The 54977-nt window shown below is 71.8% G+C and carries 52 protein-coding genes and 1 tRNA gene (1 of these 53 running past the window's edge); 27 read left to right on the top strand and 26 right to left on the bottom strand.

What is annotated here, in order from left to right; translation table 11 throughout:
* A protein-coding gene (metH, locus tag ACFW9Z_RS32565; RefSeq protein WP_384646523.1) for a methionine synthase crosses the window boundary here: on the bottom strand, window positions 1–3089 show its 5' portion. Its footprint begins 427 nt before the window's first position; the window shows 3089 of its 3516 coding nt (coding positions 1–3089); its start codon is at window positions 3087–3089; its stop codon lies beyond the left edge, outside the window.
* Between the two features lie 239 nt (window positions 3090–3328).
* Here metH and ACFW9Z_RS32560 point away from each other — a divergent pair, with 239 nt between their 5' ends.
* The 6 genes from ACFW9Z_RS32560 to ACFW9Z_RS32535 all read left to right on the top strand — a co-directional run bounded on the left by ACFW9Z_RS32560 (window position 3329) and on the right by ACFW9Z_RS32535 (window position 10967).
* Window positions 3329–4093 (top strand): IclR family transcriptional regulator, encoded by a 765-nt coding sequence (locus ACFW9Z_RS32560; RefSeq protein ID WP_384646521.1) that lies wholly within the window; start codon window positions 3329–3331, stop codon window positions 4091–4093.
* A 391-nt stretch (window positions 4094–4484) separates the two neighbouring features.
* Entirely contained in the window at window positions 4485–5276 is a 792-nt protein-coding gene (locus ACFW9Z_RS32555) for an MIP/aquaporin family protein (protein ID WP_384646519.1), read from the top strand.
* Between the two features lie 78 nt (window positions 5277–5354).
* Window positions 5355–6899, top strand: coding sequence for a glycerol kinase GlpK (glpK, locus tag ACFW9Z_RS32550; RefSeq protein WP_384646517.1), 1545 nt, complete (start codon window positions 5355–5357; stop codon window positions 6897–6899).
* A gap of 15 nt (window positions 6900–6914) precedes the next feature.
* Window positions 6915–8525, top strand: coding sequence for an FAD-dependent oxidoreductase (locus ACFW9Z_RS32545; RefSeq protein ID WP_384646515.1), 1611 nt, complete (start codon window positions 6915–6917; stop codon window positions 8523–8525).
* A 151-nt stretch (window positions 8526–8676) separates the two neighbouring features.
* The gene (locus tag ACFW9Z_RS32540) at window positions 8677–9735 is read left to right on the top strand and encodes an LLM class flavin-dependent oxidoreductase (RefSeq protein ID WP_384646513.1); all 1059 of its coding nucleotides are present in this window, start codon (window positions 8677–8679) and stop codon (window positions 9733–9735) included.
* A 134-nt stretch (window positions 9736–9869) separates the two neighbouring features.
* Window positions 9870–10967: a PAC2 family protein gene (locus ACFW9Z_RS32535; RefSeq protein ID WP_384646511.1), complete on the top strand. Its 1098-nt coding sequence runs from the start codon at window positions 9870–9872 to the stop codon at window positions 10965–10967.
* A 118-nt stretch (window positions 10968–11085) separates the two neighbouring features.
* Here the strand turns inward: ACFW9Z_RS32535 and mshC are convergent, their stop codons facing one another.
* From mshC to ACFW9Z_RS32515, 4 genes are all read right to left on the bottom strand, one after another.
* Window positions 11086–12315 (bottom strand): cysteine--1-D-myo-inosityl 2-amino-2-deoxy-alpha-D-glucopyranoside ligase, encoded by a 1230-nt coding sequence (mshC, locus tag ACFW9Z_RS32530; RefSeq protein WP_384646508.1) that lies wholly within the window; start codon window positions 12313–12315, stop codon window positions 11086–11088.
* Window positions 12316–12469: 154 nt separating this feature from the next.
* Entirely contained in the window at window positions 12470–13303 is an 834-nt protein-coding gene (locus ACFW9Z_RS32525) for an SCO1664 family protein (RefSeq protein WP_384646506.1), read from the bottom strand.
* Window positions 13267–13857, bottom strand: a complete 591-nt coding sequence (locus ACFW9Z_RS32520; RefSeq protein WP_018515374.1) for a DUF3090 domain-containing protein — start codon at window positions 13855–13857, stop codon at window positions 13267–13269. The genes ACFW9Z_RS32525 and ACFW9Z_RS32520 overlap by 37 nt, the downstream gene beginning before the upstream one ends.
* Before the next feature lie 72 nt (window positions 13858–13929).
* Complete coding sequence (locus ACFW9Z_RS32515; RefSeq protein WP_384646504.1) at window positions 13930–14652, bottom strand: histidine phosphatase family protein; 723 nt, start codon at window positions 14650–14652, stop codon at window positions 13930–13932.
* Between the two features lie 124 nt (window positions 14653–14776).
* Here ACFW9Z_RS32515 and corA point away from each other — a divergent pair, with 124 nt between their 5' ends.
* The gene (gene corA / locus ACFW9Z_RS32510) at window positions 14777–15766 is read left to right on the top strand and encodes a magnesium/cobalt transporter CorA (protein WP_384646502.1); all 990 of its coding nucleotides are present in this window, start codon (window positions 14777–14779) and stop codon (window positions 15764–15766) included.
* Window positions 15767–15769: 3 nt separating this feature from the next.
* On the opposite strand, the gene ACFW9Z_RS32505 is transcribed toward corA, so the two are convergent.
* Both ACFW9Z_RS32505 and ACFW9Z_RS32500 read right to left on the bottom strand, forming a co-directional pair.
* Complete coding sequence (locus ACFW9Z_RS32505; protein WP_384646499.1) at window positions 15770–16558, bottom strand: ferritin-like domain-containing protein; 789 nt, start codon at window positions 16556–16558, stop codon at window positions 15770–15772.
* Between the two features lie 247 nt (window positions 16559–16805).
* Window positions 16806–17855 (bottom strand): LLM class F420-dependent oxidoreductase, encoded by a 1050-nt coding sequence (locus ACFW9Z_RS32500; RefSeq protein WP_384646497.1) that lies wholly within the window; start codon window positions 17853–17855, stop codon window positions 16806–16808.
* A 138-nt stretch (window positions 17856–17993) separates the two neighbouring features.
* Between ACFW9Z_RS32500 and ACFW9Z_RS32495 the strand changes: the two genes are divergently transcribed.
* Together ACFW9Z_RS32495 and ACFW9Z_RS32490 are read left to right on the top strand one after the other, a co-directional pair.
* Window positions 17994–18977: an aldo/keto reductase gene (locus ACFW9Z_RS32495; protein ID WP_384646494.1), complete on the top strand. Its 984-nt coding sequence runs from the start codon at window positions 17994–17996 to the stop codon at window positions 18975–18977.
* Complete coding sequence (locus ACFW9Z_RS32490; RefSeq protein ID WP_384646491.1) at window positions 18974–21340, top strand: helix-hairpin-helix domain-containing protein; 2367 nt, start codon at window positions 18974–18976, stop codon at window positions 21338–21340. Before ACFW9Z_RS32495 ends, ACFW9Z_RS32490 begins: the two co-directional genes overlap by 4 nt.
* Before the next feature lie 64 nt (window positions 21341–21404).
* Here the strand turns inward: ACFW9Z_RS32490 and ACFW9Z_RS32485 are convergent, their stop codons facing one another.
* Window positions 21405–22067, bottom strand: a complete 663-nt coding sequence (locus ACFW9Z_RS32485; protein WP_384646489.1) for a hypothetical protein — start codon at window positions 22065–22067, stop codon at window positions 21405–21407.
* A gap of 47 nt (window positions 22068–22114) precedes the next feature.
* Here ACFW9Z_RS32485 and ACFW9Z_RS32480 point away from each other — a divergent pair, with 47 nt between their 5' ends.
* Window positions 22115–22303 (top strand): DUF5703 family protein, encoded by a 189-nt coding sequence (locus ACFW9Z_RS32480; RefSeq protein ID WP_003970138.1) that lies wholly within the window; start codon window positions 22115–22117, stop codon window positions 22301–22303.
* 71 nt (window positions 22304–22374) lie between these two features.
* Here ACFW9Z_RS32480 and ACFW9Z_RS32475 read toward each other — a convergent pair whose 3' ends face one another.
* The 3 genes from ACFW9Z_RS32475 to ACFW9Z_RS32465 all read right to left on the bottom strand — a co-directional run bounded on the left by ACFW9Z_RS32475 (window position 22375) and on the right by ACFW9Z_RS32465 (window position 25090).
* Window positions 22375–23181 carry a chaplin family protein gene (locus ACFW9Z_RS32475; protein WP_384646487.1) on the bottom strand — a complete coding sequence of 269 codons (807 nt, stop codon included), beginning with the start codon at window positions 23179–23181 and terminating at the stop codon, window positions 22375–22377.
* 139 nt (window positions 23182–23320) lie between these two features.
* The gene (gene chpH / locus ACFW9Z_RS32470) at window positions 23321–23554 is read right to left on the bottom strand and encodes a chaplin ChpH (RefSeq protein ID WP_015607544.1); all 234 of its coding nucleotides are present in this window, start codon (window positions 23552–23554) and stop codon (window positions 23321–23323) included.
* Between the two features lie 207 nt (window positions 23555–23761).
* On the bottom strand, window positions 23762–25090 hold the full coding sequence (locus ACFW9Z_RS32465) for a M20/M25/M40 family metallo-hydrolase (protein WP_384646484.1): 1329 nt from the start codon (window positions 25088–25090) through the stop codon (window positions 23762–23764).
* Between the two features lie 184 nt (window positions 25091–25274).
* Here ACFW9Z_RS32465 and ACFW9Z_RS32460 point away from each other — a divergent pair.
* Window positions 25275–25362: transfer RNA gene (locus ACFW9Z_RS32460), tRNA-Leu, on the top strand.
* Between the two features lie 61 nt (window positions 25363–25423).
* A complete protein-coding gene (locus ACFW9Z_RS32455) occupies window positions 25424–26368 on the top strand; it encodes an RluA family pseudouridine synthase (protein ID WP_384646482.1) in 945 nt (314 codons plus the stop codon).
* A gap of 12 nt (window positions 26369–26380) precedes the next feature.
* Here the strand turns inward: ACFW9Z_RS32455 and ACFW9Z_RS32450 are convergent, their stop codons facing one another.
* The 3 genes from ACFW9Z_RS32450 to ACFW9Z_RS32440 all read right to left on the bottom strand — a co-directional run bounded on the left by ACFW9Z_RS32450 (window position 26381) and on the right by ACFW9Z_RS32440 (window position 28866).
* Window positions 26381–27010: an MBL fold metallo-hydrolase gene (locus ACFW9Z_RS32450; RefSeq protein WP_384646480.1), complete on the bottom strand. Its 630-nt coding sequence runs from the start codon at window positions 27008–27010 to the stop codon at window positions 26381–26383.
* A complete protein-coding gene (locus ACFW9Z_RS32445; protein WP_384646478.1) occupies window positions 27010–28095 on the bottom strand; it encodes an S-(hydroxymethyl)mycothiol dehydrogenase in 1086 nt (361 codons plus the stop codon). Before ACFW9Z_RS32445 ends, ACFW9Z_RS32450 begins: the two co-directional genes overlap by 1 nt.
* 69 nt (window positions 28096–28164) lie before the next feature.
* Window positions 28165–28866 carry a FadR/GntR family transcriptional regulator gene (locus ACFW9Z_RS32440; RefSeq protein WP_384646475.1) on the bottom strand — a complete coding sequence of 234 codons (702 nt, stop codon included), beginning with the start codon at window positions 28864–28866 and terminating at the stop codon, window positions 28165–28167.
* A gap of 132 nt (window positions 28867–28998) precedes the next feature.
* On the opposite strand from ACFW9Z_RS32440, the gene ACFW9Z_RS32435 reads away from it, so the two are divergent.
* Together ACFW9Z_RS32435 and ACFW9Z_RS32430 are read left to right on the top strand one after the other, a co-directional pair.
* On the top strand, window positions 28999–29526 hold the full coding sequence (locus ACFW9Z_RS32435; protein ID WP_384646472.1) for a gluconokinase: 528 nt from the start codon (window positions 28999–29001) through the stop codon (window positions 29524–29526).
* Window positions 29527–29538: 12 nt separating this feature from the next.
* A complete protein-coding gene (locus ACFW9Z_RS32430; RefSeq protein WP_384646470.1) occupies window positions 29539–30936 on the top strand; it encodes a GntP family permease in 1398 nt (465 codons plus the stop codon).
* A gap of 99 nt (window positions 30937–31035) precedes the next feature.
* On the opposite strand, the gene ACFW9Z_RS32425 is transcribed toward ACFW9Z_RS32430, so the two are convergent.
* Together ACFW9Z_RS32425 and ACFW9Z_RS32420 are read right to left on the bottom strand one after the other, a co-directional pair.
* Window positions 31036–32616, bottom strand: coding sequence for an APC family permease (locus ACFW9Z_RS32425; protein ID WP_384646468.1), 1581 nt, complete (start codon window positions 32614–32616; stop codon window positions 31036–31038).
* Window positions 32617–32728: 112 nt separating this feature from the next.
* A complete protein-coding gene (locus tag ACFW9Z_RS32420) occupies window positions 32729–33700 on the bottom strand; it encodes a hypothetical protein (RefSeq protein ID WP_384646466.1) in 972 nt (323 codons plus the stop codon).
* A gap of 204 nt (window positions 33701–33904) precedes the next feature.
* Between ACFW9Z_RS32420 and ACFW9Z_RS32415 the strand changes: the two genes are divergently transcribed.
* Window positions 33905–34363: an ASCH domain-containing protein gene (locus ACFW9Z_RS32415; RefSeq protein ID WP_384646464.1), complete on the top strand. Its 459-nt coding sequence runs from the start codon at window positions 33905–33907 to the stop codon at window positions 34361–34363.
* Window positions 34364–34639: 276 nt separating this feature from the next.
* On the opposite strand, the gene ACFW9Z_RS32410 is transcribed toward ACFW9Z_RS32415, so the two are convergent.
* Entirely contained in the window at window positions 34640–36298 is a 1659-nt protein-coding gene (locus ACFW9Z_RS32410; RefSeq protein WP_384646462.1) for an FAD-binding dehydrogenase, read from the bottom strand.
* Window positions 36299–36422: 124 nt separating this feature from the next.
* Here ACFW9Z_RS32410 and ACFW9Z_RS32405 point away from each other — a divergent pair, with 124 nt between their 5' ends.
* From ACFW9Z_RS32405 to ACFW9Z_RS32395, 3 genes are read left to right on the top strand one after another with little or no spacing between them, the layout of a single operon-like run.
* Complete coding sequence (locus ACFW9Z_RS32405; protein ID WP_384646460.1) at window positions 36423–36932, top strand: NUDIX domain-containing protein; 510 nt, start codon at window positions 36423–36425, stop codon at window positions 36930–36932.
* Window positions 36933–36950: 18 nt separating this feature from the next.
* Entirely contained in the window at window positions 36951–37346 is a 396-nt protein-coding gene (locus tag ACFW9Z_RS32400) for a YidH family protein (RefSeq protein WP_384646458.1), read from the top strand.
* Complete coding sequence (locus ACFW9Z_RS32395) at window positions 37343–37657, top strand: DUF202 domain-containing protein (RefSeq protein ID WP_384646456.1); 315 nt, start codon at window positions 37343–37345, stop codon at window positions 37655–37657. The genes ACFW9Z_RS32400 and ACFW9Z_RS32395 overlap by 4 nt, the downstream gene beginning before the upstream one ends.
* A 21-nt stretch (window positions 37658–37678) precedes the next feature.
* On the opposite strand, the gene ACFW9Z_RS32390 is transcribed toward ACFW9Z_RS32395, so the two are convergent.
* On the bottom strand, window positions 37679–38614 hold the full coding sequence (locus ACFW9Z_RS32390; protein ID WP_384646454.1) for an NADP-dependent oxidoreductase: 936 nt from the start codon (window positions 38612–38614) through the stop codon (window positions 37679–37681).
* Window positions 38615–38951: 337 nt separating this feature from the next.
* On the opposite strand from ACFW9Z_RS32390, the gene ACFW9Z_RS32385 reads away from it, so the two are divergent.
* Entirely contained in the window at window positions 38952–39974 is a 1023-nt protein-coding gene (locus ACFW9Z_RS32385; RefSeq protein WP_384646452.1) for a phosphotransferase family protein, read from the top strand.
* A gap of 6 nt (window positions 39975–39980) precedes the next feature.
* Entirely contained in the window at window positions 39981–41195 is a 1215-nt protein-coding gene (locus ACFW9Z_RS32380) for an acyl-CoA dehydrogenase family protein (RefSeq protein ID WP_384646450.1), read from the top strand.
* A gap of 107 nt (window positions 41196–41302) precedes the next feature.
* Here the strand turns inward: ACFW9Z_RS32380 and ACFW9Z_RS32375 are convergent, their stop codons facing one another.
* From ACFW9Z_RS32375 to ACFW9Z_RS32365, 3 genes are all read right to left on the bottom strand, one after another.
* Complete coding sequence (locus ACFW9Z_RS32375) at window positions 41303–42640, bottom strand: M28 family metallopeptidase (protein ID WP_384646448.1); 1338 nt, start codon at window positions 42638–42640, stop codon at window positions 41303–41305.
* 290 nt (window positions 42641–42930) lie between these two features.
* Complete coding sequence (locus tag ACFW9Z_RS32370; RefSeq protein WP_384646446.1) at window positions 42931–43524, bottom strand: TetR/AcrR family transcriptional regulator; 594 nt, start codon at window positions 43522–43524, stop codon at window positions 42931–42933.
* Window positions 43525–43705: 181 nt separating this feature from the next.
* Entirely contained in the window at window positions 43706–44488 is a 783-nt protein-coding gene (locus ACFW9Z_RS32365; RefSeq protein ID WP_384646443.1) for an SDR family oxidoreductase, read from the bottom strand.
* 199 nt (window positions 44489–44687) lie between these two features.
* On the opposite strand from ACFW9Z_RS32365, the gene ACFW9Z_RS32360 reads away from it, so the two are divergent.
* Window positions 44688–45956 carry an exo-beta-N-acetylmuramidase NamZ domain-containing protein gene (locus tag ACFW9Z_RS32360; RefSeq protein WP_384646441.1) on the top strand — a complete coding sequence of 423 codons (1269 nt, stop codon included), beginning with the start codon at window positions 44688–44690 and terminating at the stop codon, window positions 45954–45956.
* Between the two features lie 87 nt (window positions 45957–46043).
* Here the strand turns inward: ACFW9Z_RS32360 and ACFW9Z_RS32355 are convergent, their stop codons facing one another.
* A complete protein-coding gene (locus ACFW9Z_RS32355; protein ID WP_384646439.1) occupies window positions 46044–46526 on the bottom strand; it encodes a GNAT family N-acetyltransferase in 483 nt (160 codons plus the stop codon).
* Window positions 46527–46804: 278 nt separating this feature from the next.
* Between ACFW9Z_RS32355 and ACFW9Z_RS32350 the strand changes: the two genes are divergently transcribed.
* Window positions 46805–47428, top strand: a complete 624-nt coding sequence (locus ACFW9Z_RS32350; protein ID WP_384646437.1) for a hypothetical protein — start codon at window positions 46805–46807, stop codon at window positions 47426–47428.
* A gap of 118 nt (window positions 47429–47546) precedes the next feature.
* Window positions 47547–48266 carry a 3-keto-5-aminohexanoate cleavage protein gene (locus tag ACFW9Z_RS32345; RefSeq protein ID WP_384646434.1) on the top strand — a complete coding sequence of 240 codons (720 nt, stop codon included), beginning with the start codon at window positions 47547–47549 and terminating at the stop codon, window positions 48264–48266.
* A gap of 47 nt (window positions 48267–48313) precedes the next feature.
* Here the strand turns inward: ACFW9Z_RS32345 and soxR are convergent, their stop codons facing one another.
* A complete protein-coding gene (gene soxR / locus ACFW9Z_RS32340) occupies window positions 48314–48805 on the bottom strand; it encodes a redox-sensitive transcriptional activator SoxR (protein ID WP_384646432.1) in 492 nt (163 codons plus the stop codon).
* Window positions 48806–48939: 134 nt separating this feature from the next.
* On the opposite strand from soxR, the gene ACFW9Z_RS32335 reads away from it, so the two are divergent.
* Window positions 48940–49401 (top strand): MaoC family dehydratase, encoded by a 462-nt coding sequence (locus ACFW9Z_RS32335; protein WP_384646430.1) that lies wholly within the window; start codon window positions 48940–48942, stop codon window positions 49399–49401.
* Window positions 49402–49435: 34 nt separating this feature from the next.
* On the opposite strand, the gene ACFW9Z_RS32330 is transcribed toward ACFW9Z_RS32335, so the two are convergent.
* The 3 genes from ACFW9Z_RS32330 to ACFW9Z_RS32320 all read right to left on the bottom strand — a co-directional run bounded on the left by ACFW9Z_RS32330 (window position 49436) and on the right by ACFW9Z_RS32320 (window position 51725).
* On the bottom strand, window positions 49436–50065 hold the full coding sequence (locus tag ACFW9Z_RS32330) for a TetR/AcrR family transcriptional regulator (protein WP_384646427.1): 630 nt from the start codon (window positions 50063–50065) through the stop codon (window positions 49436–49438).
* 111 nt (window positions 50066–50176) lie between these two features.
* Window positions 50177–50467: a YiaA/YiaB family inner membrane protein gene (locus ACFW9Z_RS32325; protein ID WP_019763967.1), complete on the bottom strand. Its 291-nt coding sequence runs from the start codon at window positions 50465–50467 to the stop codon at window positions 50177–50179.
* Window positions 50468–50573: 106 nt separating this feature from the next.
* Entirely contained in the window at window positions 50574–51725 is a 1152-nt protein-coding gene (locus ACFW9Z_RS32320; RefSeq protein ID WP_384646425.1) for an acyl-CoA dehydrogenase family protein, read from the bottom strand.
* Between the two features lie 91 nt (window positions 51726–51816).
* Between ACFW9Z_RS32320 and ACFW9Z_RS32315 the strand changes: the two genes are divergently transcribed.
* The 3 genes from ACFW9Z_RS32315 (at window position 51817) to ppk2 (ending at window position 54894) form a co-directional block, all read left to right on the top strand.
* A complete protein-coding gene (locus ACFW9Z_RS32315; protein WP_384646423.1) occupies window positions 51817–52494 on the top strand; it encodes a TetR/AcrR family transcriptional regulator in 678 nt (225 codons plus the stop codon).
* 368 nt (window positions 52495–52862) lie between these two features.
* Window positions 52863–53852 (top strand): DMT family transporter, encoded by a 990-nt coding sequence (locus ACFW9Z_RS32310; RefSeq protein WP_384646421.1) that lies wholly within the window; start codon window positions 52863–52865, stop codon window positions 53850–53852.
* On the top strand, window positions 53818–54894 hold the full coding sequence (ppk2, locus tag ACFW9Z_RS32305; protein ID WP_384646419.1) for a polyphosphate kinase 2: 1077 nt from the start codon (window positions 53818–53820) through the stop codon (window positions 54892–54894). The genes ACFW9Z_RS32310 and ppk2 overlap by 35 nt, the downstream gene beginning before the upstream one ends.
* Window positions 54895–54977: the final 83 nt, after the last annotated feature.

Here is a 54977-nt window from a genome sequence, read left to right as displayed (position 1 = left end):
TCGGGGCGGAAGAAGTCCGCGAGGCAGAGGCGGCGGCCCCGGCGCTGGCGCGGGAAGGTGAAGCGGGTGCGCTCGGAGCCGTCCTCGTGGAGCAGGATCAGGTCCTCGCCCTTGGCGACACAGGGGAAGTAGCCGTAGACGACGGCCGCCTCCAGGAGGTTGTTGGACTGGAGGTGGTCGAGCCAGCCGCGCAGGTGCGGGCGTCCCTCGGTCTCCACCAGCTCCTCGTACGTCGGCCCGTCGCCGGTCCTCGCCTGCTTGAGGCCCCACTGGCCCTTGAAGAGGGCGCCCTCGTCGAGCCAGGAGGCGTACTCCTTGAGCGGGATGCCCTTGATGACGCGGGTGCCCCAGAACGGCGGCTCGGGCACCGGGTTGGTGGTGGAGACGTCCGAGCGCACCGGGCCCTCGGGCTCCTCGACCTCCAGCACGGCTGTGGTGTTCTTCTTGGGGACCCGGCGCTGCTTGAGCTCGGGCAGGGCCGCGCCCGGCACCCCGCGCTTGACGCCGATCAGCGCGTCCATGAGGCGCAGCCCCTCGAAGGCGTCCCGGGCGTAGCGGACCTCGCCCTCGTAGATCTCGTGCAGGTCCTGCTCGACGTAGGCCCTGGTCAGCGCGGCGCCGCCGAGGATCACCGGGAAGTCGGCGGCCATCTTGCGCTGGTTGAGCTCCTGGAGGTTCTCCTTCATGATCACGGTGGACTTCACCAGGAGACCGGACATGCCGATGACGTCGGCGCGGTGCTCCTCGGCGGCTTCCAGGATCGCGGAGACGGGCTGCTTGATGCCCAGGTTGACGACGTTGTAGCCGTTGTTGGACAGGATGATGTCGACGAGGTTCTTGCCGATGTCGTGGACGTCGCCGCGGACGGTGGCGAGCACGATGGTGCCCTTGCCGTCGGCGTCGGACTTCTCCATGTGCGGCTCCAGATGGGCCACCGCGCTCTTCATGACCTCGGCGGACTGGAGGACGAACGGCAGCTGCATCTGGCCGGAGCCGAACAGCTCGCCGACGACCTTCATGCCCTCCAGCAGCGTGTTGTTGACGATGTCGAGGGCCGGGGTGTCCTGGAGCGCCTCGTCGAGGTCGGCCTCCAGGCCGTTCTTCTCGCCGTCGATGATGCGCCGCTGGAGGCGTTCGTCGAGCGGGAGGGCCATCAGCTCCTCGGCCTTGCCCGCCTTCATCGACTTCATGTTGACGCCCTCGAAGAGCTCCATGAGCTTCTGGAGGGGGTCGTAGCCCTCGGCACGGCGGTCGTAGATCAGGTCGAGGGCGACCTTGACCTGCTCCTCCTCCAGCCGGGCAATGGGCAGGATCTTCGAGGCGTGCACGATCGCGGAGTCCAGGCCCGCCTTGACGCACTCGTCGAGGAAGACCGAGTTCAGCACGACCCGGGCGGCCGGGTTGAGGCCGAAGGAGATGTTGGAGAGGCCCAGCGTGGTCTGGACGTCGGGGTGGCGCTTCTTCAGCTCGCGGATCGCCCCGATGGTGGCGATGCCGTCGCCGCGGGACTCCTCCTGGCCGGTGCAGATGGTGAAGGTCAGGGTGTCGATGAGGATGTCGGACTCGTGGATGCCCCAGTTGGTGGTGAGGTCCTCGATCAGCCGCTCGGCGATGGCGACCTTGTGCTCGATGGTGCGGGCCTGGCCCTCCTCGTCGATCGTCAGCGCGATCAGGGCGGCGCCGTGCTCGGCGGCCAGGGCGCTGACCTGCGCGAACCTCGACTCCGGACCGTCGCCGTCCTCGTAGTTCACCGAGTTCAGCACCGCCCGGCCGCCGAGCTTCTCCAGGCCGGCGCGCAGCACGGGCAGCTCGGTGGAGTCCAGCACGATCGGGAGGGTGGAGGCGGTGGCGAAGCGCCCGGCCAGCTCGCTCATGTCGGCGACGCCGTCGCGGCCCACGTAGTCGACGCAGAGGTCGAGCATGTGCGCGCCCTCGCGGATCTGGTCGCGGGCCATCTCCACGCAGTCGTCCCAGCGGGCCTCCAGCATGGCCTCGCGGAACTTCTTGGAGCCGTTGGCGTTGGTGCGCTCCCCGATCGCCAGGTAGGCGGTGTCCTGACGGAAGGGGACGTGCTGGTAGAGGGAGGCGGCGCCGGGCTCGGGGCGCGGCTCGCGCTCGGGCGGGGTGAGCCCCCGGGACCGCTCCACGACGGCCTTCATATGGGCCGGGGTCGTACCGCAGCAGCCGCCGATCAGGGAGAGGCCGTAGTCCCGGACGAACAGCTCCTGGGAGTCGGCGAGGCCGTCGGGGCCGAGCGGGAAGTGCGCGCCGTCCTTGGTGAGGACGGGCAGGCCGGCGTTGGGCATGCACATCAGGGGCGTACGGGAGTGGCGGGCGAGGTAGCGCAGGTGCTCGCTCATCTCGTCCGGGCCGGTCGAGCAGTTCAGCCCGATCAGGTCGATGCCCAGTGGCTCCAGGGCGGTGAGGGCGGCGCCGATCTCGGAGCCGAGCAGCATGACACCGGTGGTCTCGAAGGCGAGGGAGCAGATCAGGGGCACGTCGACGCCCAGGGCCTCCATCGCCCGGCGCGCGCCGATGATGCTGGACTTGGTCTGGAGCAGGTCCTGGGTGGTCTCGACGATCAGGGCGTCCGAGCCGCCCGCGAGAAGACCCTCGGCGTTCTGCTGGTAGCCGTCGCGCAGGACGTCGTAACCGATGTGGCCGAGGGAGGGCAGCTTGGTGCCGGGGCCGATCGAGCCGAGGACCCAGCGCTGACGGCCGTCCTTGGCGGCGAACTCATCGGCGACCTCGCGGGCGATCCGGGCGCCCGACTCGGAGAGCTCGAAGATCCGGTCGGCGATCTCGTACTCGTTGGCGGCGGAGTGGTTGGCGCCGAAGGTGTTGGTCTCGACGCAGTCGACGCCGACCGCGAAGTACTCCTCGTGGACCGTGCGCACGATGTCGGGGCGGGTGATGTTGAGGATCTCGTTGCAGCCTTCGAGGTTCTCGAAGTCCTCAAGGGTCGGGTCCTGCGCCTGGAGCATGGTGCCCATCGCACCGTCGGCCACCACCACCCGGGTGGCGAGTGCCTCGCGCAGGGCTGCTGCGCGGGTCCGGCTGTCGGGGGCGGGTGTCGGCAACGAGGCCATGGATGATCTCCCAGGGATGCGACGGCTGTCGGCTTTGCGTCCTTCTTGGGGAAGGCGCACCCCGTCAGCGTAGCCGGACGGCTCAGCCCGTGGTCGGTCCGTCCATGAGGCGGACTGCATGCTGTGCGGGTGCGGCGCCGCCGGCCGTGCGGAGGAGACTTTCCCCCGGAGTCCGGCGCAGGTCGGCATCGACCGATAGTGTTCAGCATTGTCGAACCGAGGTGGAGGAGTACGGCGCGATGGCCAAGAACATCCAGTCGCTGGAGCGGGCGGCCGCGATGCTGCGTCTGCTGGCGGGCGGCGAGCGGCGGCTCGGGCTGTCCGACATCGCCTCCTCCCTGGGGCTGGCCAAGGGCACCGCCCACGGAATCCTGCGCACCCTCCAGCTGGAGGGGTTCGTCGAACAGGACGCCGCCTCGGGGCGCTACCAGCTCGGCGCGGAGCTGCTGCGGCTGGGCAACAGCTATCTGGACGTCCACGAGCTGCGGGCCCGTGCCCTGGTCTGGACGGACGACCTGGCCCGCTCCAGCGGCGAGAGCGTGCACCTCGGCGTGCTCCACCAGCACGGCGTGCTCATCGTCCACCACGTCTTCCGGCCCGACGACAGCCGCCAGGTGCTGGAGGTCGGGGCGATGCAGCCGCTGCACTCCACGGCGCTCGGCAAGGTGCTCTCCGCCTACGACCCGGTGGCGCACAGCGAGGTCCTGGAGGCGGAGCGCCGCTCGTTCACCGCGCGTACGGTGACGGCCACCGACGAGTTCGAGGCGATGCTCGACCTGATCCGCGCCCAGGGCTGGGCCGCCGACGCCGAGGAGACCTGGGAGGGGGTGGCCGCCGTGGCCGCCCCGGTCCACGACCGGCGCAGGATGCCGGTGGGCGCGGTGGCGGTGACGGGCGCGGTGGAGCGGGTGGCGCCGGGCGGGGTGCTGCGCCCCGAGCTGATCGCGGCCGTACGGGACTGCGCCCGCGCGGTCTCCCGGGACCTGGGCGCCGGCCGCTTCTGAGGGCCGGACCCGCGCCCTCCGAGGGCCAGGGGCCACCCCCGTAACGCCTGCAACACCTGAAGACCGGCCACCGCCCCCGTAACGCCTGCCACGTGCGCCCGGGTGCGCCCGCGCGCGTCCGGGCGCATCGTGGGGTAACGATCGCGTCGCGCACCGAGTCCTCCGCCACAGAACCCTTGACGCTTCCTTCACTCGGGGGAAACACTGCCGTTCAACGGTCGGCATTGTCGAACGCCTAACGGCAATACGCGTTAGGGTGTGACAGTGCCAAGGGCCGGTCAAGCCCTTACAGGTGGGCTGCCCACGCTTCGTGGACACCCATCTGGGGCGCGGACCACCGGAGGGACCCGGTGCTCCGCTCTCCCCTGGACGAAGGACAAAGGAGTCGCGGGTGTCCAGCTCCGACATTTTCATCGGCGAGACCATCGGTACCGCCGTACTCATCCTGCTCGGCGGCGGTGTCTGTGCCGCCGTTACGCTGAAGCGCTCGAAGGCCCGGGACGCGGGCTGGCTGGCCATCACCTTCGGGTGGGGTTTCGCCGTGCTGACCGCCGCCTATCTCGCCGGCGGCGTCTCGGGTGCCCACCTCAACCCCGCGGTCACCCTCGGCCTCGCCATCAAGGGCGGCACCGCGTGGGGCGATGTGCCCCTCTACCTCGGCTCCCAGCTGTTCGGCGCGATGATCGGCGCCGTACTGGTCTACGCGGTCTACTACGGGCAGTTCCACGCCCACCTCAACGACCCGGAGATCGTGGGGACGAAGTCCACCCACGAGGGCATGGTCGACCAGACCGCCGCCCCCAAGGCCGGACCGGTGCTCGGGATCTTCTCCACCGGCCCCGAGATCCGCAACGGCGTGCAGAACGTCGTCACCGAGGTCATCGCCACCGTCGTGCTGGTCCTGGCCATCCTGACCCAGGGCCTCAACAACGAGGGCAACGGCCTGGGCGTGCTCGGCGCCCTGGTCACCGCCCTGGTCGTCGTCGGCATCGGCCTCTCGCTCGGCGGGCCCACCGGTTACGCCATCAACCCGGTCCGCGACCTCGGCCCGCGCATCGTGCACGCGGTGCTGCCGCTCCCGAACAAGGGTGGTTCGGACTGGGGCTACGCGTGGGTACCCATCGTGGGTCCGCTCATCGGCGGCGCGCTCGCCGGCGGGCTCTACAACCTCGCCTTCGCCTAGCCCGAGACCGGGACGCGGACCCGAGACCGGGTACCAGCGCCGTAACCCCATCACTTCACAGACTTCCGGGAGCACACCGTGACCGACGCACACACCACCGGCACCCACGGCAGCGGGCCGTTCATCGCGGCCATCGACCAGGGCACCACCTCCAGCCGCTGCATCGTCTTCGACAAGGACGGCCGGATCGTCTCCGTCGACCAGAAGGAGCACGAGCAGATCTTCCCGAAGCCCGGCTGGGTCGAGCACGACGCCACCGAGATCTGGGAGAACGTGCAGGAGGTCGTCGCCGGGGCCATCGTCAAGGCCGGCATCACCTCCGCCGACGTCAAGGCGATCGGCATCACCAACCAGCGCGAGACCACCCTGCTCTGGGACAAGAACACCGGTGAGCCGGTCCACAACGCACTGGTCTGGCAGGACACCCGCACCGACGCGCTCTGCAAGGAGCTCGGCCGCAACGTGGGCCAGGACCGCTTCCGCCGCGAGACCGGGCTGCCGCTCGCCTCGTACTTCGCCGGGCCCAAGGTCCGCTGGCTGCTCGACAACGTCGAGGGGCTGCGCGAGCGCGCCGAGGCCGGGGACATCCTCTTCGGCACCATGGACTCCTGGGTCATCTGGAACCTGACCGGCGGCACCGACGGCGGCGTCCACGTCACCGACGTCACCAACGCCTCGCGCACCCTCCTGATGAACCTGCACAACATGGCGTGGGACGAGAAGATCCTCCACTCCATCGGCATCCCGGCCGCGGTCCTCCCCGAGATCCGCTCCTCCGCCGAGGTGTACGGCCACGCCAAGGGCGGCATCCTCGACGGCGTGCCCGTCGCCTCCGCGCTCGGCGACCAGCAGGCGGCCCTGTTCGGCCAGACCTGTTTCGCCGAGGGCGAGGCAAAGTCCACGTACGGCACCGGCACCTTCATGCTGATGAACACCGGTGGCACCCCGGTGAACTCGTACAACGGGCTGCTGACCACCGTCGGCTACCAGATCGGCGACAAGCCCCCGGTGTACGCCCTGGAGGGCTCCATCGCGGTCACCGGTTCGCTGGTGCAGTGGATGCGCGACCAGATGGGCCTGATCAAGTCCGCCGCCGAGATCGAGACGCTGGCCTCCTCGGTCGAGGACAACGGCGGCGCCTACTTCGTGCCCGCCTTCTCCGGACTGTTCGCCCCCTACTGGCGTCCCGACGCCCGGGGTGTGATCGCCGGTCTCACCCGTTACGTCACCAAGGCGCACATCGCCCGTGCCGTCCTGGAGGCCACCGCCTGGCAGACCCGCGAGATCAGCGACGCCATGACGAAGGACTCCGGCGTCGAGCTGACCGCGCTCAAGGTCGACGGCGGCATGACGTCCAACAACCTGCTGATGCAGACGCTCGCCGACTTCCTGGACGCGCCCGTGGTGCGCCCCATGGTCGCCGAGACCACCTGCCTCGGCGCCGCCTACGCCGCCGGTCTCGCCGTCGGCTTCTGGCCGGACACCGACGCGCTGCGCGCCAACTGGCGCCGGGCCGCCGAGTGGACCCCCCGCATGGACGCGGACACCCGTGCCCGCGAGTACAAGAGCTGGCTCAAGGCCGTCGAACGGACCATGGGCTGGATCGAGGACGAAGAAAGCTGACGAGGAGCATTCACCATGACCACCCTGCAGAGCGTTCCCGCCCTCGGAACGCACCCGGCCTCCGGCTCCCTGCCGAGCCGCGCCGAAACCCGGGAGCAGCTGTCCCGGGCGACGTACGACCTCCTGGTCATCGGCGGTGGCATCCTGGGCATCTCCACCGCCTGGCATGCCGCGCAGTCCGGGCTGCGGGTGGCTCTGGTGGACGCCGGTGACTTCGCCGGCGCCACCTCCTCCGCCTCCTCCAAGCTGCTCCACGGCGGTCTGCGCTACCTCCAGACCGGCGCGGTGAAGCTGGTCGCGGAGAACCACTTCGAGCGCCGCGCGGTCTCCCGCGAGGTGGCCCCGCACCTGGCCAACCCGCTCACCTTCTACCTGCCGGTCTACAAGGGCGGCCCGCACGGCGCGGCCAAGCTCGGCGCGGGCGTCTTCGCCTACTCCGCGCTCTCCGCGTTCGGCGACGGCGTCGGCCACGTCATCTCCCCGGCCAAGGCCTCGCGCGACGTCCCCGAGCTGCGCACCGACAACCTGAAGGCCGTCGCGGTCTACGGCGACGACCAGATGAACGACGCCCGCATGGCGCTGATGACGGTCCGCGCGGCCGTCGACGCGGGCGCGGTCGTCCTCAACCACGCGGCCGTCACGGGCCTGCGCTTCACCCGGGGCCGGGTCACGGGCGCCGAGCTGAAGGACACGGCGGACGGTACGGAGTTCGGGATCACCGCCCGCCTCGTGCTGAACGCGACCGGCCCGTGGGTCGACCACCTGCGGAAGATGGAGGACCCGAACGCGGCCCCCTCCATACGGCTGTCCAAGGGCGCCCACCTGGTCCTCAAGCGGACCCGTCCGTGGCGGGCGGCGCTGGCCACCCCGATCGACAAGTACCGCATCACGTTCGCGCTGCCGTGGGAGGACATGCTGCTCCTCGGCACGACGGACGAGGAGTACGAGGGCGATCCGGCGGATGTCTCGGTGACCGAGGCGGACACCGCGCAGATCCTCGACGAGGCAGCGTTCTCGATCAAGGACCAGCAGCTCTCGCGTGATCTGATCACCTACTCCTTCGCCGGTCTGCGGGTGCTGCCTGGCGGCCCGGGCGACACCTCCAAGGCCAAGCGCGAGACGGTCGTCACGGAGGGCCGGGGCGGGATGCTCTCGGTCGCGGGCGGCAAGTGGACGACGTTCCGCCACATCGGCCGTACGGTGATGAACAAGCTGGCCGCCCTGCCCGGGCACCCGCTGGCGGAGGACATGGAGCCGATGAACCGGCTGCCGAAGAAGCTGCCGCTGCCGGGGATCGCCAACCCGAACGCGGTCGCGCACCGGCTGCTGATCGACGGCGGGACGCCCGGCCCGCGCATGGCGCCGGACACCGCCCGCCACCTGGCCACCCACTACGGCTCGTTGGCCTTCGACATCGCCCGGCTGGCGAACGAGAGCCCGGAGCTGGCCAAGCGCGTCCACCCGGACGCCCCGGAGATCTGGGCCCAGGTCGCCTACGCCCGCGACCACGAGTGGGCCGAGACGGCGGATGACGTCCTGCGCCGCCGGACCACGCTGACGATCCGGGGCCTGGCGACGGACGAGGTCCGCGACGGCGTCGAGAAGCTGCTGGCCGACCGGGACTGATCTCCCCACGGGGTACGGGGACGGGGGCGGCTTCCGACGAGGGAGCCGCCCCCGTCCGCGTACCCGCGTGGCCCCGGCACGCGTCCGTGTACCCGGCACGCGCCACACTCCCGCCATACGCGTGCAATGTGCCGCGAGGAAAGTGGGGGTCATGAGATTCTCGGTGCTTTCCCTGATCGGCCATGACGCACACCCGCTGTCCGGTGAACTTCCCTCACCCGCCGACCGGTTCGAGGAAGTGATCGGCACGGCGGGGGTGGCCGAGGAGCTCGGTTTCGACGCCTACGCGGTCGGTGAGCGGCACGCCGGGGCGTTCCTCTCCTCCAGCCCGAGCGTGGTGCTCGGCGCGATCGCGGCCCGGACCACCAGGATCCGGCTGCTCACCGGGGTGACCGTCGTCGCGATCCTCGACCCGGTCCGGGTGGCGGAGGACTTCGCGACGCTCGACCAGATATCCCGGGGCCGGATCGAACTGGTCGTCGGGAAGGGCGCCGAGGCGGGCCACTTCGACCTCTTCGGGCTGGACGAGGAGCGGCAGTGGGACCTCCAGAAGGAGAAGTACGAGCTGCTGCGCCGACTGTGGACCGAGGAAGGCGTCGACTGGGAGGGCGAGTTCCGGCCGCCGCTGAAGAACGTGACCACGGTCCCGCGTCCGTACGACGGTCTCCCCCGCGTCTGGCACGGCTCGGCCACCAGTCTCAACTCCCCCGAACTGGCGGCCAAGCACGGCGACCCGCTCTTCACCGCCAACGCCATCCAGCCCCGCGAGGCGTACGCGAAGCTCATCGCGCACTACCGGGAGCGGTTCGAGGCGTACGGGCACGATCCGGCGGACGCCCGGGTGGCGGCGGGCTCCGGCGGGCTGCTCATCGCGGACAGCTCGCAGGCGGCGGTGGCGCAGTACAAGGAGCTGTACGAGGCGCGGGTGCGGCAGACGTTCAAGCCGCACCTCGCGGGCAAGCCCGGCTACAACACCCCGTACCGGACCATCGAGGACGCGATCGCGGGCGGGCCCCAACTCATCGGCTCCCCGCAGCAGATCATCGACAAGATCCTGGGGTGGCACACGGTCTACCGCCACGACCTCCAGTCGGTCACCGTGGACGGCTTCGGGCTGAGCAGGCCGGAGCAGGTGGAGACCCTTCAGCGGTTCGCGGAGGAGATCGCGCCGGTGGTGCGGCGGGAGGCGCCTTCCGCTCTCTGGGAGTGAGCTGATGCACTGTTCGGCCCGATGATCCACACCTGCTGGCAAGGTTCACCCGGCCGTGCAAACGGGCTGCGGGCGAAGGGCTCCGAAGCCGTAAGGTTGCTCCGTACGTATGGAGACATCGGAAGGAGGCCCGGGTGATCGAGCTCGAGTCGGTACCCGAGCTGGTCGACCCGGTCATGGTGGCCGCGTTCGAAGGCTGGAACGACGCCGGTGACGCCGCCTCCACAGCGGTGGGCCATCTGGACCGGGAGTGGAAGGGCGAGGTGTTCGCGGCGCTGGACGCCGAGGACTACTACGACTTCCAGGTCAACCGGCCCACGGTGTGGCTGGAGAACGGGGTGCGCAAGGTCGTCTGGCCGACCACCCGGCTCTCGGTGGTGCGTGTCGGCGGGGAGAAGCCCCGGGACCTCGTCCTGGTGCGCGGGATCGAACCGTCGATGCGCTGGCGCTCGTTCTGCAACGAGATCCTCGGCTTCGCCCATGAGCTGGGCGTCGAAATGGTCGTCATCCTGGGCGCGTTGCTCGGCGACACCCCGCACACCCGGCCGGTGCCGGTGAGCGGGGTCACCTCGGACGCGGACCTGGCGCGGACGATGGATCTGGAGGAGACCCGGTACGAGGGCCCGACGGGCATCGTCGGCATCCTCCAGGAGGCGTGCACCCATGCCGGGGTTCCGGCGGTGAGCCTGTGGGCGGCGGTGCCGCACTACGTGTCGCAGCCGCCGAACCCGAAGGCGACGCTGGCCCTGCTCAACCGGCTGGAGGACCTGATCGGGCTGCGCATCCCGCTGGGCGAGCTGCCGGAGGACGCGCGGGCGTGGCAGCTCGGGGTGGACCAGCTGGCGGCCGAGGACAGCGAGGTCGCGGAGTACGTCCAGACGCTGGAGGAGGCGCGGGACACCGCCGAGCTGCCCGAGGCGTCCGGCGAGGCCATCGCCCGGGAGTTCGAGCGGTATCTGCGGCGCCGGGACGGCGGCCCCGGGCCGGGTCCCGGCGGCCATGCGATGGAGAGCGGGGACTCCTCGTATCTGCGGGACCCCTCCAGCGGCCGCACCCGCCCGCCGAAGCCACCGCGCGCGGAGGCCGGGCCGGGTCAGGGACCGGGTCAGAGCCAGGGCCCGGGTCAGGGACCGGCGAAGAAACCCGAGGAGAAGCCCGAGGACAGGTCCGGGAACAGGCCCGAGGACAAGGGGCCTGACGAGGCGTCCGGGGAGAGCTCCGGCGAGGAGTGACGGCTCCTGAGCGAACGGGACCGGCCCCGGACTTCTTCACGAAGTCCGGGGCCGGTCCCGTTCGGTCGATTAACGGGCGGCGGCGGGCCGCCCTCCGTACCGCAGGTCGGCTCCCGTCCTACAGCGCGACTCCCAGCAGGGCGTCGACGGTACGGGAGACGAGGCCGGGTGCCCCCTCGTCCGTACCGCCCTCCGCGCTCTGGAGCTCGGCCCAGCGGTCCACGGCGGCGAGCGCCGCAGGGGTGTCCAGGTCGTCCGCGAGGGCTTCGCGGACCTCCTCCACCAGCGCGTCGGCCGACCGCCCGTCGGGGCGCGAGACGGCGGCCCGCCAGCGGGCGAGGCGCTCGACGGCGTCGGCGAGGACCTGGTCGGTCCACTCCCAGTCGGCGCGGTAGTGGTGGGAGAGCAGGGCGAGGCGGATGGCCGCCGGGTCCACGCCCTCGCGGCGCAGCGCCGAGACGAAGACGAGGTTGCCCCGGGACTTGGACATCTTCTCGCCGTCGAGACCGACCATGCCGGCGTGGACGTACGCCTTGGCGAACGGGTGCTCGCCGGTCAGCGCCTGGGCGTGCGAGGCGCCCATCTCGTGGTGCGGGAAGACCAGGTCGGAGCCGCCGCCCTGGATGTCGAAGCCCATGCCGAGGTGGTCGAGCGCGATGGCCACACACTCGATGTGCCAGCCCGGGCGGCCCTCGCCCAGGGAGGCCCCGTCCCAGCTCGGCTCGCCCGGGCGGGCGGCCATCCAGAGCATCGGGTCCAGGGGGTTCTTCTTGCCGGGGCGCTCGGGGTCGCCGCCGCGCTCGGCGGAGAGCAGGCGCATCGCCGCCGCGTCGAGGCCGGAGACCTCACCGAAGTGCGGGTCGGCGTCGACGGAGAAGTAGACGTCGCCTTCGAGGTCGTAGGCGGCGCCCGCCTCCCGCAGCCGCTCCACGAGCGGGACGATGCCGGGTATGGCCTCGACCGCTCCGATGTAGTGCTGCGGGGGCAGCATCCGCAGGGCGGTCATGTCCTCGCGGAAGAGTGCCGTCTCGCGCTCCGCGAGCTCGGTCCAGTCCTGGCCGTCGCGCACGGCCCGCTCCAGGAGCGGATCGTCCACGTCGGTCACGTTCTGGACATAGTGAACCTGCCGCTTGGTGTCGAGCCACACGCGCTGAACGAGGTCGAACGCGTTGTAGGTCGCCGCATGACCCATGTGGGTCGCGTCGTACGGCGTGATGCCGCAGACATAGATGCGGGCGACGGGACCGGGGTCAAGGGTGATCCGTCCGCCGGTCGCGGTGTCGTGGATCCGAAGGTCGCGGCCCTTGCCAGGCAGGGCGGGGACCTCAGAAGCGGGCCAGGCATGCATGTCCTGAGCGTAACCGGACGTAGCTTCCGGATACGAACCGGATCCGGAATCCTGTCCGAAGAGGCACTCTTGCGGTAAACCTTCGAAAGGCTGTACGGACAGGGCGTTCGCCGGTGGTTGCCGGGGTCCGCCACACGGGCGGCCACGGAATCGGTCACACGGGCGGCCACGGGATCGGCGGCCACTGCCCGCTGGGCTTCGGGTGCGTCCCGCTGCCGAGCAGCCCCGCCACCCGCGCCCGCAGGGCCTCCAGCTCGGCCACCGTGATGAGTTGCGCCATCCGGGTGGCCAGGGGCTCCCCCGGTGCCAGCTCCCCGCCGAGGAGGGTGAGCACCCGCAGCGCCTCCTCGGTGAGCGGCTCCCCGGCCCAGCCCCACAGGAGGGTGCGCAGCTTGTCGTCCGCGTTGAAGGTGACCCCGTGGTCGATGCCGTACAGCCGTCCGCCGGGGGCGGGCAGCAGATGGCCGCCCTTGCGGTCACCGTTGTTGATCACCGCGTCCAGCACCGCGAGGCGACGCAGCCGGGCGTCGTCCGCGTGCACCAGCAGCGCGGTCTTCCCCGCCCCCACGTCGGCGAACCCCACGGCCTTCCAGCCCTCGCCCGGCTCGTCGCCCTCGACGAGGGCCAGCAGCTCGGGTGTGTCCTCACCGGGCCCGTCGATCCAGAGCTGGCACATGCCCTGTCCGTACGGCCCCTCCCGCAGCACGGTCGGCGGCACCAGGTCCCAGCCGGTCGCCCGGGAGATCTCGTACGCGGCCACCTCCCGCTGGGCGAGCGTCCCGTCGGGGAAGTCCCACAGCGGCTGCTCGCCCGCGACCGGCTTGTAGGCGCAGGTGCGCTCCTCGCCCTCGTACGCGACCGTGCAGTGCAGCACCGCGTTGGACGCCCCGCCGACCTGCCCGAGCACGGTGAGCGTGCCCTCGGTGAGCAGGGTGAGCAGCTCGGTGTCCGTCAGGCTCCGCGACGGTATCCGTTCTGGCGCGGGCATACGTGTCCTTCCGGATCGAGCGGCAGGCTGCACAGCGGGCACGGCGGACGCCCGGCGTTGACGACGTCCAGGGCACGCTTGGCGAACGCGCGGGCCTGGGCGCCGCTGAGCCGGACGCGGAGCATCGGGGGGCCGTTCTCCTCGTCCTGGAGGAGCTTCTCCTCGGCCTCCGCGAGGTCGTCCTCGGAGTCCGCGTCGAGCTCGACGAGGGCCTGCGCCTCGACGATCATGCGCTGTTCGTCACCGTCCCAGGCCAGGGCCATGGTGCCGACCCGGAACTCCTCCTCGACGGGGACGTCCAGGGGGGCGGTGTCGGTGACGTCGGTGGGAGCCACGGCGGGCACCGGCGAGTTGCCCCCGGTCCGCCGGACCACCTCGTCGAGCAGTTCGTCGATCCGTTCGGCCAGCGCGGCGACCTGGGTCTTCTCCAGGGCGACGCTGGTGACCCGCCCCTTGGAGGAGGCCTGGAGGAAAAACGTACGGCGGCCAGGCAACCCGACCGTACCGGCCACGAATCGGTCCGGGGGGTCGTAGAGGAACACCTGACGGGACACGTCCTGTCTCCCTTGAGAATCGTTGGGGTGGAAAGCGGCGCTACGGCGCGTCCACCCTACTGCGCGCGGAGATCACGGCGCGCCCCCGCCGCCGCCCACCGCCGCGTCGGACGTGGCGTCACCCGCACCGGACGGTACGGCGTCCGCGCCGACGGGCTGTTCGCGCGGTGCCAGCGGGGTGAGGTCGCCCGTGTCGCCGACCCGCAGGAGGAAGGGGCGCAGCCGGGTGTAGCGGATCGCGGTGACCGAACAGGGGTCGACGTGGATGCGCTGGAAGAGGTCCAGGTGCATGCCGAGGGCGTCGGCGACCAGGGACTTGATGATGTCGCCGTGCGAGCACATCACGTACGTGGCGTCCTCGCCGTGCTCCGCCGCGATGCGGTCGTTCCAGTCGCGTACGGCGTCGACGGCGCGGGCCTGCATGGCGCGCATCGACTCACCGCCGGGGAAGGCGGCGGCGGAGGGGTGCTGCTGGACGACGGACATCAGCGGCTCGTCGGAGAGCTCGGCGAGCTTGCGGCCCGACCAGTCGCCGTAGTCGCACTCGCTGATGCGCTCCTCGGTGTGCACGGGCAGCCCGGGGCGGGCCTCCAGCAGCGGCTGGAGCGTCTGGCGGCAGCGCTCCAGGGGGCTGCTGACGGCGGCGGCGAGCGTGAGGGCGGCCAGCCGACCGGGGAGGGCGGCGGCCTGTTCGGTGCCGCGCTCGTCGAGGAGGACCCCGGGGGTGCGGCCCGCGAGCACTCCGGCGGTGTTGGCGGTGGAGCGTCCGTGGCGTACGAGGATCAGCGTGGGCATACCGGCCAGGGTAGATGTCCCGTGAGGCCGGGTGCGAGGGAGGCGTCACGGGGAAGGAGAGGGCGGTGAACAGGGCCCCGCCCACCTTGTACGTTGTGTCCCTGACCTCCCCGAGGATGCCGAAATGATCGTGGACTGTGCCATCTACCAGGACGGCCGCCGGACCGATGGGCCCGACGACTTCTCCCAGGCCCTCCAAAAGGCCCGGATGTCCGACGACGCCTTCCTCTGGATCGGCCTGCACGAGCCGACGGAGCGGGAGTTCGACCTGGTGAGCCACGAGTTCGGGCTGCACCCGCTCGCGGTCGAGGACGCCCTGCGCGCGCACCAGCGCCCCAAGCTGGAGGTGTACGACGACTCCCTGTTCGTGGTCCTGAAGCCCGTCGCCTACGAGCCGGACAACGACACGGTGAGCGCCGATGAGCTGATGATCTTCATCGGGGACTCGTTCGTGGTGACGGTCCGGCACGGGGAGAGCGCCCCGCTGGCGGTTGTACGCAGCCGGCTGGAGGCGGAGCCGGAGATCCTGGCTCACGGGCCGACCGCCGTCCTGTACGCGATCAGCGACGCGGTGGTGGACCACTACATCGACGTGGGCGGCGAGCTCCAGGTGGACCTGGAGGAGCTGGAGACCGAGGTGTTCGCTCCGACGAGCGGGCCCGGCGGCACCTCGAACACCGCGGCGAGCATCTACACGTTCAAGCGGCAGGTGCTGGAGTTCCGCCGGGCCACCGGTCCGCTGACGGCGCCGATGACCCGGCTCGCGGGGGCGGGGGTGCCGTTCGTCCACGCGGAGGCTCAGCCGTTCTTCCGTGACGTCGCCGACCATCTGACCCGGGTCAACGAGCAGGTGGAGGGGCTGGACCGGCTGCTGTCGGACATCCTCTCGGCCCACCTCGCCCAGATGGGGGTGCGGCAGAACGACGACATGCGCAAGATCTCGGCGTGGGCGGCGATGGCGGCCGTCCCGACCATGGTCGCGGGAATCTACGGGATGAACTTCGACCACATGCCGGAGCTGCACTGGGCGTGGACGTACCCGGCCGTGATCCTGTTCATGACCTTCGCGGTGCTCGGCCTGCACCGGCAGTTCAAGCGGCGGGGGTGGCTGTGAGGGTCACGCGTACTCGGGTTCCGGTGCGGCCCGGCCGCCCAGGGCGTCGCGCCGCTCGGGCATCTCCAGGCTCACCATGCGCCGCCAGCCGCCGAGGCGCTCGTACGCGTACACCGCGTGGATTCCGGCGGCCAGCGCGGCGGCCTTGGGGCGCGGCCAGCCCAGCAGTCGGCCCATGTGGGCCATCACCGCGAGGCTGACGTCCCGGTAGACCCGGATCTCGGCGAGGGCGCACTCGCGCATGATCCGCTGGATGGTCCGGCCGTGCCCCTCGCGGGCGAGCCGCAGCAGCTCCTCGTGGCAGTACGCGAGGTGGTTGTCCTCGTCGTCGGAGATCATCCGTACCGCGCGGCCGATGTCGGGGTGGTCGGCGAAGTGCCGCCGCAGCAGCCGCATCTGTTCGGAGGCGCGCTGTTCGGTGATCCTGCTGTGGGCCAGATAGGTGATGATGTCGCGCTCGGTGAGCCGCTCCTCGCCGCGCAGCCGGGAGTGGGCGAGGCCGATGCCCTGCTGCTCCAGGAGCATCGTGTAGTCGGTCTCCGGCGGTACGTCGGCGGCCCGCAGCCCGCGCTTCTTCAGGAGGGCGTTGAAGATCCGGCCGTGCTTGTCCTCGTCGGCGCCGTGCCGGACGATCCTGGGAGCCAGGGAGCGGCGGCTCTCGGGGACCAGGGCGGCGATGCGGGCGTTCTCCCAGCCGCCCTGGGACTCCCCGCTGGCGGCGATGGAGCAGAAGAGCCGGTAGGACTCGTCGGCGTCCAGGATCTCCTGGAACAGGCTGCGGGCTGAGAGCATGACGGCCACCTCCGTACCGTGTCCGCGGGGCCCGGCCCCGCGGAGCAGTAGTGCGCAGAGCAGCAGTCAAATGCGCCGGGAAGCAGTCGGCAACCGGAGCAACGGGGGCGGCACCGGAGGGTCAACCGCGCGCCCCGGCGTAACCCCGGGGCGTCAGGCGCGTTGTTCCCGATGACGGCCGTGGCGGGGAAGACCCCCGAGCCCCCACCACGGCCGTAGTGCTGTCCAGGCGCGTTGCCGGGGCGGCTCAGGCGAGTCCGGAGCGCTCCAGGGCGTCCGTGCCCGCGCGCAGGGCGGTGAGCCGCTCCTCCAGGGTGAAACCGGCCGGGGCGAGGTTGAGCGTGGTGACCCCGGCGGCGGCGTACGCCTGCATCCGCTCGGCGATCCGCTCGATCGGGCCGAGCAGCGTGGTCTGGTCGATGAGCTGGTGCGGTACGGCGGCGGCGGCCCCGGCCTTGTCCCCGTCCAGGTACTTGTCCTGGATCTCGGCGGCCTCCTTCTCGTACCCCATGCGCTGGGCGAGCTGGTTGTAGAAGTTCTGCTTCCGGCTGCCCATCCCGCCGACGTACAGGGCGGTGTAGGGGCGGAACATGTCCGCGAGGCCCTTGACGTCGTCACCGATGGCGAGCGGCAGCGTCGGGGAGACGTCGAAGCCCTCCATGGTCTTCCCGGCCTTCTCCCGACCCGCGCGCAGATAGGTGAGCGCGGTCTCCTCCAGGTGGTCGGCGGAGGGGAAGATCAGCAGGGCGCCGTCGGCGATCTCGCCGGTCTGCTCCAGGTTCTTCGGGCCGATCGCGGCGATGTAGAGCGGGATGTGCTCGCGCTCCGGGTGGACCGTGAGCTTGATCGGCTTGCCCGGGCCGCCGGGCAGCGGGAGGGTCCAGTGCTGTCCCTCGTAGGAAAGCCGCTCGCGGGTCATCGCCTTGCGGACGATCTCGACGTACTCGCGCGTGCGGGCCAGTGGCTTGTCGAACTTGACGCCGTACCAGCCCTCGGAGACCTGCGGTCCCGAGACGCCGAGGCCGAGCCGGAAGCGGCCGCCGGAGAGCGAGTCGAGGGTGGCGGCGGTCATCGCGGTCATGGCGGGCTGACGGGCCGGGATCTGCATGATCGCGGAGCCGACGTCGATGGATTCGGTCTGCGCCGCCACCCAGGTGAGCACGGTGGGCGCGTCGGAGCCGTAGGCCTCGGCCGCCCAGCAGACGTCGTAGCCGAGCCGGTCGGCCTCCTGGGCGACGGCGAGGTTGTCGCCGTCCATGCCCGCGCCCCAGTAACCGAGATTGATGCCGAGCCGCATAGCCGCTCCCCTTACTGATCAGTAACGTCCCTTCCCGGGGACTCTAGCGCGGGTGGCGGCGATCCGGCAGGCCCGCGCGACCTCCCGTTGTCCACAGGCTTCCACTCGGTGGGGCCATGGCCAGTAATCTCAGCGCCCATGGAGCAGAGGCATCTCGGCCGCACCGGCCTACGCGTGTCCCGGATCGGGCTCGGCACCCTCACCTGGGGCCGGGACACCGACGAGCACGACGCCGCCGACCAGCTCAAGGCCTTCTGGGACGCGGGCGGCACCCTGGTGGACACCGCCGATGTGTACGGGGGCGGGGAGGCCGAGCACCTGCTCGGGCGGCTCGTGGGCAGCCTCGTGCCGCGCGAGGACCTGGTCATCGCCACAAAGGCCGGGAACGTCCCCGACCCCTACCGCCGCTTCAACGGCTCGCGCGGGCACCTGCTGGCCGCGCTGGACGCCTCCCTGGAGCGGCTGGGCACGGACTACGTGGACCTGTGGCAGGTGCACGCCTTCGATCCGGCGACCCCGCTGGAGGAGACGCTCCAGGCGGTGGACCTGGCCGTCTCCTCCGGCCGGGTCCGCTATGCGGGCGTGTCGAACTTCTGCGGCTGGCAACTGGCCAAGGCCGCCACCTGGCAGCTCGCCGCGCCCGGGGTGCGCACGAGGCTGGCCAGTACGCAGATGGAGTACTCGCTGCTCCAGCGGGGCATCGAGCGGGAGGTGCTGCCCGCCGCGCTGGACCTCGGGATCGGGCTGCTGCCCTCCTCGCCGCTGGGGCGCGGGGTGCTGACCGGCAAGTACCGCCAGGGCACCCCGTCCGGCTCCCGGGGCGCATCGGAGCGGCTGGCCCCGTTCGTCGAGCCGTATCTGGACGACGCGGCGGCCCGGATCACCGACGCGGTGGCGACGGCTGCGGACGGTCTCGCGACGAGCCCCCTGCATGTGGCGCTGGCCTGGGTGCGGGACCGTCCCGGAGTGGCCGCCCCGATCGTCGGTGCGCGCAACGCCGGGCAGCTCACGGAGGCTTTGTCAGTGGAGGCGCTTAGTCTTCCCTACGAGATCTGCCAGGCGCTCGACGATGTGTCGGCGCCCGTGCACCGCTATCCCGACCAGGACTGGAGCACGCTGTGACTGCGCTTCCCGGGGAGACCCCCGGCACCGCCGGCACGGACACACCGGAGGGCGCGGCCCCCCGGGCGACCACCGACGCCGAGGCCCCCACGCACACCGAAGCGCCCGACGCCACCGACGTTGCCGCCGAGCCGGGGGAGGCGGCCGAGCCTGCGGAGGCCGGGGCATCCGCCGAGGCCGCCGGTCCTGGGGAGGCCGTGGAGGCCGGGGAGGCCTCTGAGGCCGTAGCGGACGGGTCCGGCGCGGATACCCCGCCCGCCGGGGACACGCCCGTCGGCGGAGAGGGCGACGCGCCCGTCGCCGCCGCGCTCTCGGAGGCGCAGGCCGAGCTGGCCGCCCAGCGTGAGCTGCGCGAGCGGATCGCCAAGCGCAAGGCAGAGAAGGACGGCCCCGTCGCCGCCGGTACGAAGCTCAGCGGCACCGCCGCCGACCTGCTCGCCGCCGTACGGGCCGTGGAGAGCGGGGAGAAGGCGGGCACGGAGTTCTTCGGCTCCCCCGCCGCCCCGCCCGCGCCCCGCCGCCCCGCCCCGGCCCCCGCCGGACAGCCTCCCCGCCCCACGCCGACGGCCACCGTCCCCGCCCCCGCCGACCGGGCCGCGTCCCCCGAGGCCCTGGACGCGGTGCGGGCGGTCCTCACCGAGGGCGGGGCCCCCGAGGCCCTGGCCCGCCCGGCCACCGGGGCGCTGGGCGAGCAGGCCGCCGGGCTGCTGCGCGCCGACCCCTGGCAGTTGCTGGCGGTGCCGGGCGTCCGGCCCGAGCAGGCGGACGGCTTCGCCCGGGCCCTGCTGGGCGCCGCGTGCGGCCCGGACGACGGGCGCCGGACGGCGGCCCTGGTCGGCTGGCTGCTGGAGCGGGCCGCCCTCCAGGGCCACACGGCACTGGACGCCGATGCCGTACGGGCGGCGCTCGCCGAGCGTGCGGTGAGCGACCCGGAGGAGGCCGTGCGCAACGCGGTGGACGAGGGGGTCGCCCTGCAGTTCCCGGAGGACGCCGACCCTACCGACCCCGATGCCGCGTACGAGGACGAGGAGTACGAGGAGGAGGGCGGGGCCCCCGCCGAGGGTGACGCCGAGGCCGCCGAGCCGGTCCAGGTGCTGCTGGGCCTCGACCGGTACGCGTTGGCCGAGGAGAGCCTCGCCGAGGGGCTGGCCCGCCTCCTGAACGGCTGTGAGAAGGGGGCCGACTGGGCCGAGGCCGCTGCCGCCGCCCCGTCCTCCTCGGCCGCCGAGCTGATCCGTACGGCGGCCACCGCCGGGCTGGTCGCGCACAGCGGCGGTGAGGCGGCACGGGGCGAGCCCGCCGCCCTGATCGCGGCGGCGCGGGGCCTGGGCCTGCGGGCCCTGGGCGCCACCCACAGCGCGGACGGCCGCCGTCGGCTGGCCGACGCCATCGGCGCCCCGGACGCGGCCGTCACTCTGGCCGGGCTGCTCTCCGGCACCGAGGGCCCCGGCCGCGACGAGGACGGGGCGCTCGCGCTCGACCTGCTGGTGGTGCTGGACGCCCCGCAGCTGGACGTGGAGGGCGCGGCCGTCCTGGTCGAGGCGCTGGCGGACGGCGCCCGGCTGGTGTTGAGCGGTGACCCCGGGGTGCTGGGCTCGGCGGGGGCCGGGCGGGTCTTCGCCGATGTGCTGGCCGCACGGGCGTGCCCGCAGGTCGTCTCCCGTACACCCGACCCCGGGCCGATCGGCGAGCTGGTCTCCGGTGTCGGCATCGGTGAGCTGACCCAGGTCGAGGCCCCCGGCAAGGAGGTCGTGATCGTCCCGGTCCGCGATGCGGGCGAGGCGGTCCACCGCACGGTGCAGCTGGTCGCGGACTCGGTGCCCCGGGCCTTCTCCATCCCCGCCACCGACACCCAGGTCATCACCGTGGGCCACGGCGGGGCGGCCGGGACCCGGGTGCTCAACGAAGCCCTGAAGCAGCGGCTCAACCCGGGACCCGGCCGGTTCGGCGGGTTCGACCCGGGGGACCGCGTGATCCATGTCCCCGCGCCCGGCCGTGCGGTGCCCGGGGTGGTGCGTTCGGCCGACGCCGAGGGGCTGCACCTGGAGTGCGGCGGCGTCCCCGTCGTCGTACCGCAGGAGCGGGTGGAGTCGGCGGTGCGGCACGGCTGGGCGCTCAGTGCCCATCAGGCGGCCGGGATGCGCTGGCCCGCCGCGGTCGTCGTGCTGCCGGGCGACGCGGCGGCGGGGCTGAGCCGGCCGTGGGTCTACACCGCGTTCGGCCGGGGCGAGCGGCATCTGTCCGTGGTGCACGGAGTGGACCAGGCGCTGCCGCACGCGGTGGCGCGGGTCCCGGCCCAGGAGCGGACGACGAGGCTGCGCGCGCTCCTCGAAGCGCTCCCGACGCCCGACGCGGCTTCCTGAGCGACGTATGACAGCGGGCCCCGGCGCAGTGCGCCGGGGCCCGCTGTCATGATCACGCGTCAGGTCACGCGCGGCCCGCGGCCGGCTCGTCGAGCTCCTCGTCCAGCTCCTCCTCGTCGAAGACGGCGCTGACGTCGAAGCGGCACACCACCAGCTCGGGGTCGGCGTCCTCGAACGGGGCACCGAGCCACTCCCCCGGCTCGGGGAGCGCCTCCGCGGCCGAGACCCAGAGCGTGGAGTCCCCCTCCTCCAGGCCGAACTCCTTGTGCCGGGAGGCGATCTCGTCCGGTTCGTACTCCCCGAAGAGCACGCCGAGCGCGGCGTGGACGCTGGTGCCGACCACCGGGGTCGCGGAACCGTCACCGCCGGGTCCGGCGTCGATGTCGGCGAGGCGCTGGGCCTGGGCGAGCAGGCGCGGGGGCTCCGCGACCGCGTAGTCCCGCCGGATGAGCACGCTGAGCGCGCTCGGCTCGGCGGGTCCGGCGTAGGGCGGCAGGGAGTCGTCCGCGCCGGGGATCTCGAAGGGGGTGACCTCGTCGTAGCGGTCGTAGAGCAGTTCGTCGTAGACCTCGGCCGCAGCGGCCAGTGAGTTGAACGCTTCGTAGACGGCGGGGTCGTCGTCCCCGGTACGGCGTTCGACCGCGTCGAGGTGACGGTCGATCGCGGCTTTGACCGCCTCGGCGGCGGCACGTACCTCGGCAGCGGTGGGCTGCGCAGCATCAGACATAGTGCAGACGCTATCCGTACCGGGGCTCTGCCCGCACAATAGATGCGATGCCGGAATACGAATTTGTCGACGTGTATGTGCCGCGCGGGGTCTCCCGCAAGGAAGCGGCCCGACTGCTGACCGACCACGCCGAGTACGGGCACTGGGAGCTGGACCGGCTGACGCTGCGCCGCGACGGCAGCCGCAGGGTGCGGCTCCGCCGACGGATCATCCGTCAGCTACGCGCCACCTGGTGACAGGGAACGGGCCCCGCGGATCGCGGGGCCCATCCCTGTTCGCTCTGCCGTACGGCGGTGCGCGCCCGGAGTCAGGCGGCGCTGCGGGAGCGGCGGTAGAGCACCGATCCCATCCCGGCCAGCAGCAGTCCGGCGCTCGCCGGGATGAGCATCTCCATGCCGCCCGCCCCGGTCTGCGCGAGCTGCTCCTCCGGGTCGAGCTGGGGCTCGGGGATGTTCGGCTCGGGCGGCTGGTTGGCCGGGGGCTCGACCGGCGGGTCGACCGGCGTCTCCGGCGTGACCGGAGGCTTTTCCGGTGTGACCGGCGGCGGGGGCGGCGGGGGCGGCTCGGCGTCGTTGGAGCAGCTGTTGCCGAAGGTCGGGTTCAGCAGACCGATGACGGAGACGCTGTTGCCGCAGACGTTCACGGGAACGGAGACCGGAGCCTGGATCGTGTTGCCGGAGAGGATGCCGGGCGAGCCCTGCGCGACCCCCTCCGCACCCGCGCCGCCGGCCCGGTGGCGGCCCGTGCCGGGCTCCCCGTGCCGGTCCGTCGCGGTGGTGTTCCCGGCCTGGGCCCCGTTGCCTGCCTGGGACCCGTCGGCGGAGCTGCCGCCGATACGGTTCTGCGGTCCGGAGCCCTGGCTCGATGCCGCCGGCCCGTTCTCGCAGTCGTTCCCGAACGTCGGGTTGATGAGACCGCCGACGGTGACCGAGTTGCCGCAGACGTTGACCGGGATGTCGATCGGGACCGAGACCGAGTTGCCGGACAGCACGCCCGGCGAGCCCGTGGCCGTCGAGGCCGCACCGGCGTCGGCGTGGGCGTAGCCGCCACTGAGCGCGAGCACCCCGCCCGCGGCCGCCATGGTGATCAGGCCTTTACGAGTGACCTGTCGCATAGGTTCGTTTCCTGCCTTCTGCCTTCCGAAAAACCCCCGGACATGACCGTGCGGGAGCCGAATGCCGAACGGTCCCGGAGTGCATGGCACGCACTCCGGGACCGACCGAGCTCAAACCCTTACGGGTTGACGTTCAACGTCACGCGTTGACGCAGGTGTTGCCGAAGGCGGGGTTCAGCAGCCCGATCACGGAGACCGTGTTGCCGCACAGGTTGATCGGCACGTGGACCGGGACCTGGACGACGTTGCCGGAGAGCACGCCGGGGCTGCCGATGGCGGCACCCTGGGCGCCCGCGTCGGCGGAAGCCATGCCCGCACCCGCGAGAACGAGGCCACCGGTAGCAGCCGCAACTGCGACGACCTTCTTGATCATTATTCCTCCTAGTTGGAAATGCGGTCCCAGCCGCGGACCGCAAACCTTGTAACGAGGAGGGTGGGGCGGAGCTACGTGTGAACGGCGCGTTTCACTCTTTCGGTCATGTGCGCACAGGCAGGCGAATACGCACGCGATCGGTCAGCCGTTCGTACGGGGCCGGTCGGCAGTTCGTACGGGGCCGGTCGGCAGTTCGTGCGGGACCGGTCAGGAATGGTCGATGAACCGGTCGAGCACCCGGACGCCGAACTGCAGACCGTCGACCGGGACCCGTTCGTCGACGCCGTGGAACATCCCGGCGAAGTCCAGCTCCGGCGGCAGCTTCAGCGGGGCGAAGCCGAAGCCCCGGATGCCCAGGTCGTCGAAGGACTTGGCGTCGGTCCCGGCCGAGAGCATGTACGGGACGGCACGGGCGATCGGGTCCTCGGCGACCAGCGCGGTCTGCATGGCGTCCACCAGGGCGCCGTCGAACGTGGTCTCCAGCGCCTTGTCCGCGTGCACGTCCTCGCGCTTCACGTTGGGGCCCAGGATCCGGTCCAGGTCGGCGAGGAACTCCTCCTCGTACCCCGGCAGGTACCGGCCGTCCACATGGGCGGTGGCCTGGCCCGGGATCACGTTGACCTTGTAGCCGGCACCGAGCTGGGTGGGGTTGGCGGTGTTCTGGAGGGAGGCCCCGATCAGCTTGGCGATACCGCCCAGCTTGGCCAGCGTCTCGTCCATGTTCTCCGGGTCCAGCTCGGTGCCGAGCGCGTCGGAGAGCTCGTCCAGGAAGTGCCGCAGCGTCTTGGTGACGCGCACCGGGAACTTGTGCCGCCCCAGCCGCCCGACCGCCTCGGACAGCTCCGTGATCGCGTTGTCCTTGTGGATCATCGACCCGTGCCCGGCGGTGCCGTCCACGGTCAGCTTCATCCAGTGCATGCCCTTCTGGGCCGTCTCCACCAGGTAGAGGCGCAGCTTCTCGTTGACGGTGAACGAGAACCCGCCGACCTCGCTGATCGCCTCGTTGACGCCCTCGAAGAGCCCCGGGTGGTGGTCGACGAGGTAGCGGGCCCCGTACGTGCCGCCCGCCTCCTCGTCCGCGAGGAAGGCCAGCACGATGTCGCGCGGGGGCTTGCGGCCCGTGCGCATCCGCTCGCGTACGACCGCGAGGGTCATCGCGTCCATGTCCTTCATGTCGACCGCACCACGGCCCCAGACACAGCCGTCCGCGATCTCCCCGGAGAACGGGTCGTGCGTCCAGTCCGCCGCGTTGGCCGGGACCACGTCCGTGTGCCCGTGGATGAGCAGGGCGGGCCGGGAGGGGTCCTCGCCCTCGATGCGGGCGACGGTGGAAGCGCGGCCCTTGTGCGACTCGAAGATCTGCGGCTCCAGACCCACCTCGGCGAGCTTCTCGGCCACGTACTCGGCGGCGAGCCGCTCACCGGGGCCCGAGTGGTCGCCGTAGTTGCTGGTGTCGATCCGGATCAGGTCACGACAGAGGTCCACGACCTCCCTCTCGGCGTTGCCGACGGTCTTGCCCGTGCTGCTCTCGCTCACGCTGCTTCCTTCCGCTGTCGCTGTGGTGCTCCTTCCCATCCTCCCGCGCCCACCGCCCGCACCCAAGGCCGTGCACCCCCCGTCACGCACCGTTCACAGCCCTCGGGGCGTGATCGAGCACCCTCGAATGTTTGCTATGGTTTTCCACGTCGGAACGGGCGAGGGCCCGCGAGACAGACACCTTGTCCGGGTGGCGGAATGGCAGACGCGCTAGCTTGAGGTGCTAGTGCCCTTTATCGGGCGTGGGGGTTCAAGTCCCCCCTCGGACACCAGCAGGAGCCCCACTTCGGTGGGGCTCTTTTGCGTCACCTGCTGTGACGGAGAGGAGCGACCATGAGGGGCCGCAGGAAGCCGCCCGCCGGTCCTCTCCCCCAGCGGGACGGGATCGATGCCGTACGGGTGCGGCTGCCGGAGGATCCGGAAGGGCGCTGGGCGAGCGTCGGTGCGTATCTGGCCGGGCGGTTCGGTGGGGCGATCGGGGCCGTACGGGTCGCGGCGATGCTCGACGCGGGGCGGTTCGTGGGGGCCGACGGGACCGCCGTACGGGGCGGTGAGCCGTATACCGCCGGGCGGAGCCTCTGGTTCCACCGGGACTTCGCGGCCGAGGAGCCGGTGCCCTTCCCGGTCGGGGTCGTCTACCGGGACGCGCACCTCGTGATCGCGGACAAGCCGCACTTCCTCGCCACCACTCCCCGGGGGCGGCACATCACCGAGACCGCGGTGGCCCGGCTGCGGCGGGAGCTGGGGGTGCCCGCCCTCCAGCCCGCGCACCGGCTGGACCGGCTGACCGCGGGGCTCGTGCTCTTCGTGGTGCGGCCGGAGGAGCGGGGCGCGTACCAGACGCTGTTCCGGGACCGGCTGGTGCGCAAGGAGTACGAGGCGGTGGCTCCGTACGATCCGGAGCTGGCCCTCCCCCGGACCGTGCGGAGCCTGATCGTGAAGGAGCGCGGGGTGCTCGCCGCCCGGGAGGAGCCGGGTGAGCCGAACAGTGAGAGCCGCGTGGAGCTGGTGGAGCGGCGGGGCGGGTTGGGGCGCTACCGGCTGCTGCCCGCTACCGGGCGGACGCATCAACTGCGGGTCCATATGAACGCGCTGGGGGTGCCGATCGTCGGCGATCCGCTGTATCCGGTGGTGGAACCGGAGGGGGCGGAGTTCCCTGAGGACTTCTCCAGGCCGTTGCAGTTGCTTGCGCGGGTGCTGGAGTTCACCGATCCGGTCAGCGGGGAGCCGCGCCGCTTCGAGAGCGGGCTGCGGCTCTCCGCCTGGCCGGAGGGGTGACGTACGCGGTCCTCAGTGGCCGCGCTTGATCCAGTCGTCGAGCTGCGGGGCCTCGGCACCGATCGTGGTGGGGTCGCCGTGGCCCGTACGGACCGTGGTGTCGCCCGGGAGGGTGAGCAGCCGGTCCCGGATCGAGTCGATGATCGTGGGGAACGACGAGAAGGAGCGGCCGGTGGCGCCGGGGCCGCCCTGGAAGAGCGTGTCGCCGGTGAAGACCGTGGCCAGCTCGGGGGCGTAGAGGCAGATGCCGCCGGGGGCGTGGCCGGGGGTGTGCAGGACCGTGAGGGTGGTCCCGGCGACGGTGAGTTCCTGGCCGTCGGTGAGGGTGCCGTCGGGGGCGCGGTCCGGGTGGGTCTGCTGCCAGAGCGGCAGGTCGTCCGGGTGGAGCAGGATCGGGGCGCCGGTGGCCTCCGCGAGGGCGGGGGCGGCGTCGATGTGGTCGTTGTGCGCGTGGGTGCAGACGATGGCGCGCAGCGTACGGCCGCCGAGCGCGGCCTCGATGGCGGCGGCGTCGTGGGCGGCGTCGATGACGATCGCCTCGGTGTCGTCGCCGACGATCCAGACGTTGTTGTCGACGTCCCACTCGCCGCCGTCGAGGGCGAAGGTGCCGGAGGTGACCAGGTGGTCGATGCGGGCGGCCATCAGAAGACCACCACCGAGCGGAGGACGTCTCCGTCGTGCATCCGGGCGAAGGCCTGCTCGATGTCGCCCAGGCCGATCGTCTCGGTGACGAAGGCGGCGAGGTCGAGGCGGCCCTGCTGGTGGAGGTCGACGAGCATCGGGAAGTCGCGGGAGGGCAGGCAGTCGCCGTACCAGGACGACTTGAGCGAGCCGCCGCGGCCGAAGACGTCCAGGAGCGGGAGTTCGAGCTTCATGTCCGGGGTGGGGACACCGACCAGGACGACCGTTCCGGCAAGGTCGCGGGCGTAGAAGGCCTGTTCGTACGTCTCCGGGCGGCCGACGGCCTCGATGACGACATCGGCGCCGTTGCCGTCGGTGAGTTCCCGGATCGCCTCGACGGCGTCCGTGGAGCGGGAGTTGACGGTGTGGGTGGCGCCCATCTTCTTCGCCGTCTCCAGCTTGCGGTCGTCGATGTCGACCGCGATGATCTTCGCCGCCCCGGCCAGCCGGGACCCGGCGATCGCCGCGTCACCGACACCGCCGCAGCCGATCACGGCGACCGAGTCGCCGCGGCCGACCTGGCCGGTGTTGATGGCGGCGCCGATGCCCGCCATCACGCCGCAGCCGAGGAGTCCGGCGACCTCGGGGGCCACTTCGGGGTCGACCTTGGTGCACTGGCCGGAGGCGACCAGGGTCTTCTCCGCGAAGGCACCGATGCCGAGGGCGGGCGACAGCTCGGTACCGTCCAGCAGCGTCATCTTCTGCTTGGCGTTGTGGGTGTCGAAGCAGTACCAGGGGCGGCCGCGCAGACAGGCGCGACACTGTCCGCACACGGCACGCCAGTTGAGGATGACGAAGTCGCCGGGGGCCACGTCCGTGACGCCCTCGCCGACCGACTCCACGACACCCGCCGCCTCGTGGCCGAGGAGGAAGGGGAACTCGTCGTTGATTCCGCCCTGCTTGTAGTGCAGGTCGGTGTGGCAGACGCCGCACGCCTGGATCTTCACGACGGCCTCTCCGGGACCGGGGTCCGGGATCAGGATCGTCTCGACCCTGACCGGCTCGTTCTTCCCCGGTGCGATGACCCCTTGCACCTGCTGTGGCATACCGTGCTCTCCCTGCTCCCGCGCTTCGCGAAGATCGAACGCGGACCACCGTACGCCTCGGGGCACTCCCTAGGGAGCGAGGACGTCCAGTTCGTGCAGGGCGCCCACCGCGATCTCCTTGGTGATGCGCTCGGCGGCCTCCGGGTCGCCCTCGCGGACCGCCTCGGCCAGGCGTACGTGGAGGGTGACGGCGGCCGGGTCGGGGTCCTCGAACATCACCTGGTGGTGGGTGCGGCCCGCGAGCACCTCCGCGACGACGTCCCCGAGGCGGGCGAACATCTCGTTGCCGGAGGCGTTGAGGACGATCCGGTGGAAGGCGATGTCGTGTTCGAGGTAGCCCTCCAGCTGCTGGCCGCGCGAGGTGGCGACCATGCCGAGGGCGCGTTCGGTGAGCTCGGCGCACTGCTCGGCGGTGGCGTGGCGGGCGGCGAGCGAGGCGGCGACCGGTTCGATCGCGGAGCGCAGCACGGTGAGGGAGCGCAGTTGGCGGGGGCGGTCGGCGCCTGCCAGGCGCCAGCGGATGACCTGAGGGTCGTAGACGTTCCAGGTCTCGGTGGGGCGGACGGTCACCCCGACCCGGCGGCGGGACTCGACCAGGTGCATGGACTCCAGGACCCGGACCACTTCGCGGACGACCGTACGGGAGACATCGAAGCGCTGGGCGAGCTCGTCGGTGCGCAGGACGCTGCCGGGCGGGCACTGGCCGGAGGAGATCTCCAGGCCCAGGGTGTCCAGCACATGTGTATGCAGCCCCTGGCCCTGTGTGGTCATGGGTCAAGCCTACGGGGCACCTCTCGGGAACAAAAAGTACGACGTATACGTCACAGCCTCTTGAATAAGTCGTACCTAATAGGTTTCAGTAGCGCGACGGACCGATGTCGAAGAAGACAGCGAGACACCCCCATGAACACCGCACCCCCCATGAGCACCCCCCACGTCGTCGTGGTGATGGGCGTAGCAGGAACCGGCAAGACCACGATCGGTCCCCTGCTCGCCGCCGAACTCGGCGTTCCGTACGCCGAGGGCGACGACTTCCATCCCCCGGCCAACATCGCGAAGATGTCGGCCGGCACCCCCCTGGACGACGAGGACCGGTGGCCCTGGCTCGACGCCATCGGTGCGTGGGCGCGCGGGCGGACGGGGCTCGGCGGGGTCGTCTCCAGCTCGGCGCTCAAGCGGTCCTACCGCGACCGGCTGCGGGCCGGGGCACCCGACGCCGTCTTCCTGCATCTGACCGGCGACCGGGCACTGATCGAGGAGCGGATGGCGGACCGCAGGGGCCACTTCATGCCCACCGCACTCCTGGACTCCCAGTTCGCGACGTTGCAGCCCCTCCAGGCCGACGAGGCCGGGGTGGACGTCGACGTGTCCGGCACCCCCGAGGACATCACCCAGCGAGCCGTCGCCGCGCTGCGCCGGCTCGACAGCTAAAGGATCATCACCGTGACCAGTCTCAGCGTCGAGATGCTGGCAGCGGACGCCGCCGAAACGATCACCTCGGCAGGCAACGCTCAGTTGGGCATCGCCGTACTGGCGGGCATCGCCGTCATCGTTCTCCTGATCACCAAGCTCAAGATGCACGCGTTCCTGGCGCTGACCATCGGTTCGCTGGCGCTCGGCTCCTTCGCGGGAGCCGCGCCCGCCGACACGATCACCAGCTTCACCGCGGGGCTCGGTTCCACCGTCGCGAGCGTCGGCGTCCTCATCGCGCTCGGCGCCATCCTGGGCAAGCTGCTCGCGGATTCGGGCGGGGCCGACCAGATCGTCGACACCATCCTGGCGAGGGCCAGCCGGGGCGCGATGCCGTGGGCGATGGTCCTCATCGCCTCGATCATCGGGCTGCCGCTCTTCTTCGAGGTCGGGATCGTGCTGATGATCCCGGTGGTGCTGCTCGTCGCCAAGCGCGGCAACTTCTCCCTGATGCGGATCGGCATCCCGGCGCTGGCCGGGCTCTCCGTGATGCACGGGCTCATCCCGCCGCACCCCGGCCCGCTGGTCGCGATCGACGCCCTCGACGCCAACCTCGGTGTGACGCTGGCGCTCGGTGTGCTGGTCGCCATCCCCACGGTGATCATCGCCGGTCCGGTCTTCGCCCGCTACGCCGCGCGCTGGGTGGACATCGAGCCGCCGGAGAAGATGATTCCGCAGCGCCCGTCCGAGGAGCTGGACCGCCGCCCCAGCTTCGCCGCCACCCTGGTGACGATCCTGCTGCCGGTCGTGCTCATGCTGCTCAAGGCGCTCGTCGAGATCGTCGTCGACGACCCGGAGAACGGGTTCCAGCGGGTGACGGACGTGATCGGTTCGCCGATGATCGCGCTGCTCGCCGCCGTGCTGCTGGGCATGGTCACCCTCGGCCGGGCCGCCGGGTTCACCCGGGGCAGGCTCGCCGGGACCGTGGAGAAGTCGCTCGCCCCGATCGCGGGCATCCTGCTGATCGTCGGCGCGGGCGGTGGCTTCAAGCAGACGCTGATCGACGCCGGGGTCGGCCAGATGATCCTGGACTTCTCCGAGAACTGGTCGATCCCCGCGCTGCTGCTCGGCTGGCTGATCGCCGTCGCGATCCGCCTCGCCACCGGCTCGGCCACGGTCGCGACCATCTCCGCCGCCGGTCTGGTCGCCCCGCTCGCGGCCGACATGTCGACCTCGCACGCGGCCCTGCTGGTGCTGGCGATCGGCGCCGGTTCGCTCTTCTTCAGCCATGTGAACGACGCCGGGTTCTGGCTGGTGAAGGAGTACTTCGGGATGGACGTGGGCCAGACCGTGAAGACCTGGTCGGTGATGGAGACGATCATCTCGGTGGTGGCCATCGCCTTCATCCTGCCGCTGTCGCTGCTGCTGTAGCGGCCCCGCGGATGAGAAGCGCCCGTCCCGGTGGAGTCCACCAGGGCGGGCGCTTCTCATCTGTACGTGCGGGCGCTTCCCTCCGTACGTACGGAATCCTCAGCGGCGGGTGGTCTCGTTCTCGGCCGCCTTCTCCAGCTGGAACGCCTCGTTGCCGAGGCCGATCCGGGCGTGCACCTCGGGCTTGACCTTGCGCAGCACCGCTCCGTAGACCAGGCCGCCGACGAGGGCGGTGACGGTCACTCCGGGCAGCAGCCAGTTGAGGGCCGAGCCGGAGCCGGAGCCGACGAGGACGTCGAAGTCGCGGACGGTAAAGACGGCGATCGACAGGAGCGCGACCCCGGCGAGGCCCGAGGCGGCCAGCCGCCAGGCCTGGGCGCGGCCCGCGCCGCGCTTGACGAAGAAGGCGATGACGGCGAAGGAGGCGGCGGCCATCAGCAGGATGACGCCGAGCGCGCCGACGTTGCCCATCCAGGTGAAGAGGCGCAGGACGGGGACGGTGGGGTCACCGATGTGGTTGCCGTCGGTGAGGGCGAAGGCCAGCACGATCACGACGGAGATGGCGGACTGGAGCAGCGAGCCGATGCCCGGTGCGCCGCTCGCCCGGTTGGTGCGGCCGAAGCGGGCGGGGAGCAGCCCCTCGCGGCCCATGGCGAACGCGTAGCGGGCGACGACGTTGTGGAAGCTGAGGAGCGCGGCGAACATGCCGGTGACGAAGAGGATGTGCAGGACGTCGGTGAAGGTGGAGCCGAGCCGCTCCTCGGTGAGGCCGAACAGCATGCCCGGGCCCTCCTTGAGGGAGGTGTCCGCGATGAAGCCGGGTCCGGCGGCGACGGTCAGCGCCCAGGAGCTGATGGCCAGGAACAGCGCCGCGTACCCCACGGCGAGGAACATCACCCGGGACACCACGATCTGCGGGCGGCTGGTCTCCTCGGCGTAGACCGGCGCCTGCTCGAAGCCGACGAACGCGGCGATGCAAAAGCAGAGCGCGGTGGAGAGCCCGGCCCCGGTGAGCGTCTCGGGGTTGAACGCCGCGAACGAGAGCCCCTCGGGGCCCGGCTCGGAGACGGCGGCGATGTCGAAGATCACGACGAGCAGGCACTCGATGACCAGCAGGACGCCGAGCACCTTGGCGTTGAGGTCGATCTTCAGCCAGCCGAGGATGCCGACCACGACGACCGAGATCAGTGCGGGTATCCACCACTGGACGTCGATACCGGCGTACGTGGAGAGGATGACGGAGACCTCGAAGCCGAGGATCCCGTAGATGCCCACCTGCATCGCGCTGTACGCCACCAGCGCCACGAGCGAGGCCCCGGCACCGGCCGTCGGGCCGAGGCCCCGGGCGATGTACGCGTAGAAGGCTCCGGCGTTGTGGACATGGCGGCTCATCTCCGCGTAACCGACGCTGAACAGCATCAGGACGGCGCCGAGGATGACGTAGAGCAGGGGCTGGCCGACGATGCCCATCACGCCGAAGACGGTGGGCATCACCCCGGCGACCACCATCAGGGGGGCGCTGGCCGCGAGCACGGAGAGCAGCAGGCCGGGGGTGCCGAGGCGGTCGGCGCGCAGGGCGCGTTCCTCACCCTTGTACGTGTTGATCCCGCCGGTATCGCCGGTCGGCCGGGTGGTGCCGGTCTGCCGGGTCCTGCCTGGAGTTGAACTGCCCGTCGACATGGCGGGGGTGGTCCCTTCTTCCTTCGGTTCTCGGTTCTTCGGTTCTCGGTTCTTCGGTTCTCGGTTCTTCGGTTCTCGGTTCTCGGCTCTTCGGTTCTCGGTCGAACGTGGGTCAGGGGGTGCCGAGTGCGTGGTCGCGTGCGGTGGCGAACGCGGTGTACGGGTCGCGGCCCGCGTACGACCAGGGGGCGGCCGTGGCATGCGGGCCGATGCGGTGGAAGAGGGCGGCGGCCTCGGCGGTCCGGCCCTCGCAGACCTTGGCGTGGGCCAGGAAGTTGAGGTCGACGCGGTGGCGGGGGTGGTCCTCGCGCTCCCATTCCAGCCACCAGTCAAAGGCGGCCTTCATCACCTGCCGGGCCCGCCGCCCCGACCAGTGGCCGGACGCCACGGGGTCGCCCGGCTCGCGGCCAGCCGCCACGAGTACCCGGTAGCGCTCGGCGTGGGCGACGACCGGGAGCACGGCGAGCGGCGAGTCGGCCGGGGCCTGTTCGGCGGCCCAGGCGGCGAAGTCGTACACCTCGTGGAGCGGGTCCTGCCCGCTGTCGGGGCGGCTCTCGGCGAGTTGCGCGGTCATCACATGGTGGGCGTGGTGGTGCTCGGGGTGGCGGGAGCGGACCTCCTCGAAGAGCCTGCCGGTCTCGTCACCGCCGTCCTCACGGCCCCGGTCCAGGAGGAGCAGGGCGAGCCACGGGGTGGGGTCCTCGGGGGTGGTCCGGGCGGCGGTGAGACAGGCCTGCCGGGCGCGGGCGGCCTCGTCGGCCTTGGCCTTGGGGCGCAGGGCCCGTACGACACAGGCGCAGCCGAGGAGGGTGGCGGCGTCCGCGCTCTCGGGCTCGGCGAGCAGCCAGTCGCGGGCCCAGTCGGCGGCGGACGGGATGGCGGCGAGGCCGAGGAGGCGGTGTCCCCGGCGGTCCCAGTCGTTCCCGGTGGCCACCAGCAGGGCGCGGGCCTCGCCCCACCTTCCCTGGGTGAACCGGCTGCGCGCGTCGATGAGTTCGTGGTCGTCCAGGGCCGGGTCGAAGGCATGGTCCGAGCGGCCGCCCCGGCGGCGGGAGCGGCCCAGGGGCGGCGGTGGCGGGGACATGCCGCAGGCTTCTTTCGACGCGGTGTGCGAGCAGATGATCGCGCACAGCAAAGCGGTAGGCGCCACTCCGAGTCAAGGGGAGCCCTTGGGCAACTCCGCCTACTTTCCGGATAGTTGGCCGGAACCCATCCGGCCGGGTGGAGCGTTTACGCAGCGTGCGGGTGGGGTGGGCGGGTGCGGAGTGACGCCTGACACACTGAGGGCATGGAACCTCGTGAGCCCCTGAGCCCCTTCCTCCTCGCCTTTCCCGGCCCGCTCCGCGACCAGCTGGTGGCGGCGGTGCTCTCCGGCGAAAAGGTGTCCACCACAGGGCTGTTGGCCGAGTACGAGCTGGAGCGGGAGGAGCTTCCGCCGGTGGGCGAACGGTCCGCGCTGATCGACTCGGAGGGGCGGGAGGTGGCGGTGCTGGAGATGACCGAGGTACGGGTGCTGCCGCTCGGGGAGGTCGATCTCCAGCATGCGCTCGACGAGGGCGAGGGGTACCGGTCGGTGGCCGAATGGCGTGCGGGGCACGAGGCGTTCTGGCACGGGGAGGAGATGCGGGAGGCGATGGGGGATCCGGCGTTCACGGTGGATGACGGGACGATGATTGTGGCGGAGCGGTTTCGGGTGGTGGAGCGGTTGGATGGGGGTGGGGGTTGTGCCGGTGGGGCCTCCGGGTGAGGCCCCGGGGGGGGAGGTGCGGGCGGGCCTTCGGCCGGGTGGACGCCGGGGCGCTGCCCCGGACCCCGCTCCTCAATCGCCGGAGGGGCTTATTTTCGTGCCCCGGTCCGCTGTGTGTGGGAGGGGGCTTGATGGGTGGCCCCGGTCCGCGAGGAGTGGGAGGAGCGGGAGGCCAACCCCTATGGCAGGAGCGGGAGGGCGAAAGGCCAGCCCCTCTGGCAGGAGCAGGAGGGCGAAGGCCAGCCCTCCTTGGCATGGGCGGGAGGGGCGGAAAGCCTACGTGGCGATCGCCTTCGCCGCTGCCCGGCCCGCCGCTCGGCCCGAGAAGATGCAGCCGCCCAGGAACGTGCCCTCCAACGAACGGTAGCCGTGGACTCCGCCGCCGCCGAAGCCCGCCGCCTCGCCCGCCGCGTACAGGCCCGGGAGCGGGGTGCCGTCGGAGGTGAGGACCCGGGAGGAGAGGTCCGTCTCCAGGCCGCCCAGGGACTTGCGGGTCAGGATGTTGAGGCGTACGGCGATGAGCGGGCCCGCCGCCGGGTCCAGGATGCGGTGCGGTTTCGCCGTACGGATGAGGCGGTCGCCGAGGTAGGCGCGGGCTCCGTGGATCGCGGTGACCTGGAGGTCCTTGGTGAAGGGGTTGGCGATCTCGCGGTCGCGGGCGGTGATCTCGCGGCGCAGTTCGGTCGCGTCGATCAGGCCGTCGCCGCTGACCGCGTTCATGCCCCGGACCAGGGCGTCGAGGTCCTGCTCCACGACGAAGTCCGCCCCGTGGTCCATGAACGCCTTGACCGGTGCGGGCACGTCCGCGCGCGCCCGGCCGATCACGTCCCGTACCGACTTGCCGGTCAGGTCCGGGTTCTGCTCGGAGCCGGAGAGGGCGAACTCCTTGCCGATGATCCGCTGGTTGAGCACGAACCAGGTGTAGCCGTGGCCGGAGCGCATGATGTGTTCGAGGGTGCCGAGCGTGTCGAAGCCGGGGAAGAGCGGGACCGGCAGCCGCTTGCCCCGGGCGTCGAGCCAGAGGGAGGAGGGGCCGGGCAGGATGCGGATGCCGTGCTTCGACCAGATCGGGTTCCAGTTCTCGATGCCCTCGGTGTAGTGCCACATCCGGTCGCGGTTGATGTGGTGGGCGCCCGCCTCCTCGGCGATGCCCAGCATCAGGCCGTCGACGTGGGCGGGGACGCCGGAGAGCATCTTCTCGGGCGGGGTGCCGAGCCGCTCGGGCCACTGGGAGCGGACCAGGTCGTGGTTGCCGCCGATGCCTCCGGAAGTGACGATCACCGCCTGGGCCTTCAGCTCGAAGGTGCCCGTCGCCTCCCGGCTGCTGGCGGTGCCGCGCTCCGCCCCGCTCGGCTCCAGGATCTCGCCGGTGACCGTGTCCAGCGCCCCGGCCGTGCGGGCGAGGCCGGTGACGCGGTGGCGGAACTTCAGCTGGACGAGCCCCTTGGCGACGCCCTCGCGCACCCGCCGCTCGAAGGGGGCGACGACGCCGGGACCCGTACCCCAGGTGATGTGGAAGCGGGGTACGGAGTTGCCGTGGCCGGTCGCGTCGTAGCCGCCGCGCTCCGCCCAGCCGACGACCGGGAAGATCCGCAGCCCCTGCCGGTGCAGCCAGGAGCGCTTCTCCCCGGCCGCGAAGTCGACGTACGCCTCGGCCCACTTCTTCGGCCAGTGGTCCTCCTCGCGGTCGAACCCGGCGGTGCCGTACCAGTCCTGGAGGGCCAGCTCCCGGCTGTCCTTGATCCTCAGCCGCCGCTGCTCGGGCGAGTCGACGAGGAAGAGGCCGCCGAACGACCAGTGGGCCTGCCCGCCGATCGACTGCTCCGGCTCCTGGTCGAGGACGATCACGGAACGGCCCGCGTCGGCCAGTTCGGCGGTGGCCACGAGTCCGGCGAGCCCTGCCCCGATCACGATCACATCAGCGTCGTACGCCATGGGTTCCATCCTGTCGGGGAGGGGCAGCCGGGAGGGCTCGACGGGCGGGCAAGTTACCCGTGCGTCAGATCTTGGGTACCGGCCGCGGCCACGTCAACCACCCGGGTGCTGTTGGATGAAACGTATGACGCCTTCTGACGAGATCCTGGACATCGTCGACGAGAACGACGAGGTCATCGGGCAGGCCCCGCGCGGCGAGGCGACCGCCCGGGGCCTGCGTCACCGCTGTGTCTTCATCGAGGCGCGCGATGCCGAGGGACGCGTCTTCGTCCACCGCCGGACGGCCACCAAGCTGGTCTTCCCCTCGTACTACGACATGTTCGTGGGCGGGGTGGTGGGCGCGGGCGAGTCCTACGACGAGGCGGCGCTGCGCGAGGCGGAGGAGGAGCTGGGGGTCTCGGGGCTGCCGACCCCCGAGCCGCTGTTCCGGTTCCTCTACACGAGCGCCGAACACACCTGGTGGTCCGCCGTCTACCAGGTGCGGTGCGAGCTTCCGGTCTCCCCGCAGGCCGAGGAGGTCGCCTGGCACACCTTCCTGGACGACGCGGAGCTGGAGGAGCGGCTCGGTGAGTGGCTGTGGGTGCCGGACGGGGTGGACGCCTACCGGCGGCTTCGGGAGTTCCGGGCGCCCTGACCTCGTAAGGTGCCGGGTGTGAACAAGATCGCGCAGAGCGTACGGCTGTGGTTCGCGCCGCAGCGGATCCGGGCCGAGGGAACCACCCCCGACTACCGGTTCTCCCTGGCCAACGAGCGTACGTTCCTCGCCTGGATCCGCACGGCGCTGGCCCTGATCGGCGGGGGCTTCGCCGTGGACCAGTTCCTGCCGGAGCTGGCCTGGGGCGTCCGGGCGGGGCTCGCCCTCGGGCTGCTCGCCACCGGGGTGCTGTGCGCGCTGCGGGCGGTCAACCACTGGGTACGGTGCGAGCGGGCGATGCGGCGCGGGGAGGATCTGCCGGTCTCCCGGTTCCCCACGGTGCTGAGCCTCGTCGTCGCGGTCGTGGCCGTCGCGATGGTGGTGGTGGTCCTCTTCGGCTGGGAGGGCCGGTGACGGCGGCTGCGGAGCGGGACCCGGGGCTCCAGCCCGAGCGGACCCGGCTCGCCTGGCGGCGTACCACGCTCTCCGCCACGGTGGTGGCGCTGCTCGCCGGGCGGCAGGCGCTGCACAGCGGTGCGAGCCCGGCCGGGCTGGTCGCCCTGGCGCTGACGGTGGCGGCCTGGCTGGGGTTCCTGACGGTGGCCCACCTCAGGGTGGTGCGCCTGGGGGTGGCGCGGCCGGAGCCGCTCGGGCCGCGCGGGGCGCTGGCGGCGGCGCTGTGCACGGTGGCGTTCGCGGTGTTCGCGGCGGCGATGCTGTTCTGAGAGCCCTGGGCCGGGGGCGGTTCAGGTGTCCCAGTCCACCGTGACCACGATCTTGCCGCGCGTGCGTCCCTCCTGGTTGAGGCGGTACGCGTCGGCCGCCTGTTCCAGCGGGAAGACCCGGTCCACATGGACGGTGACGATGCCCTGTTCGGCCAGTTCCGCGAGGTGGGCCAGATCGGTGGCGTCGGGCCGGACGAAGGCGTAGCGGCCGCCGTACGAGAACACCTCGCTGTCCGCGATCGAGGCGAGCCGGCCGCCCTCGGCGAGGGTGTCGGCCGAGACCCGCAGCGCCTCGCCGCCCACCGTGTCGAAGGCGGCGTCGATGCCCTCGGGGGCCAGCTCCCGCAGCCGCTCGGCGAGGCCGTCCCCGTACGCGACGGGCTCGCCGCCCAGGCCGCGTACGTAAGCGTGGTTGCGCTCGCTCGCGGTGCCGATGACCCGGCAGCCCTCATGGCGGGCGATCTGCACGGCGAGCGAGCCGACCCCGCCCGCCGCCGCGTGGACGAGGACGGTGTCGCCGCTGCGGACCTTCAGGGTGCGGTGCAGCACCTGGTACGCGGTCAGCCCGGCCAGCGGCAGGCCCGCGGCCTCCTCGAAGCTCAGCCTGAGCGGTTTGCGGGCGAGGGTGCGTACGGGGGCGGCGACGTACTCGGCGAACGTACCGCGTGAGAGGAAGTCCTCGCGGACGTAGCCGATCACCTCGTCACCGACCGCGAACTCGTCGACGGCGACGCCCGGTTGCACGACCACTCCGGAGACGTCCCAGCCGGGGATCACCGGGAAGACGGCTTCCAGGCCGCCTTGCAGATAGCCTTCCCGGGCCTTCCAGTCGACCGGGTTGACGGCCGCCGCCCGCACCTTCACCAGGACCGAGTCGGGGCCGACCTTGGGGTCGGGCCGCTCGCCGTACTCCAGGACATCGGCCGGGCCGTACGCGCTGTAGCTGATCGCCTTCATCCCTCGACCTTCGGCGCAGGCCGGGGCCGTCGCAACTCAGGACGTACACCCGGGGTGTACGCGGCTCAGGGCGTACGCGTCTCACGGACGTACGGTGGTGAGCGGCGGCCCCGGGACCTGCGGGCGGAGGTCGGCTCCATCAGCTCGAAGGTGCTGACCGAGCGGGGACACCGATGTCCCCGCGCTGGATTGCCAGGGTTCACGGGTGATTATCGGAGTTCACTGGACGACATACCGACTGGTCGGCATGATGGTCATCGACCGTGGTCCTCGACCGTCGCCCCGACTCCCCGCAGCCCCATCGCCCCCTCGCCCCATCGCCCCGGAGGTACGCCCCATGAGTCCCGTCCCCCCACCAGGTCTCGACCCCGAGCTGCTGCGCGGGCACCTCGCCCGTGAGCGTCCCGGGCTGGTGCGCGGGCCGCTGGAGGCGCGGCTGATCGAGGGTGGCCGGTCGAACCTCACGTACACGGTCACCGACGGGACCGGCCGGTGGGTGGTGCGCAGGCCGCCGCTGGGCCATGTGCTGGCCACCGCGCACGACATGAAGCGCGAGCACCGGGTGATCAGCGCCCTGCACCCCACCGCCGTACCGGTGCCGGAGCCGGTGCTGCTCTGCGAGGACGACTCGGTGCTGGGTGCGCCGTTCTACGTCATGGAGCACGTCGAGGGAACCCCGTACCGTACCGCCGAACAGCTCGCCCCGCTGGGCCCCGAACGCACCCGGGCCGCCGTCCTCGCGCTCGTCGACACGCTGGTGGACCTGCACGCGGTGGACCCGGTGGCCGTCGGGCTCGGGGACTTCGGGCGGCCGGAGGGGTTCCTGGACCGGCAGTTGCGGCGCTGGGGCAAGCAGTTGGACGCCTCCCGCAACCGCGAGCTGCCCGGCATCGACGAGCTGCACGCCTCCCTCGGTCGGGAGCTGCCCGCCTCGCCCGCGCCCACCGTCGTCCACGGCGACTACCGCCTGGACAACGTGCTGCTCGGCCCGGACGAGAGCGTCAACGCCGTGCTGGACTGGGAGATGTCCACCCTGGGCGATCCGCTGACCGACCTCGGGCTCCTCGTGATGTACAGCTCCGAACTCGACCTGCCGCACTCCCCCGTCTCCACCACCAGCGGCGCGGCCGGGCACCCCTCCCCCGCCGAGCTGGTCGAGCGGTACGCCGCCGGGTCGGGCCGGGACACCTCCGCCATCTCCTGGTACACCGCGTTCGCCTGGTTCAAGCTCGCCGTGATCCTGGAGGGCATCCACTACCGCTACACCCTCGGCCAGACCGTCGGCGCCGGTTTCGACCGGATCGGCGATCTGGTCCCGGTCTTCATCGAGCACGGCCTCACCACCCTCCAGGAAGGCTGACCACCCATGGACTTCGCATTCGACGCCCGTACCGAGGAGCTGCGTTCCCGCCTGCTCGCCTTCATGGACGCGTACGTGTATCCGGCCGAGCAGGTCGCGGAGGAGCAGCGGGCGCTCCTCGCCTCGCCGTGGGACACCCCGGCGGTCGTGGACGAGCTGAAGGCCGAGGCGCGGCGGCAGGGGCTGTGGAACCTCTTCCTGCCCGACGCGGAGTACGGGGCCGGGCTGACGAACCTCCAGTACGCGCCGCTCGCGGAGCTCACCGGCCACTCCCCGCACCTCGCGCCGACCGCGCTGAACTGCGCGGCCCCGGACACCGGGAACATGGAGGTGCTGTTCCAGTTCGGCACGGACGAGCAGAAGAAGCAGTGGCTGGAACCGCTGCTCGCCGGGGAGATCCGTTCCGCCTTCGCGATGACGGAGCCGGAGGTGGCGTCGTCGGACGCGACGAACATCGAGACCCGGATCGTGCGGGACGGCGACGACTACGTCATCAACGGGCGCAAGTGGTACATCTCCGGGGCGATGAACCCCGACTGCGCCGTCTTCATCGTGATGGGCAAGACCGACCCGGACGGCGCCGACATCCGCCGCCAGCAGTCGATGATCCTGGTCCCGCGCGACACCCCGGGCCTCGAAGTGCGGCGTGCCATGCGGGTGTACGGGTACGAGGACCACTCCCACGGCGGCCACGCCGAGGTGGTCTTCCACGACGTACGGGTACCCGCGGCGAACCTGGTCGGCGAGGAGGGCGGCGGCTTCGCCATCGCGCAGGCGCGGCTGGGGCCGGGGCGGATCCACCACTGCATGCGGCTGATCGGGATGGCGGAGCGGGCCATCGAGCTGATGTGCCGCCGGGCGGTGGAACGTACGGCGTTCGGCAGGCCGCTCGCCCAGCAGGGCGTCGTACAGAACTGGATCGCCGACGCCCGGGTGACGGTGGAACAGCTGCGGCTGCTGGTGCTGAAGACGGCCTGGCTGATGGACACCGTGGGCAACAAGGGCGCGCACACCGAGATCCAGGCCATCAAGATCGCCACCCCGCGCGCGGTGGTGGACATCCTGGACTCGGCGGTGCAGCTGCACGGGGCGGGCGGGGTGAGCCAGGACTTCCCGCTGGCGGAGCTGTGGGCGGCGGCGCGGACGCTGCGGCTGGCGGACGGTCCGGACGAGGTGCACCAGCGGTCGCTGGCCCGGCGGGAGATCAAGAAGTACGTGTGAGCCGACGGGCGTGAACCGGGTGCGGCCCCCTCCGCCGGAGGGGGCCGCACCGAGGTCGTTCACCTGTTGCCAGGCCGTTCACCTGCCGTCAGGTCGTTCACCTGCCGTCAGAAGGTGAGCTTCCAGCTGTCGATGTAGCCGGTGTCGGACCGGTAGACGTCCTGCACCCGGAGCCTCCAGACGCCGTTGGCGGCCTTGGCGGAGGCGTTGACGGTGTACGTCGTGATGACGTTGTCAGCCGAGTCGCCGCTGCTGGAGTTCTTCAGCCGGAAGGCGGCGCCGTCCGGGGCCAGCAGATCGATCACCAGGTCACCGCGGTAGGTGTGCTTGATGTCCACGCCCACCTGGAGTGCGGCGGGGTCGTTGCCGGTCCGGCCGGAGACCGTGATCGAGGAGGTCACGGCCGCCCCGGCGTCCGGGATGGTGACGCGGGTGGGGTTGGTGTAGACGTCACCTGCGGGCGGCTCGCCCGTGGAGCCCGCGGAGAGGGTCCAGATCGCGTGGGCGGCGGCGTCGCTGTTGCGGTCCAGGGCGGTGTCGTTGATGTTCGCCGTGGTGTCGCAGGAGGTGTGGTAGCAGCGGTCGAAGGCCTGGCCCGCCGTTCCGCCCCACTTCTGCGCCTGGGCCGCGGACTTGGTGCGGCTGGCGCCGGTGAAGAGACCGCCGACGGGGACGCCCGCCGCCTTGAACGGGGCGTGGTCGGAGCGGCCGTCGCCCTCGGTCTCGATCTCGGTGGGTACGCCGAGGCCCGCGAAGTAGTCCTTGAAGGTCTTCTCGATGACCGGGTCGTCGTCGTAGACGAAGTAGCCGGCGTTCGGCGAGCCGATCATGTCGAAGTTCAGGTAGCCGGAGATCTTGGCACGCTCGGCGGCGGGGAGGTTGTTGACGTAGTACTTGGAGCCGATCAGCCCCAGCTCCTCCGCTCCCCACCAGGCGAACCGCAGCCGCTTGTCGGGCTGGTACCCGGCGCGGGAGACGGCGAGGGCGGTCTCCAGGACGGCGGCCGAGCCGGAGGCGTTGTCGTTGATCCCGGCGCCGGAGGAGACGGAGTCCAGGTGGGCTCCGGCGATCAGGACCTTGTTCGGGTCGCCGCCGGGCCACTCGGCTATGAGGTTGTAGCCGACGGCACCGCTGGTGGTGAACTGCTGGAGGGACGTGGTGTATCCGGCCGCGTCGAGCTTGGCCTTGACGTAGTCGACGGACGCCTTGTAGCCGGGGCGGCCGTGGGCGCGGTTGCCGCCGTTGTTCGCGGCGATCGTCGAGAACTGGGTGAGGTGGCCCTTGACGTTGGCCAGGGGGATGTCGGGCGCCGCGACGGCGGCGGTCGCCGCGGTCGTCGCCGGGGCGGCCTGCGCGGTGGGCGCGGCGGTCGCGAGGAGGGCCGCGAGGGCGACGGCGGCGACGGCCGCCGGGGATCTGCGCAGGGTGAGGCGGTTCGGTCTCATGGTGGGGCTCCGGATTCCGTTCGGGGACTGACGGAACGTGCGGGGGGTACCCGGCCGCGTGGAACGTACGGCCGGGTCCTGGAGCTGGTGGAACGCACCGCGCGACCGACGAGGCTCGGTGCGATGCGTGACCGATGGTCAACGAGGTGACAGTGTTCCGTCAAGAGCGGAAAGCGGACATGTCAGTTCCATTAACGAACACATATCGGCGTTTGGATGTGTTCAACCGGCCCCGAACAGGGCGGTGTTGCGTCATCCCCGGGGCTCGGAGCGCTACGGAGCTCGGAGCGCTACGGGCGCAGGGCCCGCAGCAGCAGATCCGCGAGGTGGTCGGCGACCTGCTCGCGGCTGAGCGGACCGTCCGGGCGGTACCAGGTGGAGAGGTGGTGGACCGAGCCGAAGTGGTAGTCGACCACCAGGTCGGCGGGGGTGGCGGTGGAGAACACCCCGCTGCGCTGCCCCTCCTCGATCAGCGCCCGGAACCGCTCGTGGTAGCGGCGGCGCTCCACCCGTACCTGCTTGTTCTTCTCCGGGCTCAGGTGGTGCATGGAGCGGAAGAAGATGGCGGCGTCGTCCAGGTTGTCGATGGTCGTGACGACCACGTCCGCCGCCGCGTCGCGCAGCCGCTGCTCGACCGGGGCCTCGGCGTCCGCGACGGCGTCGAGCCGCTCCTGCTGGAGCCGCAGCACCCGGGCGTAGACCTCCTGGAGCAGGTCCTCCTTGGAGCCGAAGTAGTGGTAGAGCGCTCCCTTGGTGACGCCCGCCGCCTCGACGATCTCCTGGACCGAGGTGCGGTCGTACCCGCGCTCGGCGAAGAGCCGGGTGGCGGCGGCCAGCAGCCGTTGGGGGACGGGCGTGCCATTCTGCTCCGTCGCCTTGGCCATGAGCCGCCACCTGCCTTTCATACCGTGCGTTCGCTGTTTCGACGAGGTTCTGACGGGGGGAACGCGGTCCCGCCTGAGGATCTTCCCACCTGCCGCCTTCGGCGGCTCGGTCAGGACCTCCTCCACCGGACAGCGAGCCGCCGTGGGCCCGGGCCGCCCCGGGCACCCCGGGCCCCGTCGCTCACCCGCCGGTCGTCTCCTCCCACTTCTGCTGGAGGCGGTTCATGTTGCCCATCCACCGGTCGGGGTCGGCGGCGCGGGCCTGGTAGTACCCGGCGACCTCGGGGTGCGGCAGGACCAGGAAGCGGTCGGCCGCCATCGCGTCGAACAGCGCGTCCGCGACGGCGTCCGGCTCGATGGCGCCGGGGGCGAGGACCAGCTCGCCGGCCGAACCGGCGGCGGTGAGCATGTCGGTGCGTACGCCCTGCGGGCAGATGGCGTGCACCTTGATGCCCCGGTGGCGGTAGGTGAGCGAGAGCCATTCGGCGAAGGCGACCGCCCCGTGCTTGGTGACGCTGTACGGGGCCGCGCCGATCATCGTCAGCAGTCCGGCGGCGGACGCGGTGGTGACGAAGCGGCCGCCGCCCCGCTCCAGCCACTGCGGCAGCAGGGCCCTGGCCGCGCGGACATGGGCCATCACGTTGACGTCCCAGGCGGCGGCCCAGACCTCCTCGTCGGCGAACGCGTCGCCGGGTGAGGCGAGTCCGGCGTTGGCGCAGTAGACGTCGACCGTGCCGCCCAGCGCGTCGCGGGCCGCCGCCACGACGCCCGATGCGTCCCCGGCCACGGCGGTCCCGCCGATCTCCTTCGCGAGCGGTTCGATGCGTGCGAGGTCGAGGTCGTTGACAACGACCCGCGCCCCCTCGGCGGCGAACCTGCGGGCCAGGGCGGCACCGATGCCGCCTCCGGCCCCTGTGACCACCACCCCGGCGCCCCGCACCGCGTCCGCCCCACCTGCGGTCATCGCCGTCCCGCCTCTCCCGTACGCCTGCATTCCGGTCCGTCAGCACCGGCAGACTAACCGGTCGGTATGTCATCGGGAAAGGCCCCGGAGCGGCCGGTCGGCGCGGGCGGTCTCCACGGCCCGGGTCGTTCCCCACGGCCCGCCGCCGCGCTAGCGTGCGTGGCCATGACAGTCGGCGCACGATCATGGAGGTAGCGGAATGAACCTGTCCCGACGTGGTGTGCTGGCGGCGGGCGGCGCCCTGGGAGCGCTGGCGGCGACCGGCAGTGCTCCCGCCGCCGCATCGGCCGCTTCCGTACGGGGCCGGGGCCGCCCCCGGGTCCGTACCGGCTTCGACCGGCTGGCCGCCGACGGCTACCGGCTGCTGCGGGACCAGAAGGTCGGGGTCGTCACCAACCCGACCGGTGTCACCGCCGACGTACGGCACATCGTCGATGTGATGCACCCGGACACCCGGGTGAACCTGACCGCCGTCTTCGGCCCCGAGCACGGCTTCCGGGGCACCGCGCAGGCGGGCGGTTCGGAGGGGCGGTACGACGATCCGGCGACCGGGCTGCCGGTCTACGACACGTACCTCAAGAGCGGGCAGGACCTCGCGGACATCTTCACCGCGTCGGGCGTGGACACGGTGCTCTTCGACATCCAGGACGCGGGTGCGCGCTTCTACACGTACATCTGGACGCTCTACGACTGCATGGAGGCGGCGGCGCTCGCGGGCAAGCGCCTGGTGGTGCTGGACCGGCCGAACCCGGTGACCGGGCGGGCGGCGCTGGGGCCGGTGCTGGACCCGGCGTTCGCCACGTTCGTCGGCCGCCGGGAGATCGCCCAGGCGCACGGGATGACGGTGGCGGAGCTGGCGCTGCTCTTCAACGCGGAGTTCCTGCGGGCCGATCCGGTGCGGCTGGACGTGGTGACGATGTCGGGGTGGCGGCGCTCGGACTTCTTCGACGACACCGGGCTGCCCTGGGTGCCGCCGAGCCCGAACATGCCGACGCCGGAGACGGCCCTCGTCTACTCCGGCACCTGCCTCTTCGAGGGCACCAACCTCTCCGAGGGCCGGGGCACCACGCGCCCCTTCGAACTGCTGGGCGCGGAGGGCATCGACCGCCACTGGGCGGCCGCCGCGAACGCGCTGCGGCTGCCGGGGGTGGCCTTCCGGGAGGCGTACTTCGCGCCCACGTTCTCCAAGTTCCAGGGGAAGACGGTGGGCGGGGTCCAGGTGCACGTCCAGGACCGGGAGGTCTTCGACCCGGTCCGCACGGGCATCGCCCTGCTGGTGACGGCGAAGGAGACGTGGAGCGGCTTCGCCTGGCGCCCGGACCACTGGATCGACAAGCTCACGGGGAACGCCAAGGTCCGCACCATGATCGACGCGGGGGCGGACACGGACGCGGTGGTGGCCGCGTGGCGGAGCGACCTGACGGCGTTCCGGGCGAAGCGGCGGAGGTATCTGCGGTACGAGGGGTAGTGCGGGCGGGTGCGGGGCGCGGGGCTGCTGCGGGCGGGCGCCCCTGCCTGCGGGTGTCAGCCCGGGAGGGCGCTCCGCTCGCCCGTCTCAGGCCGTGAGGTCCAGGTCGCCCAGGTACTCGCCGTCGCTCGTCAGGCCCCGCTTGCGGTAGCCGAGCTTGAGGTAGAACTCCTCCGGGCCGCCCTCGCCGGGGTGCCAGGTCACGGTCGAGAGCGTTCCGCCGCGTCGGCGGATCTCCTCGTTCACCGCGCCGACGGCGAACCGTCCGTACCCCCGGCCCTGCTCACCGGCGGCGACGGCCAGCCGCCAGAGGCCGTTGCGCAGCGGGGCGCCCGGCACATCGGCGTCGTAGTCCAGCGTCACGCCGAAGTAGGCCATCACGAAGCCCACGATGCGGTCGCCGTCACGGATCAGCCGGGGCCAGGCGACATCGGGGTGCACATAGGCCTCGGCCAACGACTGCGCGACCGGCGAGACGAACTTCCGCTGTTCGGGCGCGACTTCCAGCCGACAGGCGTCGAGCACCGTGTCGGGGGTGACCGCTTCGAGGCGGAGGGAGGCTGCTGTCATAGGGGCACCCAACCCCATCCGGCCGGGGCTCCGCCACTCGTTTCCCCTGGTCAGAGGGGAGGGGGCGGCCGATACCCGGATCCGGGTGCGCCGAGGGCCCTCGCACGGCCGCGCGCCCTCTCACCACCCATGCGCGCGCCGTTCCGCTTCAGCCCGTGTCGCCCTTCCCACATGGGGAGTCTCGGCCATTGGACGGTTTCCATCTTTCGATGGAGCCGAAACGGGCAGGCGTACGTCCACTCCTTGACGCCGAAGGACGAACGACGGAGGTGGCATACATGGCCGGTTTCCGGAGTCTTGCGAGACAGGTCCGCGATCCGCTGGGCGATCTGGCCCTGCGGCGGTACTCGCTGCGCAAGTGCCTGGAGAGATTCGCCCCCTACGGTCACCGGGCGACCTGGGACCATCTGTGCGCCCGGCACGGGATCGATCCCGAGGACCGGGCACCCGATCCGGCGCGGCTGCTGGCCGCCCTGGAGGAGTTGGAGGAGGCGCGGGCCATCTGGCTCGCGTACGAGGCGGGGTTCGCCGAGCGGCGGCGGCGCGAGAAGCACGAGGGGTTGCGGCGGCCCGGCGCGTTCGACGACTGGCACCGCCGGACGTGGGGCGGCCACGGGGTGGCCCGCTGCGCGGACCCGGAGGTCCACCCCAGCGAGCCGCTCGCCGAGGTGCTGCGGCGGCTGATCTCCGCGCTCGGCTCCGGCCCCGGCTCCGCCTGCCCGGTCTGTGCGGACACCGGGATCGAGTGGCGGCAGGAGCGGGAGCGCGGGCACGAGCCGTGGTCGGGGCCGGTGTGCACGGGGTGCGGCATCGCGGTGCCGCAGCCGGTGCTGACGGACCGCACGCTGGCCAGGGCCCGGCTGGTACGGCACCGGAGGCTGGCCGCGGCGGCAGCGGCGTAGGGAGCTCCGGGGCGCGCGTCGCCGGGGCGAGGCATTCCGTTCCCGGGGCCGATTCCGGGGCCGTTTCCGGGGCCGTTTCCGGGGCCCGTTGTCAGTGGCGGATGTCACCATCGGGGACATGATCCAGGTCTGCCTGAACGGCCGACGCGGGGCGGGCGCTTCGGCGGCCGTGCCGCTGTCCCCCGAAGCGCTGGCCCGGTCGGCGGCCGAGGCCGTCGCCGCCGGGGCCACCAACATCCATGTGCATCCGCGGACCCCCTGCGGGGAGGACACACTCTCGCCCCGGGTGGTGGCCGCGACGCTGACGGCGATACGGGCGGCGGTGCGCGTCCCGGTCGGGGTGACGACGGGCGCCTGGGCGGAGCCCGATCCGGTGCGCCGGGTGGAGCGCGTGCGGGCGTGGACGGTGCTGCCCGACCACGCCTCGGTCAACTGGCACGAGCCGGGCGCCGAGGAGCTGGCCGCCGCGCTGCTGGAGCGGGGCGTGGGCGTGGAGGCCGGGCTCTGGTCGGGCACGGAGGGGGAGCGCTTCTTCCGCCGCTCTCCCTTGGCACCCAGGGTGGAGCGGGTGCTGGCGGAGGTCACCGACACGGACCCGGCGACGGCGACCGGCTCGGCCCGGCTGCTCCTCGCCGAGATCGGCACCGCCCACGGCCGCCCGGTCCTGCTGCACGGAGAGGAGGGCGGCGCGTGGCCGGTGGCCGCCCTGGCCTTCCGGCTCGGCCTCGGTACGCGGATCGGCGCGGAGGACGTGACGGTCCTGCCGGACGGCCGCCCCGCCCGCTCGAACGCGGAACTGGTCGCCGCGGCGGTGCGGTTGCGGCAGGAGGCACCCTAGGGAGCCTCCTCCGGGGCCGGGTCCGTGGCCGGGGCGGTGTGGTCGGGTCAGCTGCCTTCCTGGTGGGGGGCCGCCGGGTTCCGCCTGCGCTCGGGCATCAGGCGCGAACCGGTGATCCGTTCGCCGGAGATGTCGTCGGGGTTGGAGAGCACGCAGTTCTCCAGCGACAGGCACCCGCAGCCGATGCAGTCGGTCAGATGGTCCCGCAACCGGTGCAACTGCGCGATCCGCTCGTCCAGTTCCCGGCGCCAGGTCTCGGAGAGGCGGGCCCAGTCCTCCCGGTTCGGCGTGCGCTCCTCGGGCAGTTCGGCGAGTGCGTCCCGGATCGTGGCCAGCGGGATGCCGACGCGCTGGGCCGCCCGCACGAAGGCGACCCGGCGCAGTGCGTCACGCGAGTAGCGGCGCTGGTTGCCGCTGGTGCGGCGGCTGCTGATCAGGCCCTTGGACTCGTAGAAGTGCAGAGCGGAGACTGCGGCGCCGCTGCGCGCCGAGAGCTGGCCGACCGTGAGTTCGTGGAGTGTCTGCGGGATCTGTGGCACTCCTCAGACCCTACTGCTCCCCCGGCGGTCCTCACTCCTGATCGTTGACAGGAAGCCACCGCACAACGATGCTGAGCAAGCGCTTAGACATCGCGCCGGAAGGTGCGGCGAACCGGAAGGCAGGGACCGGGAACATGGCAGAGCCGAAGATCTTCACGTCCGCACAGGAGCTGCGCGACGGCGTGGGCGAGCAGCTGGGGTACAGCGACTGGCTGGAGGTCGACCAGAAGCGGATCGATCTCTTCGCCGAGGCGACCGGCGACCACCAGTGGATCCATGTGGACCCGGAGCGCGCGGCGGAGGGGCCGTTCGGCTCGACCATCGCCCACGGCTATCTGACGCTCTCTCTGCTGCCCGCCCTGGTGCCGCAGATCATGCGCGTCGAGGGCATGAAGATGGGCATCAACTACGGGACCAACAAGGTCCGTTTCCCCTCCACCGTCCCCGTCGGCTCACGGCTGCGGGCCACCGCGGTGCTCAGGAGCGTGGAGGAGGCCGGGGGCGGCGTGCAGGTCACCGCGGTCGTCACGGTCGAGCGCGAGGGCCACGACAAGCCTGCGTGTGTCGCCGAGTCGGTGTCGCGCTACTACTTCTGAGCAGCACCGGGGCCTTCCGAGCAGTTCCGGGGCCCTACGGCTGCCGCGGGGCTCCGACCATCCGCAGCACGAGGTCGGCGTAGAGGGCGCCGACCTCGTCGGGCGTACGGCTGCCCTGGGCGTTGAACCAGCGGGCCACGTCGATGCAGAGGGAGAGCACGGCGAGCGTGGTGCCGGGGATGTCGGGGACGTCGAACTCCCCCGCCCGGACCCCCTCGCTGATGATCCGCCGCACCACCGCGTCGCTCCTGCGCCGCAGCTCGACGATCTCGGTGCGGTGCTCGGGGCCGAGCGCGTCCAGCTCGTACTGGACGACGCGCGCGGTGGTATGGCGCTCCGCGTGCCAGCGGACGAAGGACCGTACGGCTCCGGCGAGCCGCTCGGCGGCCGTGCCGTCCCGGTCGGCCTCGGCCTGGAGGACGTACAGCGCCCGGTCGTGACCGATCTTGCTGATCCGGTGGAGCAGCTCTTCCTTCGTCTTGTAGTGGATGTAGAGCGCGGCCGGACTCATTCCGGCCCGGCCCGCGATGTCCCGGGTGGTGGTCGCGTGGTACCCGCGCTCGGCGAAGGCTTCGACCGCGGCGACGAGGAGCCGCCTGGCCGCCTCGGGCGTGACCTCGCCCCAGGGAGCGTCCTCGCCGCTCGTCTCCTCCGCCGTACTCATCGCCCAGGGCCCCTCTCCGTCAACAGGACGAACACCATACCCCGAACCTGAGCAAGCGCTTAGGGGTGTCTCGGGGGTCGGTACGGGGTTCAAAGCCCGCCGGTACGGGTTTCAGAGCTTCTGGAAGGGGTCGTGCTCGGCGAGGATCTTCTCCAGCCGGGCCTGGTCGACCCGGCTGACGATCTGCCCGGCCTCCTGCCGGTCCCTGATCACCTTGGCCAGCGTGAAGCAGGACGTCACGAGGTAGAGCACCCCGATGGCGAGGAAGCCACGCACCCAGGCATCGGCGTCGAGGAAGAAGATTCCGAGGGCCACCGCGCCCATCGCCACCAGGAAGGAGGCGACGGCCTGGCCGTAGAAGGCGGCGGTGCTCTGCTGCTTGACCGTTGTCGTGTCACTCATGGGCTCAGCATCCGCCGACGTGGCGCACGCCACATCCGCGCCGGTACTCAGGCGGATACTCAGACACGCGTACGGGCGGAGTACGAGCCGGGGGCGGCGGCCGCGATCAGAACGCCGAGACGCCCGTCAGCGCGCGGCCGATGATGAGTTTCTGGATCTGGCTGGTGCCCTCGTAGAGCGTCATCACGCGGGCGTCGCGGAGGAGCTTGCCGACCGGGTACTCGTCGATGTAGCCGTAGCCCCCGAAGACCTGGAGGGCGTTGTTGGCGCAGCGGACGGCGGCCTCGGAGGCGTACAGCTTGGCCTGGGAGGCGGCGGTGGCGAACTCCTGGCCCCGGTCGACGAGGTCGGCGACCCGCCAGGTGAGCAGCCGGGCCGCCTCGACGTCCACGGAGATGTCGCTGAGCAGCTCCTGCACGAGCTGGTGTCCGGCGATGCCCTTGCCGAACTGCTCGCGCTCACCGGCGTACCGCACGGCCGCGTCCAGGGCGGCCTGGGCGATGCCCACACAGCCCGCCGCGACCGACATGCGGCCCTTGGCGAGGGCCGACATGGCGACGGTGAAGCCCTTGCCCTCGGGGCCGAGGAGGGTGGTGGCCGGTACGCGGACGTCCTGGAGGACCAGTTCGGCGGTGGCCTGGCCGCGCAGGCCGAGCTTGCCGTGGATGGTGCGGCGGGTGAGGCCGGGGGTGTCGGCGGGGATGAGGAAGGCGGAGACGCCGCGGTGGCCGGGGGCGTCGTTGGTGCGGGCGAAGAGGAGCACCACATCGGCCCAGGTGCCGTTGGTGATGAACGTCTTGGTGCCGTTGATGACGTAGTCGCCGCCGTCGCGTACGGCCCTGGTGGCGAGGTTCCCGGCGTCCGAACCGGTGCCGGGTTCGGTGAGGCCGAAGCAGCCGATCGCCTCGCCGGAGGTCAGCCGGGGCAGCCACTGCCGCTTCTGCTCCTCGCTCCCCCAGGACGCGATGGTCTTGGCGACCAGGCCGAGCGAGACGGAGACGATGCCGCGCACGGAGGAGTCGCCGCGGCCGAGCTCCTCGGTGACCAGGCAGTACGTGAGGTGGTCGCCGCCGGAGCCGCCGTACTCCTCGGGGACGGTGAGGCCGAGGAAGCCGAGCGCACCGAGCTTCTTCACGATCGACCTGTCCACGTTCTCGGCCCGGTCCCAGGCGACGACGTGGGGCGTGACCTCACGGGCCACGAACTCCTCGGCCAGCCGCCGGACGGCTTCCTGCTCCTCGCTGAGCTCCAGGTTCATCGCGCGCCACCCCACTTCTCGCGCACCGCTTCTCGTGCGCCGCTTAATTAGCACTGCTAGTTTCTGGTTCGCAGCGCCTACTATGAGCCGCATGGCCCGACCGCGCAAGCCCCTCCTGAGCAGAGACCGCATCGTCGAGGCGGCGGGCGCGCTCGTGGACGCCGAAGGGCTCGACGCCGTCTCCACGCGGCGGCTGGCGGCGGAACTCGGGGTCAGCGGGCCCTCGCTCTACAACCACTTCCGCAACAAGGACGAGATCCTCGACGCGGTCGCCGACACCGTCTCTGTACAGGTCGATCTGTCGATGTTCGAGGAGTCCGACCCCCGGGACTGGCGGGAGGCCCTGCACGACTGGGCGCTCTCCTACCGGGCCGCCCTCGCCGCGCACCCGCACATCGTCCCGGTCCTCGCCCGGGGCCCGGGCCGCCGCCCGGCGGGGCTGCGGGTCGCGGACGCGGTGTTCGGGGCGATGGTGGGGGCGGGGTGGCCGCCCGCGCAGGCGACCCGGATCGGGGCGCTGATGCGGTACTTCATCACCGGGTCGGCGCTGGGCTCCTTCGCCGGGGGCTTCGTCGACGACGAGAGCGCGTACGACCCGGCCGACTACCCGCACCTCGGCCAGGCGCACCTGCTGGCCGACCACCGGCGGCAGGTGGACGAGGGGGCATTCGAGACGGGGCTGCGGGCGTTGCTGGACGGGTTGGCGCTCCAGTACGAGGAGTACGCGCGGCCCACGGAGACGGTTCGGCGGGCGCCGGAACGTCCTTGACGCGCCCTGGACCCATGAGCCCTCGCCCTGCTCACGGACGGAACCCGCGCCTCCTTCTGCGGGCGGCAGGGGCGGCGCTGTGTGCGCCTGGGGGCGGACCTGGCGCCTGCTCCAGCCCGTCCGGCGTGCTCAGGCCGGAGACCGGGGGCCGTTTCAGCCCGTCCGGCGTTTGAGGACGGAACGGTGGCGGTGGCACCGGGCGACCCTTCCGTGTCCGGAAAGCATGGTTGCCGCCCGACCTGAGCACCGGTTCCGTCCTCAAACGCCGGACGGGCTGAGAGGGTGCGCGGACACGCTGGGGTGGCGTCGATTGACGGCGCCTGACAATTCGGTGGGGGCCGAACCGTTCCGGCCCTACGGTCGTGGCCATGACGACGCCCCCGGCCGCCCCGGCCCCCTCCGCCCCCGCCCCCGCCCGCTCCTGGCGGGCCACCGCCGCCGCCTGTACCACCGTGGTCCTGTGGGCCTCCGCCTTCGTCTCCATCCGGAGTGCGGGTGAGGCCTACTCCCCCGGCGCACTGGCCCTCGGGCGGCTGCTCGCGGGCGTGCTGGTGCTCGGGGCGATTCTTCTCGTACGCCGGGAAGGGCTGCCGGGACGTGGGGCCTGGCGCGGGATCGTCACCTCCGGGGTGCTGTGGTTCGGGCTCTACATGGTGGCGCTCAACTGGGGCGAGCAGGAGGTCGACGCCGGGACGGCCGCGATGCTCGTGAACATCGGGCCGATCCTGATGGCCCTGATGGGCGCCCGGATGCTCGGCGAGGGGCTGCCGCGCCGCCTGCTGCTGGGCATGGGCATCTCGTTCTCCGGCGCGGTCGTCGTCGGCCTCGCGATGTCCGGACACGGCGGCTCGTCCGTGCTGGGCGTGGCGCTCTGCCTGCTGGCCGCGGTGGCGTACGCGCTGGGCGTGGTGACCCAGAAGCCGGCGCTCGCGTACGGCTCCTCGCTCCAGATCAACACCTTCGGCTGCCTGATCGGCGCCGTGGCATGCCTCCCGTTCACCGGGGTACTGATCTCGGAGGCGGCCGACGCGCCGCTGTCCGCCACGCTGAACATGGTCTACCTGGGTGTCTTCCCGACCGCCCTCGCCTTCACCACCTGGGGTTACGCACTGGCCCGGACGACGGCGGGCCGGATGGGCGCCACCACGTACGCGGTCCCGGCGCTGGTGGTGCTCATGGCGTGGGTGCTGCTGGACGAGGTGCCGACCCCGCTCGGTGTCCTCGGCGGGCTGCTCTGCCTGGCCGGGGTGGCGGTCTCCCGGAGCCGTCAGCAGACTGGGCCCACACGCGGAAATCCGGCCAGGCCGGTGGAGGGAAACCGTCATGACGCGGAGTACCGGAGCGCACGGCGCCCGTAACGGGGATCGCAGCGGAGATCGCAGCGGGGCTGCTGACGGGAGCCGTAACGGGGCGAAAGCCCGTAACGCGACGCCGAAGAAGACCGCCCGTGAGGAGGCCGCGCAGGCGGCCCGCCACGGCGGGCCGTATCTGGACGGCTTCCGCGTGGCCGACAGCGGTGACGACGACCCGGTCCTGGTGGAGCCGGACGGCCATGCCCGGGACGCCTGGCGGGAGGACTACCCGTACGCCCACAAGCTCCGGCGCCGCGACTACGAGAAGGCGAAGCGCGCCCTCCAGATCGAGCTGCTGAAGCTCCAGCACTGGGTGAAGGAGCGCGACGAGCGGCTGGTGATCCTCTTCGAGGGGCGGGACGCGGCGGGCAAGGGCGGCACGATCAAGCGGTTCACCGAACATCTGAATCCGCGTGGCGCGCGAATAGTGGCGCTGGAGAAACCGACCGAGCGCGAACGCACCCAGTGGTACTTCCAGCGGTACGTGGCCCATCTGCCGAGCGCCGGGGAGATCGTGCTGTTCGACCGCTCCTGGTACAACCGGGCCGGGGTGGAGCGGGTCATGGGGTTCTGCACGACCCGGGAGTACCTGGAGTTCATGCACCAGACCCCCGGCTTCGAGCGGATGCTCGCCCGGGACGGCATCCACCTGGTGAAGTTCTGGTTCTCCGTCTCCCGCAACGAGCAGCGCAACCGGTTCATGATCCGGCAGATCGACCCCGTACGACGGTGGAAGCTGAGCCCCGTCGACCTGGCCTCGCTGGACAAGTGGGACGAGTACACGGAGGCCAAGGAGCTGATGCTCTTCCACACCGACACGGCCGACGCGCCGTGGACGGTGGTGAAGAGCAACGACAAGAAGCGGGCCCGGCTGGAGGCGATGCGGCACGTCCTGGACCGCTTCGACTACCCGGGCAAGGACCCGAAGGTCGTCGGGGTGCCGGACCCGCTGATCGTGGGCCCGGCCTCCCGGCTGTTCGAGGAGGGCGAGATGGACGCCCGGCTGCTGGGACCGGTCGCCTCGACCTCCCGGACGACGGACTACTAGGGCCTGTCGTCAAACTGCCGTCGTCGCCCGAAGGGCGGCCGCGCGGCGCATGGTCGCTGCGAGCGTGCGTGCCAGGCGTCGCC

The organism is Streptomyces sp. NPDC059452, assembly GCF_042750035.1.
GTDB lineage: Bacteria > Actinomycetota > Actinomycetes > Streptomycetales > Streptomycetaceae > Streptomyces.
Note: the sequence above shows the minus strand (reverse complement) of the source record. Positions and strands in the feature narration are given on the sequence as shown.

Bases quoted from the DNA above. Each gene is read 5' to 3' on its own strand.
- ACFW9Z_RS32560 (WP_384646521.1), top strand. From the start codon at position 3,329: ATGGCCAAGAACATCCAGTCGCTGGAGCGGGCGGCCGCGATGCTGCGT.
- ACFW9Z_RS32545 (WP_384646515.1), top strand. From the start codon at position 6,915: ATGACCACCCTGCAGAGCGTTCCCGCCCTCGGAACGCACCCGGCCTCC.
- ACFW9Z_RS32540 (WP_384646513.1), top strand. From the start codon at position 8,677: ATGAGATTCTCGGTGCTTTCCCTGATCGGCCATGACGCACACCCGCTG.
- mshC (WP_384646508.1), bottom strand. From the start codon at position 12,315: ATGCATGCCTGGCCCGCTTCTGAGGTCCCCGCCCTGCCTGGCAAGGGC.
- ACFW9Z_RS32525 (WP_384646506.1), bottom strand. From the start codon at position 13,303: ATGCCCGCGCCAGAACGGATACCGTCGCGGAGCCTGACGGACACCGAG.
- ACFW9Z_RS32515 (WP_384646504.1), bottom strand. From the start codon at position 14,652: ATGCCCACGCTGATCCTCGTACGCCACGGACGCTCCACCGCCAACACC.
- corA (WP_384646502.1), top strand. From the start codon at position 14,777: ATGATCGTGGACTGTGCCATCTACCAGGACGGCCGCCGGACCGATGGG.
- ACFW9Z_RS32505 (WP_384646499.1), bottom strand. From the start codon at position 16,558: ATGCTCTCAGCCCGCAGCCTGTTCCAGGAGATCCTGGACGCCGACGAG.
- ACFW9Z_RS32500 (WP_384646497.1), bottom strand. From the start codon at position 17,855: ATGCGGCTCGGCATCAATCTCGGTTACTGGGGCGCGGGCATGGACGGC.
- ACFW9Z_RS32495 (WP_384646494.1), top strand. From the start codon at position 17,994: ATGGAGCAGAGGCATCTCGGCCGCACCGGCCTACGCGTGTCCCGGATC.
- ACFW9Z_RS32485 (WP_384646489.1), bottom strand. From the start codon at position 22,067: ATGTCTGATGCTGCGCAGCCCACCGCTGCCGAGGTACGTGCCGCCGCC.
- ACFW9Z_RS32480 (WP_003970138.1), top strand. From the start codon at position 22,115: ATGCCGGAATACGAATTTGTCGACGTGTATGTGCCGCGCGGGGTCTCC.
- ACFW9Z_RS32475 (WP_384646487.1), bottom strand. From the start codon at position 23,181: ATGCGACAGGTCACTCGTAAAGGCCTGATCACCATGGCGGCCGCGGGC.
- chpH (WP_015607544.1), bottom strand. From the start codon at position 23,554: ATGATCAAGAAGGTCGTCGCAGTTGCGGCTGCTACCGGTGGCCTCGTT.
- ACFW9Z_RS32455 (WP_384646482.1), top strand. From the start codon at position 25,424: ATGAGGGGCCGCAGGAAGCCGCCCGCCGGTCCTCTCCCCCAGCGGGAC.
- ACFW9Z_RS32450 (WP_384646480.1), bottom strand. From the start codon at position 27,010: ATGGCCGCCCGCATCGACCACCTGGTCACCTCCGGCACCTTCGCCCTC.
- ACFW9Z_RS32445 (WP_384646478.1), bottom strand. From the start codon at position 28,095: ATGCCACAGCAGGTGCAAGGGGTCATCGCACCGGGGAAGAACGAGCCG.
- ACFW9Z_RS32440 (WP_384646475.1), bottom strand. From the start codon at position 28,866: ATGACCACACAGGGCCAGGGGCTGCATACACATGTGCTGGACACCCTG.
- ACFW9Z_RS32435 (WP_384646472.1), top strand. From the start codon at position 28,999: ATGAACACCGCACCCCCCATGAGCACCCCCCACGTCGTCGTGGTGATG.
- ACFW9Z_RS32425 (WP_384646468.1), bottom strand. From the start codon at position 32,616: ATGTCGACGGGCAGTTCAACTCCAGGCAGGACCCGGCAGACCGGCACC.
- ACFW9Z_RS32420 (WP_384646466.1), bottom strand. From the start codon at position 33,700: ATGTCCCCGCCACCGCCGCCCCTGGGCCGCTCCCGCCGCCGGGGCGGC.
- ACFW9Z_RS32415 (WP_384646464.1), top strand. From the start codon at position 33,905: ATGGAACCTCGTGAGCCCCTGAGCCCCTTCCTCCTCGCCTTTCCCGGC.
- ACFW9Z_RS32410 (WP_384646462.1), bottom strand. From the start codon at position 36,298: ATGGCGTACGACGCTGATGTGATCGTGATCGGGGCAGGGCTCGCCGGA.
- ACFW9Z_RS32405 (WP_384646460.1), top strand. From the start codon at position 36,423: ATGACGCCTTCTGACGAGATCCTGGACATCGTCGACGAGAACGACGAG.
- ACFW9Z_RS32390 (WP_384646454.1), bottom strand. From the start codon at position 38,614: ATGAAGGCGATCAGCTACAGCGCGTACGGCCCGGCCGATGTCCTGGAG.
- ACFW9Z_RS32385 (WP_384646452.1), top strand. From the start codon at position 38,952: ATGAGTCCCGTCCCCCCACCAGGTCTCGACCCCGAGCTGCTGCGCGGG.
- ACFW9Z_RS32380 (WP_384646450.1), top strand. From the start codon at position 39,981: ATGGACTTCGCATTCGACGCCCGTACCGAGGAGCTGCGTTCCCGCCTG.
- ACFW9Z_RS32375 (WP_384646448.1), bottom strand. From the start codon at position 42,640: ATGAGACCGAACCGCCTCACCCTGCGCAGATCCCCGGCGGCCGTCGCC.
- ACFW9Z_RS32370 (WP_384646446.1), bottom strand. From the start codon at position 43,524: ATGGCCAAGGCGACGGAGCAGAATGGCACGCCCGTCCCCCAACGGCTG.
- ACFW9Z_RS32365 (WP_384646443.1), bottom strand. From the start codon at position 44,488: ATGACCGCAGGTGGGGCGGACGCGGTGCGGGGCGCCGGGGTGGTGGTC.
- ACFW9Z_RS32360 (WP_384646441.1), top strand. From the start codon at position 44,688: ATGAACCTGTCCCGACGTGGTGTGCTGGCGGCGGGCGGCGCCCTGGGA.
- ACFW9Z_RS32355 (WP_384646439.1), bottom strand. From the start codon at position 46,526: ATGACAGCAGCCTCCCTCCGCCTCGAAGCGGTCACCCCCGACACGGTG.
- ACFW9Z_RS32350 (WP_384646437.1), top strand. From the start codon at position 46,805: ATGGCCGGTTTCCGGAGTCTTGCGAGACAGGTCCGCGATCCGCTGGGC.
- ACFW9Z_RS32345 (WP_384646434.1), top strand. From the start codon at position 47,547: ATGATCCAGGTCTGCCTGAACGGCCGACGCGGGGCGGGCGCTTCGGCG.
- ACFW9Z_RS32335 (WP_384646430.1), top strand. From the start codon at position 48,940: ATGGCAGAGCCGAAGATCTTCACGTCCGCACAGGAGCTGCGCGACGGC.
- ACFW9Z_RS32330 (WP_384646427.1), bottom strand. From the start codon at position 50,065: ATGAGTACGGCGGAGGAGACGAGCGGCGAGGACGCTCCCTGGGGCGAG.
- ACFW9Z_RS32325 (WP_019763967.1), bottom strand. From the start codon at position 50,467: ATGAGTGACACGACAACGGTCAAGCAGCAGAGCACCGCCGCCTTCTAC.
- ACFW9Z_RS32320 (WP_384646425.1), bottom strand. From the start codon at position 51,725: ATGAACCTGGAGCTCAGCGAGGAGCAGGAAGCCGTCCGGCGGCTGGCC.
- ACFW9Z_RS32315 (WP_384646423.1), top strand. From the start codon at position 51,817: ATGGCCCGACCGCGCAAGCCCCTCCTGAGCAGAGACCGCATCGTCGAG.
- ACFW9Z_RS32310 (WP_384646421.1), top strand. From the start codon at position 52,863: ATGACGACGCCCCCGGCCGCCCCGGCCCCCTCCGCCCCCGCCCCCGCC.
- ppk2 (WP_384646419.1), top strand. From the start codon at position 53,818: ATGACGCGGAGTACCGGAGCGCACGGCGCCCGTAACGGGGATCGCAGC.